The following is a 57,671-nucleotide window of genomic DNA, read 5'->3' on the forward strand; positions in this document are numbered from 1 at the left end:
CGGGCAACTCGTCCGCGAGCACGCTGTCTTCCGAGAGGCCTTCGGACTTATCTGATTCAGATGAGGGGATGCTTCAGGGCCCGTACGGCACGGCGGGAGAGCGCCCGCCCGCCTCGTGGCCCTCCACAACACTGACATACCGGCAGTCCATTCCTGTTCACTTGAAGAGAATGGCTTGCACCCCGTCCTGGACCTTCGTCCAACGTCTGCGTTGGACGGTTCCAGGAAGCAACGCAAACAATGTATTCAGGATGCAGGAAATCGTAGACTGATGCGCGTTCGCCGTACGCCATGTCCACGCTCCCTTCGACGTCCACACCGCTCCGGATCGCCGCCATCGCCACCGCCTGTGCGGCGCTCATGGGCCTGGTCGCGGCCTGGAGCGAAAGCCAGTCAGCGGGTGTCCGCATCGCCCTGCTGGTGGCGAGCGCCTTCGGACTGGCGGTGGCGGGCGCGGTGGCCGCTCTTCGCGCGGTGGCCCGGAGTGAGCGTGACTGCGCCCGGCTGCTCGACAAGGCGGATGACGCGCGGGCGCTGCGCGACGCGGTGATGGACATCACACCGGTGGGCTTCGCGTTCTACGACCGCGACCTGCGCTACGTGCACGTCAACGCCGCGCTCGCCGCGATGAACGGCCTGCTGGTGGAGGCGCACCTGGGCCGCCATGTCTCGGAGGTGCTGCCGGAGCTGGGCACGATGCTCGGGCCCGGCTTCAAGAGCGAGGACCTGCCCCACGTCTTCGAGCCCTTCTTCAGCAAGCGTCGAGGAGGGACCGGGTTGGGTCTGTCCATCGTCCAGCGCATCCTGGAGGAGCACCAGGGGCGCATTCGCCTGTCCAATCACCCCCAGGGAGGCGCGGAGGTGACCATCCTGCTGCCCGCCCTTTTCCCCGCCGTTCACACCGGCCCAACTCCGCAGTCACAGGTGTCATGACCCGCACCCGCATCCTGCTCGTGGACGACGAGCCCGGCGTCCGTCTGGGTATGAAGGGATACCTCACCCAGCATGGCTTCGACGTGGATGAAGCCACCAGCGTCGCCGAGGCCCAGGAGGGCTTCCGCTCACACCGGCCCGACGTGGCCGTCATCGATTACCGCCTGCCGGACGGCACGGCACTGGAGTTGTTGCCCCGGCTCAAGGAGATGGACGCGGCGGTGCCCCTGGTGGTGCTGACCGGGCACGGCTCCATTGAATTGGCGGTGCAGGCCGTGAAGGAAGGCGCCGAACAATTCCTCACCAAGCCGCTGGAGCTGGCGGTGCTCAAGGTGGTGCTGGAGCGGCTCGTGGCCCAGCGCCGCGAGCGGCAGCGGCTCCTGGCGGACCGCTCGCGCGCGGTGCGCACGCAGGTGGACCCCTTCCTGGGCAACAGCCTCGCCATCCGCGCGCTGCGCGACCAGGCGGAGCGCGTGCGCGAGAGCGACAGCCCGGTGCTCGTCACGGGCGAGACGGGCAGCGGCAAGAGCGTGCTCGCGCGCTGGCTGCATGAAGGCGGGCCGCGCCAGGAGTCCCCCTTCGTGGACCTGAACTGCGCGGCGCTGTCCAAGGACCTGCTGGACTCGGAGTTGTTCGGCCACGAAAAGGGCGCCTTCACCAGCGCGGTGGCCGCGAAGCCGGGCCTGCTGGAGGTGGCGGACCGGGGCACGCTGTTCCTGGATGAAGTGGGCGACATGGACGTGGCCGTCCAGCCCAAGCTGCTCAAGGTGCTGGAGGAGAAGCGCTTCCGGCGCCTGGGCGAAGTGAAGGACCGGCGCGTGGACGTGAGGCTCGTGGCCGCCACGCACCAGGACCTTCAGCTGGCCGCGCGTGAGAAGCGCTTCCGAAGCGACCTGTACTTCCGCATCAGCACGCTCATCCTCCACGTGCCGCCACTGCGTGAGCGCGCGGAGGACGTGCCGGTGCTCGCGAGCCACTTCCTGGCGGAGATGGGCGCGCACCGCGGCCGCGGCCAGGTGGAGCTGGAGCCCGACGCGGAGCGAGCCCTCATGGCCTACAGCTGGCCGGGCAACATCCGCGAGCTGCGCAACGTGCTGGAGCGCGCGGTGCTCCTGTCCGGCACGTCGCGACTGTCGCGCAGCGCCCTGCGCTTCGAGTCCCTGCTCCCTACGGAGGAGCCGCTGGGCGAGGACCTCACGCTGGAGGAGCTGGAGCACCGCCACATCGAGCGCGTGCTGGCGCGCGAGGGCGGCCACGTGGAGCGCGCGGCGACGAAGCTGGGCATCTCCCGCAGCTCGCTCTACGCGAAGCTCAAGGGGTGGCAGCACAAGGGGACCTGACGTCCGCGCTTCCGTTTTCGAGACGCTTTTCATCTCAACTTGAGACAGCCGAGACACGCTCGCGCCCCGGCTTCGTGCTCGTGGCGGCGGCGCGGTTCGTGCTCTCGCCTCCGGTGAAATCCAGCCCGGGGCGTACCGAATGAATCACTTCCAGGACGGCACGAAGGACCCGACGAAGGTGCGGGTCCTCTTCGTTGCCTGGTTTCTCCGCGAGGACCGGCGGTGGCTGGGCGCGTTCCTCCCGCCAGAGCGCTTCGAGTGCTCCTACGTGGGCCTGGAGGAGGCTGTCGACTCGACCCGGAAGCGCACGCCCTGGAAGAAGTGGTGGCAGTTCTTCCGCCTGGCGCTGAAGGCCCGGCGGGAGCTGGCCCGGCATCCCCAGGATCTCATCGTCACGGCCTTCCCACAGGTGGGTTTCACCGTGGGGCTCGTGAACCTGCTGACCTTCGTGCGCACCCCGCACGTCATCTGGTACTTCAACTGCGGCCATGAGTACCGGGGGCTCCGCAAGTGGCTGTCGCGGCTCGCGTACCGGGGCGTGGACCGATGCCTCGTCTACACGCGGCACGAGCGCTCGGTCTATGCGCGCGTCTTCGCCCTGCCGAAGTCCCGCTTCCAGTTCACGCACCTGACCGGCGCGGAGCTGAAGGCGGAGGACTTCCGCGGAGCGCGTGAGGACTTCGCGCTGGCGCCGCGCTACATCGCCGCGCTGGGCTCGTCGGGCCGCGACTACGGCACCCTCCTGCGGGCCGTCGAAGGCCTGTCCCTGCAGCTCGTCATCGTCGCGCACCCCCATGCGCTCCCGCCCGGGCCCGTGCCTCCGAACGTCAAGGTCCTCACCAGCATCCCCCAGCAGGACTATCTGCGGATCATCGCGGAGGCGGAGCTGGTGGCCATCCCCGTCAACAACCGGGAGACGGCGAGCGGACAGATGACCTTGATCCAGGCCATGGCGCTGGGCGTTCCCGTGGTGGCCACGCGGTGCATCGGGACCGAGGACTACATCCGCCACGGAGCGAATGGCTGGTTCGTCGAGATGGGGGACGTGGAGGAGTGGCGGCGCACCCTGCGCTCCATCCTGGACGACCCCGAGGAGCGACAACGGCTGGCCACCGAGGCCCTGCGCTTTGCCCGGGAGCGCTTCACGGACCGGACCGGCGCCCGCGTGCTGGCGGCGCTCGCCGAGGAACTGTCCACGCCCCCTGCAATTTTTTACAACCAGACACACTCCTCGACAGCGACACCAGAATCAGACGCCGAGCATTCCAAAGACAGACGCATCTGAGTATGATTGCGCGGCAACCCTCACGGAGGACGCATGCGCACGTTCCTGATTGGCGGTCTGCTGGCGATGGCTGTGGGCTGTGGCGGTCCCATGGAGCGGGAGGAGGAGCCGAACCTGACCTCGCAGGAGGCGCCGCTCCCGGACTGCGCCACCAGCCCGACCAGCGTCAGGACCTACTACGACGCCAACAACTGGGTCATTGGCGAGCGCGGGTGCGACTGCGGGGACTGGATCCACTGGGGGCAGATTTCGAGCATCTACGACATCCGCACCTCCTGTTAGGCCCTCCGCGGAGCCGCTGCGGATGTGGACGACGAGCGTGCCGCAACCGCCAACCCCGCAACGCCCGTTGTTGCCTGACAGGCAACTGTGGCCTCCCAGGCAACAACAGACGTCAATCCATGCCCTGAAGAAACTTCGCCTGGATCCATGGCGATAAAGACTTGTTGTAGTCCGCACCCCGCGGCTCGACACTTCGAGGCCTGGAAATGCCTGTGTTTCATGGAGCCCGCCGGCTCGCGTTGTGCCTGCTCACGTTCGTCCTCGCCTGCGGTTCCACCGAACCCGATCCGAAGCCTGGGGAGGACGACGACAGCGACAAGGTCGCGGCGCTCACCCTCTCGCCGAACGGGGCGACGCTCCTGGTGGGCGAATCGCTGACCCTGGCCGCCCAGGCGCTCGACGACAGCGGCCACGCGCTCCAGAACTTCCAGGTGACCTGGTCCTCCCAGCTGCCCGCGTACGCCACGGTGGCCGGCGGCCGGGTGACAGGCGTGGCGCCGGGCGGCACGGTCATCACGGCCAAGGTGGGCTCGGTGAGCACGACCCTGACGGTGATCGTGATGCCGGACGACGCGTCCCGTCCGTCCAGCGACGAGGTCCTGGCGTCCGCGCATGAGGCAGGCCTCATCAACGACGAAGAGCTGCTGGCCTACCGGGTGTACGCCGCGTTCAGCGATCCCCGGCTGCCCCTCCAGTACAAGGCCCGCGTCGAGCCGGCCTTCGACGTCACCCCGCTCGAGGAGCTTCACGCGCGCTTCGACGACCTCTCCGCGCCGATGCAAGACGCGCTCGGGATGTACCTGCTGCGCCCGGCTGACCCGGGGAGCTGGCTCAACACGCCCCTGCCCGACGCCCGGCTGAGCAGCATGAAGCGACCCTCCTGCAAGCCCCACTCCGACGGCTGGTACTCCCTTTCGAAGTCCCACGCGAAGGTGAAGGTCTGGTTCGAGTTCGCCATCGCGGGTCAACGCGAGCAGGCCGACCTCCTCGACAAGGCGATAGAGAATGAGATCTGGCCGAAGCTGATGGCGCTGGGGCTCAAGGAGCCACTCACCGACGGGTCCATCGCTGTCTGCAACGGAGGAAGCCCCCAGCTCGACCTCTACTTGTCCCGCAACATGAACGGCCGGGGATTGACCCTCCCGGAAGGCTTGGACAACACGCAGGCCGCCACCTACATCCTGCTGTGGGATGGGCTTGGCGATGACGAGCTCAAGGGTGCGGCGACCCACGAGCTGATGCACGCCATCCAGTGGTCCTACAAGACGAAGGGCCCGCAGGGCAGCTACGGGTGGATCCGCGATGCGACCGCGAACTGGGCCATCGACCAGGTGTATGGCCAACAGCAGCCACAGCTCGAGCACGACTACGCCGACTGCTTCATGAGCTCCCCGGACCTGTCCCTGGAGGACCGCTCCCCGGGCCACTGCAAGTCGCCGGCGGCGGGCCCGCTGGCGGCACGGGACTACGGCGCCTACCTGTTCTTCCAATTCCTGGCGAAGAAGCACGGCCCGAACGTCGTGGTGGCGGCGCTGGAGAAGCTGACCACGGAGACCTCCAGCCTCACCGCGGTGGACTCCTCCGTCCCTGGCAAGCTGGAGAAGACCTGGCCGGATTTCGCGAAGGTGCTCTGGAACCAGGCGCCCATCGACGCCAAGGCGGAGTCCTTCGCGAAGTGGGACCAGCTCACGGAGAAGGTGAAGCCCCACGCGATCAAGGGCGACCTGGCCGGCGCGCCCGAGCACAAGGAAGAGCTCCACGACGAGCTGAAGAACCTGTCCAACCACTACGAGCACTTCACGTTCAGTGACCCGAACACGCGCTCCCTGATCTTCCACAACGGGTGGTTCAAGAACATCACCGACTCGAAGGATCCGGTGAAGGTGCTCGCGCTCTGGAACGACGCGAGCGGGACGTGGCACGAGGAGGACTGGAGCGATTACGAGTACGTGGGCCTCTGCCGTGACATGAAGTCGCAGCGGGCCCAGGACCTGATCATCATCACCAGCAACGCGAAGTTCGCACCCAATGGCGGCGGGAGCCTGAAGGCAGCGAAGACGCCCTACCTCAAGCGCAGCAACCTGGGCTGCTGGAAGTACAAGGGCACCTCGAAGGCGGTCCTGACGGGGGCGGGCTGGTCCGGCCGGGGAAAAATCCTCGACTCGAACCTGGAGTACCAGGTGCTGGGAGCCTTCGCGACCGCGGACTACGAACATCTGAACCTCCCGCACACGAAGCGGCTGGGAGCCTTCATGATCATGCCGGTCAGCGGCGATTTCACGCTCGACGTCGACTACAACTTCGGAGGCTGCCGGTACACGCACGGGCCCACGAAGTACGCGCTGGTCGCGAATGGAGGGGTGATGTTGATGAACCCCTTCAACGAGTTGAAGTCGCCGGATCCCGACACCCAGGACTGGCTGTCGCATGCGTCGCGCTCGTACACGTCAGCGATTGGTGATGGACGCATCGTGGATATCGCCGTCGGCGGCGGCCCGGACTGCCGGGGTCCGGAGAAGGATGCCCCCGGGAACATCCTCTTGACGGACACGGGTTCACCGCCGCTCGCGAAGCCCAATGGCGAGCTGTCCGGGACGTTCCCCTACGCGGACGCCGTCTTCACCTGGACGCTGCAGCCTCAGAGCGAACCCTGAGTTCAGAACGCGACCTGGAACCGGGACATCACGACGTTCTCGGCTTCCCGGTCGCCTTCCACCGCCCCGCCCACGTAGGTCGTGTGGTGATAGTTCAACGCGACGCGCACGCGCCGGTTGAAGGCGAAGAGGGTGGCGACGCCGAAGCCCCGGGCCTGGCTCACGGAGCGCGTGGGGTCCGCGAAGATGGGGAACGCTTCGTCGTCCATGTCCAGGCCCTGATAGCGCGCGGAGATCTCCAGCGCGCCGCCCTTGCCTGTCTTGGGGTTGAAGGGCTGGTGGGGCTTGGGGCCCGTGAAGGACGCGTCCCCGCCCAGCACATACGACGCATACGCCTGCCACGCGTGGTGGCGCAGGCGCGCGCGCTGGTCACCGATGCTCACCTCTTGTGACGACAGGACGTACTCCGCCAGGAGCCCCACCGGGCCCCAGTAGAAGTAGCCCTGGGGCGACAGACGCACGTGCTCTCCGTCCGCGACGACGGTCGGTCCGGTGGTCCCGTTGTTCAGGAAGCTGAAGATGATCTCCTGGCCGGTGCTGCGCTGCGGCACCAGGGCGGTCGTGGAGGTGTTGGTGGAGGGCGTGCCGAACTGGAGGCCCCGGGAGACGGCGACGCCCAGGCCCAGGCCCTGGAGCGCGGAGTCCGTATCGCCCTTGAAGGGCTGGGCGAAGACGCGGGCCACCATGTCGAAGCTGTCGTCGGTGTTGACGTCGATGCTGGCACCGTCGGGATCGCCGTTGACCACCGCGAACGCATACGCGAGGCGCCCTCCGGCGATGTCGCCGTGCAGCTGCAGGCCCGCGTCGCGGATGGGGACCAGGTCGAAGGTGAGCGAGCGTTCGATGAAGGGGACGTCCGTGTTGGCCTGGAGCAACTCCAGCCCGAAGGGCGTCTTGAAGCGGCCGGCGCGCAGGCGGAGCCACTCGACGGGGCGCAGGTCGATATACGCATCCTGGATGAGTGGCTGATTGACGCCGAAGTCCGGCATGAGCCGGAAGTCCACGAAGCCGAACAGCGTCCCGTCCAGGAAGGGACGCAGGCGCCGGATGAGGAACGTATTGGTGCCGCTCCGGTCCGAGTCCGCCACGTAGAAGCGGCCGTCCCCCTGGACCTGTCCGCGGATCTTCAGCACGAAGGCCTTGTCGGCGGTGGAGAAGGTGTAGCCCTCCTCGGAGAGCTGGACGATGGGGGGCTCCGGGGCCTTTTCGGGCTCGGTCGCCTGGGCGCGGGCCGGGGGCGCGGCGAGCAACAGCAACCCCAGGGTGGCGAGGTGGGCGGCGGAGAAGGCGGACACGCGGGACCTTTCAGGCGAGGGGCGCCAGGGACGGGAGGGGGCGCCGGGCACGCACCCTCCCCGCGTGAAAGTGATGCTGTCAAGCGGCCTTTTCGCCGGTGTCGCGCTGGCGCCCAACAGCCCCCTAAGCTTGCGCTCCAACTGAGGTGTGTCCCAGGACGGCCCGCTCGCGTGCTACCCCGAGCCGGGCCATTCCCACACCGCGCGCTCAGACGACGGGTTGCACACGGTCCTTCGAGGATGCCTTGAACGGTGCCGTTGTCGGAACAAAGCCAACAGCCCAGGCATAGCTGGAAAGGCACATCTCGACCGTGTACTTGCTTCCATTGCTGGTCAACAGCCCATCCGCCACCACCAGCACCTCGTTACCCTCGCGCAGCAACACCCCGACATGCCCCGCGTGTCCGGTGCCTCCCTGCTTGTACGACTTGTCTGCTTGCTTCAACACGCTGCGAGACAGCGCTGGACCGAAGACGACGATGGCTCCTTCGGGGAGTGAGCGGAGCGTCTCGACGCTCTGCTGGGGAGGTGCCCCCAGACTGCCGTGGCCCCGGAGGAGCGCCGTGCACTCAATGAACTTCAGCAACTCCAAGGTGTGCTTCATGAACTTGGCGCTGTCCGAGGCAGCCGCACACTTCACATGGGAGTCGTCCGTGACCAACTCCGTCTTCTTGTCCAGGTGACTGTGCTTCGACACGTAATAGCCTTTGGTCGAGGCGGCGATCCACTGGCCGGTGCCGTAATCATAGACCTTGCCGACGATGCCACTCGAGACATAGGGGCGGTCCAAACCGTAGCTATAACCCACCGCACTCAGCATCTCGCAGACGCCCTTGGCACAGAGCCCCAGGTTCTTCTTGTTCATCCGCTCCCGGGCCTGCTGTCCCAGCTTCCGGAGCGTTTCCTGATGGGCCGTCGCGGGGAGCTTCAACGCGGGAGAAGATGAGCCCCTGACGGCGGCCTGGATGGAGGAGGTCTGCTTCGTTCCCTGGGATGCGGGCGTGGTCGCCGCGACGGACGGCGCGCTGACGTCCGCGGACTGGATCCCCAGCCCGGCGAGTCTCGGATCCCTCCGGGAGTAGACAACCCCGGCCTTCCAACCCTCCACCTGCTGGATGGCCGCCGCGAACTTCTGTAACTCCGCGCTGCTCAGGCTCGAGAGGAGCCTGTTCACATCGACTCCGGTCTTCTTCGACAACGTGCGGGCGTAGGCCACCGGATCGTTGTCATCGGAGGCGGGCGCGTAGCGCTTCATCGCCGCCGTCACGGAGAGCGTCTGATATTGCTGGGTCTTGAGCAGCTCGATGAGCGCGGCGAAGCCCGTGGCGTGGTTCGGAAAGATGGCGAAATGGCGGTTGTGCTTTCCCTTGAATGCACCATGCGCATTCGCGAAGGAGCCATTGCGGATGTTTCCCGGATTGTTGTTGCGCCAGGCGATGGTGCCTTCGCCGCGCACTTCGTTCGGGTAGAGGACGTAGCCGTTGATGACGTTGCCCGAGGTTCCGTCACCTGTCGCGGCGGATGCCACCTTGTTGGATGCCGGCGCCGTCTTTGGCGTGGAGACGGCTTGCGCCGAGGAGACCCGCTGGGGCGTCCTGCTCGACACGCCTCCCTTGTAGAAATCGGGGACGAGCCCCGCCTCCACCCAACCTCGGTCCGTGGCCTTCTGGCTGCAGACACCTTTCTCCTTGTTGGCGGCCTCGATCGTCATCCCGTTCCCGAGGCTGATGGCCACATGTCCTTTCGTGAAGAGCAACGCTCCACGTGTCCGGATGGCCTCCTCCACGGGGATGATGGTTTTCTTCTCGCGGCAGTGTGCCCGCTGGTTCTGCGAACCGTCTGGCATTTTGGCGCCCGCCTGCGCCGCGGCCCACTCCACGAGCTCGGAGCAGTCAAAGGCCTTGGCATCGCGGTTCGTGGCCGCCACCTCCGCGCCATACACGTACTTCTTCCCCTTCTGCGCCAGCGCGGCCTGCACCATGATTTCGATGCCTGGGTGGGGTTGGGATCCCCCCGATGGGACAGGGGTGGGCCCGGCGAGCCCTCGCAGAAATTGGATTTGCGCGTCCTCGTCCGGGAAGACGACACCGGCTGCGAGACAGTCGATCAGCAGGTTCCGGAGCGCGCGCTCCTTCTTCAGCATCTCGAGGGCCGGGCCCTGGCGGGACCTGACAAGCGCGACGTACTGCAACGCCACGTCGTCGGAGTCCGAGGTGTATTCCGCGTCGAGCAGCCGGAACGCGGCGATGACGAAGTGCGCGTCAGCCCCCCGGTTGTAAAGCGCCTGGGCGAGCCCCTTCTCGTCCGTGGACCACCTCGATGAGAACTTCTCGACCAACGCCTCCGCGTCGTTCGCGGAGGCCTTGTTGGCCACCGGCGCCGATGGGGTGCGGGGAGAAGAGAGGTGGAGCCCGAGCGCTCCCGCCGTCTTGGGCCCCACCACCCCATCGGGAACCAGTCCCCTGCTCCGTTGAAACGCTGTCACCGCCGCGAAGGTCTTCGGTCCGAAGTGACCGTCCACCTCGCCAACCTCTGGGTGAAGCGTCTTCAGCCGCGATTGCAGGGCACTCACCTGCAAGCCCTGACTACCCAATCGGAGGAAATCCCGAGGGTCCTCCTCGGCTGGCACGAACGGCGCGAAGGGCGAATTCAAGGCTTGCTTCTGTGGCATGAGTCCCTCTGGGAAAGGAGTGTCACGGCACGTCTGGACAAGCCTATTCTGAACTCACGCCCTGTGAATATCAAACACACACAGGCAAATAAACTCCTGAAGTCCTGCTCAACCCGCCAATTGGCAGACGAGTGATTCAGGCAGGATGGATTGCGTGGCATCCTGGACCCGGTACTCCAGCCGCATGGCCGGCCCATCCGGATTCTCTTCATCCCCTGGCGTCATGAATCGCGCCTGACAGGACCAGGTCTGGGGCCCGTCGTGCGTGTCGCACTGGACGAACCATTCCCTGTAGTCAACGCGAGCCTTCTTCACGAGCGCACCGAGCGTCCCGGCCTCCTTCAACTGGGAACAGGACTCACCGGTTGCCGCCAGCGCCATGCCAGACTTCTCAATGAAGTCGAGAGCCACCCGCGAGTCATCAAGCTTCAGGCGTTGCGTGCCGGGCTTCTCCGCGCGGGGCCAGAAGGATGTCAGGGACACTCCATCTAGTGAGCCGAGGAGTTTTCTCTGATTCACGTCATAGAGACGCACGGTCTTGCCGGCAGTGACCAGCAGCACGCCACCGCGGGACATCAGCGAGAGGTCGGTGCCGCCGGGCAGCGTGAGCTTCTCGGGTTCAACGAACTTGCCGCCTGCATTCCAGCGCAGCGGCGAGGACGCATTCGCGACTTCGACCGGCTCCGCCCGGTAGTAGATGGCCCCTCCCGAGAGGTTGCTACGAACCCAGTTGCTCTCCCCCAGGAGGTCCTCGCCACGGGGCCCGATGAGGTCCATTTCCGCGGAGGCATCCAGGGCCGTTTGCTCCTCGTCGGAGACGGCTTCCGGACGCAGGTCATCATTCGATGCGCGCTTCGTGCTGGGGCCGAGCTTTCGGGCGAGCTCGAGCACGTGCGTCCCCTCGGAGAGGTCCGAGCCATACTCCGCCACCCGCGTCTCCACGCGCGTCCACTTGTCCCCGGAGAGGCGATAGGCGTGTGCCAGACCGGACTCCCCCTCTGAGTCGACGGGGTATTGCGCGCCTTCGAAAACCAGGACGCGCTGGCCCTCTTTTTCAGCGCGCTCGGGAGGCTTCATGGGAGGGCTGTCATAGTGAGCGACGAGCGCGACAGGCCGACCCTCCGGGTCGAACCCGAGTTCGTCGGTACGCCCCACGCCGGGCAGCGGCAGCGGAGTGCCCTGTCCGGCGACGAGATCCACCAGCCAGGCACGTGGGACGCGCTGATCCTTGAAGGACTGGAGGACGGTCCCCTTGCGGCCATCGAGGCTCCAGGAGAACTGTGCGAGATCACAGCCCCCCGGGAAGGTGAAGAGGGTCCGGCGGGTGTTGCGCCGGCCTTCGAAACGCACCCACTTGCACGTGTCGCCCTCGGACTGGGCAAAGGAAAGCGTGTCATCGCTGACCGGAGGCGGAGCAGTGGCGGGGCTTGCTTGCGCCGGAGGGGACGCGGGCGGCGTGGGAGCCGACGCGGGGTCCTGGGTCTTCGACTTGCACGCGCTCGTGGCGAGCGCGGCGGCAAGGAAGCAGGTGGTGCCAAGTTGGCGGAACATATGCGTGCTCCTGCGATAAGACTGGCGGACTCTGGCATGGAGGAGTGTCCATGGATAGAGGGCGCGCACGGTGTTGGGAGTGACCCCGCCACGGCGCCAATCCCCCTGCGCCACGGCCCTGCCCTCCCCACAACCCATTCAGTTTCAGGCTGTCGAAGCCGTTCCTGACCAATCAGGTCGTTCCACGACTCCAGGCGCTTCATGCCAATGACAAAGCGGGACTTCGCGTCTCCTCGTTTGCCGTCGTCCTATCGGGGCTCATCCAGGTCAGTCCTGCATGGGACCCGCGTGGGGAGGTTGCTTCTATCCTCCGCTATCCCGCGCGGGCCCGGGAGCGTGAGGGCAGCTCGAGTTGGGCCGCCACGAGCCGCGAGTAGGCCCCGCCTCGAGCGAGCAACTCCGCGTGCGTGCCCTGCTCCACGATGCGGCCCTTCTCCATGACGAAGAGGATGTCCGCGCCCACCACGGTGCTCAGCCGGTGGGCGATGGTGACGCGGGTGCATGAGAGGGATTGCAGCGCCTGCTGCACGCGCCGCTCGGTGACGGCGTCCAGCGCGCTCGTCGCTTCGTCCAACAACAGCACCGAGGGTCGACGCACCAGCGCGCGCGCCAGGGCCAACCGCTGACGCTGCCCTCCGGACAAGCTGGCCCCCTGATCTCCCAGGGGCGTGTCGTAGCCCAGCGGCAGCGCGAGGATGTCCTCGTGGATGCCCGCGCGCGTCGCCGCGTCCACCACGGCCGCCAGCGGGATGGACGGATCCGCGAAGGCGATGTTGCTGCGCACCGACGCGTTGAACAGCCGCGTGTCCTGCACCACGATGCCCAGTTGCTGGCGCACCGAGTCGCTCTCCAGCTCCGTCAGGTCCATCCCGTCGAAGAGCACCCGCCCCGCCTCCGGCCGGTATAAACCCAGGAGCACGCGCGCCAACGTGGACTTGCCTCCGCCGGAGGGGCCGACAATGGCCGCCCATTGCCCCGGTGCAATCCTCAGCGACACGTCCTGCAGGGACGGTGACTCCAGCGCGCCGTAGCGGAAACGGACGCCCTCCACGGTGATGCCACCCGCCAGCTTCGGCGCGGGCCGCACCTTTCGTGCGTCCTGCTCCGGGGCCGTCTCCAGCAGGTCGTCGATGCGCTCCAGGTAGCCGCTAGCGAGCTGCACCTGCCCGCCCACCGCGACCAGGGAGGCCAGGGGGGCCAGCGCGCCCAGCGCCAACGCCTGGGCCGTCAGCATCGCCCCCAGCGTCAGCTCGCCGCGCAGCACCTGCCACAGCCCCGTGCCCAACAACACCGAGGGCGCGCCCACCTGGAGTCCCGCCGCCAGCGCTTCCACCACGCCCTGGTAGTAGCGCTTGCGCGAGGAGGCATTGAGCTGCCGCGTGTAGAGCTCCTCCCAGTGCCCCACCGCCTGTCCCTGCGCGCCGGAGGACTTCAGGACCTCCAGGCCGGACAGCATCTCCACCGTGAAGTCCTGGGACTTCGCCTGCGCGTGCATCTCGCTGGCCAGCAACTCCTCGCGCCGCCGCCGCGTCAAGAGCAGCACCAGCACCTGCGCCGCCGCCACGGCCCCCACCGCCAGGAGCAGCGGCCGGCTCAGGCCCGCCAGCATCCCCACCGAGGAGAGGATGAGCAGCCCGTCCAGCATCACCGCCAGCGTGGCCGCGCCCAACGCCTCGCGGATGATGGCCAGGCTGTTGATGCGCATCATCAGGTCGCCCGACGAGCGCTGCTGGAGGAAGGCATACGGCAGTGACAGCAGGTGCCGCACCAGCTGGCCCGCCATGCCCACGTCCAGCTCCACGCGCAGCCGCACCAGCAGGGCCGAGCGCAGCGACGTGGCCAGGACGTGGCACACCAGCACCAGCCCCACGCCCACTCCCAGCGCCGCCAGCAGGCTCGTGTCCTGCCGTGGCACCACCCGGTCCACCCCCATGCCCATGAGGAAGGGCAGCACCAGGGACAGCACCTGCAGCACCAGCGACACCGCGAAGATGCGCGTCCAGTTGCCTGCGTGCCCGCGCAGCAGGGCTGGCAGGCGGCGCAGCAGGGCCGGCCGCGTGTGGCCTCCCCGGAGCGCGGACGTGGGCTCGAACAGCAGGGCCACGCCGGTGAAGGCGTCGCGGAACTCGTCCCAGGACAGCCGCCGCCGTCCCAGGGCCGGATCCACCACGTCCACCCCACCCCGCCACAGCCCGTCGAAGACGACGTAGTGGTTGAACTCCCAGTGGAGGATGGAGCCGCGGTCCAGCACGGGAACCTCGTCCATGCCCAGGCTCACGCCCCGCGCATCCAGGCCGAAGCGCTTCGCTGCCTCCACCAGCGCCAGCGCGTGCGCGCCTCCGCGCCCCGCCCCCACCGCCTCGCGCACCTCCGCCGGCCGCGCCGGGGCGCCGTGGTACGCCAGCACCATGGCCAGGCACGTGGGGCCGCAGTCCGCCGCGGTGAACTGCTGGAGCAACGGCACCCGGCGCCACCGCCGCTTCAGCTCACGCCACGTGCCCATGCCTCACCTCCGCCCGCCGCGAGCCTGCGCCCACAGCGCGGCCGCCAGCGACTCCGTGCCCACCTGCACTTCGACCGTGTTCGGGGTGCCTGGCGCGTCGCCGCCCGCCGACGAAACGTCGTGCGCACGGACGAGCACGCCCGACGCCAGCCTCCCGCTCAACGCCTCTGGCACTCGCGTCCCCGTATCCACCCACTCCACCTCGTAGTCGCGCATGCCTTGCGCCGTCCGTGCGCGCACTCGCAGCCCCGGACGCAGCGTGCCCTGGTGCTGTTCGGGCACGGTGAAGAACAGCCGCGTCCGCATGTCGCTCCCGGGCGATGGAGCCGTGGGCGAGCCCAGGGACACCACCTCCACCACCCCTGGGACGCTCACCACGCGGGCCACCGGCACGCGCGTCGCGAAGAGGCCCAGGAGCGCGATCGCGACCTCCAACGGCAGCGGCAGCCAGCGCACCCAGCTCGGGTGCTCCAGCCGCACCGGCTCCGCGGCGGGCCCGCGCGCATGGCGCTCCAGGGCCTCGCGCCTGAAGGGCGTGTTCCCTTCCTCAGCGGCCATGTCGCGACTCCAGCGGCGTGCGGAAGGACGCGAGCAGCATCCGATCCCACGCCGGCTCCTCGTCGCTGATGGCCGCCAGCAGCGCGAGCGCGATGCCCACCGAGCCCGTCAGGAAGCTGGCGTTGTCCTCCACCCGGTCCGTGTAGATTTCGCGAGGGAACCACGCCGCGTAGCCACCGACGCCTTCGCCGGGCACGCGCCGCGCCACGAGCCGCGCGAAGCACTCGCGCGCTTCGCGGCCGAAGGCCTCCTCCCCCGTCAGCCGGTACATGCGGTGGAACAGGTGCGCCAGCCCCGCCTCGCCGTGGCACAGCCCGCCGTCCATCACTTCGCGCGTCTCCTCGGGCCGGCGCACCGCGCGCAGGCCCGTCTCCACCGCCACCCGTTCCCACTCCGCGTTGCCCACCGCGCGCGCGGCCATCAGCAGCGTCGCGGCCACACCTGGATCCCCGTAGCACCACGCCCCCCGCGACACCTGGGAGCGCCGCACCTCGTTGTCCGCGTAGTAGGCGAAGGCGGACAGCGAGCTCGAGGGCTGCCGCTGCGCGAGCAGCCACCGCACAGCCTCCTCCAGCGCGGGCCCCACCCGCGCCCGGTCGACGCCGTGCGCCCACGCGGCCGCCAGCAGGCCCACCACGCCCGGGTTGCCGTGGGCCACGCCCAGGTTGTAGCCGCCATCCTGCTGCTTCTTGCGGGTGGTCGTGGGGATGAGCTCCGGAGGGGTCCGCCACGCCCGCCCCTGCGGCCCCAACTCCGACACGGCCAGCAGGTGGTGGACGACGCGCTCCAGGCACCGGCGCGCCCGGGCCCCCGGAAGCCGCTCCAGCGCGAAGACGCCCAGCCCCACCAGCCCGGCGATGAGATCGTAGTGCTGCACCCAATGCTCGACGCCCAGGGCGTCCTCCAGCGCCGCTTCCACTTCCTCCAGCGGATCCTCCTCCGCGCCCAGCTGATCCGGCAGAAGGTGCGCGCCCAGGTGCTGCATCACCCACGACACCTGGACGAAGCCGCCGTGCAGCGCCGGACGCATCCACTGGCGCCCCACCTCCTCCAGCGCCCCGTCCAGGAAGCGCGCCGCGTGCTCCGGGTCATCCCCTCCGGGCCACACGCGCGCCAGGTAGCCGTGCAGCAGCGCCTGACTCGACAAGCGCTCCGCGATGCGCATGCCCTTGTGAGTGAAGGGCTTGTGCAGCTCGGTGGTGATGGCACGCACCGTCTCCGCGGCCTGGTCCGCCAGAGTTCCAGTGAGCAGCGGCCGCCACCGGGGAGCCTCCTGATTGGGACGGATGGAATGGGCCATCATGGGCGTGGCTCCTGCGCGCGGGCGCGCGCGAGCTGGGATTGGTAGGTCCTGGCGAGGAAGTCGTAGAGCACCAGCTCCTGCGCGCGCGCCGCGGAGCGCAGCATCCGGTTGGCGTGCATGTGCAGGTGGATGCCGGCAACCGTGGGCAGGGACACGCCGAGCCGGCCCTCGCGCGAGGCCACCTCCAGGCGCCGCCGCACGGGGACAAGCCGCTCCGAGCGCTCGCGCAGCACGGCGAGCCCCTCACTGAGCAGCGGGCTTCTTTCCGCGTCCGGCGCCCAGGCCGCCTCCAATGCGGCGCGGGCCTGCCGGTAGCGGGCACCGAGCTGGTGCGTGAAGGCCGTGTCCATGCGGAACTCCCGCCCGAAGAAGTCGCGGGAACGCTCGGCCACCGTCAGCTTCGCGCGCGCATCCAGGCCCAGGTCCTCCAGCAGCAGATCCATGCCCCGCAGGGTGAGCTGCCACCGGGCCTCCGCGCCCGCGTCCCCATCCAACAGTGCCATCAGCTTCAGCACCGCCTCGCTGTCCGCGTGGAACAACTCCTCGGCCAGGGCCATGCCCTCCGGACCGCCGTAGCGCTCCAGCTCCCGCTCGTACGTGTCGAGTTGCACCTTCCACACCACACCGGCCCGCGCCAGCGGTGCCACCGCGGCGGAGAGCGCCGGCAGTGCGTCGCGGTGAAGGCGGGCCGGATCCCCGTGCAGCCGCAGGCGCACGTGCCAGTCTGGATCCTCGAAGCGGATGAAGAACCAGCGGTCCACCACGCCCTCGCGGACGAGCTGCTCCACCAACGGCGTCACCGCGTCGCACAGCACGTCATCCGCGCCAGCGGTGCCCGCGTACAGCTTCGCGTAGAGCCACTCCGAGCCCGGCGCGAAGTGCCGGGGGACACCGGCGGATGGACCACTGCGCGGGGCAGGCACGGAAGCCGTGGGCTCCTGGCGCCGCACCATGGGGAGGAACAGCTCATGGACGAATCTCCCCTCCGGACCGTGAGTGCACAGCGAGTCCGGCCCGACGAGCTGCTCGCGCAGCACGGCGCGGGCGCTGTCCTTCACCAGCGACGCGAGCGTCTCCACGCACAGGACGTTGTCCAGGTCCAACGGCAGCACGTTGTCGCCATTCACCAAGGCCACGTGGCGCGGCAGGCCCAGCCGCTCGCGAAGCGCTTGCACGGCCCGGAAGCACTCCTCGCCGCGCGCCGCGCCCAGCGGCTTCAGCACGTCCGGCCCCAGCCGCCACCTCGCCAGCGACAGCACCACCCGGCCGGACACCACCCGCGGCAGGAAGTCCAGGCCCTCCAGCACGCCCCAGTTCCACGACAGGCCCACCGCGCGCCCCTCATGCTGGAGCATGCCCAGGAAGCGGTAGACGCCCAGGCCTCGGGCGAAGTTGTGCGCGGTCGTGAGTCGCGGCAGCACCTCGCGGCCCAGCCGCTTCGAGCGCAACACCACGCGCCCATCCACCACCGACACCCGCAGGTCCTCCACCAGGAGCTGCTGCGCGTCGGGCGCGCCAGAGGCCCCCAGGAAGGGAATCTCGTGCCCGCGCAACTGGGGCCGCAGCAGCACGTTGCCAATGCGTCCCTCCGGCAGGTGCACCACCTCCGCGAAGACGGCGTCCGGGCGGAGCGCCTCCTCGGCTCGCAGGTGCCGCTCCACCGCGTCGCGCAGCGCCGGGTCCCCATGACAGAAGCGGCCCAGGGTGTTGGCGCCAGAGGGTCCTGCCGCGCCGCGCAGCACCAGCGAGAAGTCCCCGCTCGCGAAGGACTCGTCCGATGCGGCCAACACGCTGAAGCCCACGGAGATCGCGTCTGGCGGCGGCACGGGCTTCTCCGAGGACAGCGCTTTCAGGTCCTCTTCGCCCAGCGTCAGCACGCGGGCGCCCGGGCTGGCGGTCAGCCGACGCATCAGGTGCAGCTCGCGCGCACCAAACGTCCCTCCTGCATCCGTCGAGGAGGGGAAGGCCAGCCCGCGCAACAGCGGCGCCCCATCCGCGGCGGGAGCGTTGGACACCTGGAAGCCCACGCCAGACTCCTCGTCGAGCGCCTCCAGCAGCGGCACCTCGCGGCCCTCGTAGCGGCGCGTGAATGCCTCGCAGAACACGCTCAGCGGCGAGCGGCCCGCCTGGGGCCCCATGCGCCGGACGAGTTCCACCGCGCGCGTCACCTCCGCCAGCACCTCCGGTCCCAACGTGGCGCCGGGCGCCGGACGGTAGAGGTCCACCTGGAAGAGGCGCGGGAGCTCCACCTTCACGGGAAGCGACTCGAGCCGAGTGGCGATGGAGCGGTAGGCCTCTTTCGACCGGCCGGGACCCTCCGCATCCAGTCTCGCCAGCTGATCTCCGACGTCCTCCAGACATGTGGCCGCCTCCAGCGCCACCTGCGCGGCCTCGCCGGGACCCGCCTCTTGCGCCAGCACGCGCAGCCGCGCCACCAGGTACGGGAGCGGCTCCGGCCCGGTGACGGGCACGGCCAGCTCCGGCACCAGCAGGTCGTTGTCCACGAGCGTGCGCACGTACCCGGCGGCCTCCTGTGCATCCACCTCCGCGTCCAGCGCGACCAACGTCCGCACCAACTGCTCCGGCCGGGCCCCTGCGCGCGCGTGCTCCAGCACCGCTTCCAGGTACGCATCCGGCCGCACCGAGGACAGGTGGTGCCGGCGCGCCGCGCCCACGTGCCGCGTCTCCACGTAGCGAAGCCGCCCGGCCGCGCGGTACAGGCTGCCATTGGGGCGGTAGCGGAGCACCTCGCGCAGGGCCGGGTGGCGCACCAGCGCCTCCACCAGTCGCGTGAGGTAGTCCATGTCCAGACGGGTGTCGCGCTGGCACTCGCGCACGTCCGCCACCGCCAGGTGCGTGCGCGCTCCCAGGTGCCCCACGGAGCACGACGCGAAGAGGCCGAAGGGCGTGCAGCGCCCCGCCATGCGCAGGAAGTAGCGCACCAGGGCCTGCTCCACCTTGAGGCCGTACTCGCTGTCCGGCGCCTGGAACCAGAGCGGCAGCTCCTCCTCCAGCGAAGGCGACGCGACGAAGAGGGCCTCACGCACCTCCGGCCGCTCCACGTACGCGCGCAGCCTCGTGCGCAACAGCGCGCGATCCGCGTCCAGCGCCTTCGCGAGCGATTCGGTGGCGTGCGGCGCGGTGAGCCGCGAGTTCCAGTGCTCCATTGCGTCGAAGGGCAGGAGCGGAGTGCGCAGGACGAAGAAGTCCGCCGGTTCCATCAGGAATTCGGCGGGAGGCGGGCGCTGCCCCTCGGGAGCGCGGCGGCGGAGCTGGGACATCGCGGCGGACCTCGGAACCAGGTGCGGGAAACGCCCCGGGCCGGCGAGCACCGGCCCGGGGCAATCGCTCACCATGGCTCGGAAGCGGACCTCACCTCCGAGCGCATGGCGCACGCATCAGAAACAGCAGCCGAAGAACTCACCCGTCTGGCAGAGCGCGTTCGTGTAGCAGACGGTGGCCTCGGTCGGATCCGTGCCAGTGCAGGCGACGACGGAGGTCGGGGCGCCACCGGCAACCTGCTTCATCTCGGTCTCGTTCAGCGCGCGCAGGGTATCCTTCGACAGCGTCAGCTTCTTGGTGGGCTTCTTCATGATTCGTCTCTCGCTGTAAGGCCGCACGGAATTGCGCGGTCGAAACGAATTACGAAGCCACCTGGAATTCCTGGTCGTTGCCCCAATCACTTATCAGCGTTCCGCGTCCTGTGGAGGCAGCCACGTGAGCACGTTGCGCGACCACAGATTGCGGAAGGTGGCGACAAGCTTCGCGCGCTCCGCCGGGTCCGTCATCTCGTTGGCGTCGGCAATCTCAGCAATGCTGGTGGTGCCATCCGCGAGCCCAAGCAGTTCCCGCTCCATGTCGCTGGCGCCGAGCCCGGGGGGCAGCAGGAAGCGGGTCGGATCCAGGCCGGTGGTGCGTTCCACGCTCTGCGCCGTGGGGCGCTCCAGGAGATGTGGGTGCACCCATGCGCGGCTCCAGGAGCCCACCGCCAACGGGCGCAGCGATTCCACACGCTCGGGCGGCACGTCCTCGCGCAGCACCTGGAGGAGGGCCTCCAGGTTGAGTAGGGCCCGCGCAAGCGGCGGCGCCATGCCCGGGGGCACCCGCGCGCCCGCCATCGCGCGCACCGCGAACACGGCGGTGGCGATGGACACCATCACCCCCGCGTTGGAGGCACCCACGTGCAGGGGCCCTCCGGCGAGCCGCACGCGGCGGCGACCCTCGAAGACGAGCGGCCACAGGTCCGGCCGGGACTCCACCGCCAGGCGCTCCTGCTCCGCCGCGGTCCAATCCGGGTGCGCCTGCTTCGCCTCCTCCAGGCTGACGGACTCCCGCAGCCCTCGCACCTCGTCCCCTGTCAGCACTCCCGCGCGCGAGAGCAGTTCCAGCACGTGTGGGGACAGGCGCGCGCCGCATGCGGCCACCAGCACGTCGCACGGCAGATGAAGCGCCTCGCCGCCCTCGTGGTACGTGACGCCGTCGCGGGTGACGCGCACCGCGCTGGCGTTCGGCACCAGCCGCGAGCCCGTGGCCTCCACCAACCGCGCGAAGTGCGGCAACCGGTGCATGCCCCGTGGCGCGCCGCGCATCAGGAGCGTCACCGGCTGGCCCGCCATCATCAGCGCCCCGGCCTGCTCGAAGCCGGAGATGCCACCGCCCAGCACCGCCACGCGCCGGCCGGCCACCTCCGCCGCGGAGCGCAGCCCCTCCCGCACCTCCACGCGGGAGCCGGGCTGCACTGAGTCTGGAGGCAGGGGTCGCCGCTCATACCAGGCGGTGACGAGCACCTCTTCGGCGCGCACCTCGATGCGGCCCTCTGGCGTCTCCACCTCCACCGTCACGCCGTCCGCGTCGGGGCGCAGGCCCACGCAGCGATGGCGGCAGCGGATGTCCAGGCGCCCCGTCTGGATGACGCGCGCGTAGTAGTGCAGCACGTCCTCGCGCTCGCACTCCAGCGCGTCGCGGCAGTCCAGCGGCAGTCCACCCACCTCCCAGTGCGAGGCGGGCGACAGGTAGACGAGGCCCTCGATGTGGTCATGCAGCGATGCCAGCGGGGTGGCGCCGGACTCCAGGGCCAGGGCGGGGATGCCACGTGCCCGGGCCTCGAAGAGGGCAGCCACCGCGGTGGGGCCGCCGCCAATGACACACAGCTTCGTCGTGAGGGTCGTCATGCGCGCGCCAGCCTATACACGGTTCGGCTGCCCAAGCGCGATGAGGGCTTTTTTGAAAGGAATCGAGCCAGGATTACCGCCTCATTTCGTATGGGATGCGGACACGCTGGTGAGAGCAGGGGAAGCGCATGCGCATCTTCCAGGACATGGGGAGGCTCCTCCAGGAGCGGTGGCTGAAGGTCCAGCACAGCGAGGAGGCCTTTCCCGACATCGCGGCCGAGGTCCTGCGGGAGCTGGCCCCGCATCAGGCGTTCAAGACGCTGGAGCCCCTGGAGTGGCTCTACGGGACGCGTGACTTCCCAAAGCAGCTCACCACGCGTCCGGGCTTCGGCCAGCCCGCGCTGACGGTGTTCTCCGACGCCCGCCTGCTCATCGACCTGTACTACTGGGTGGACGGCACCACCGACATCCACCAGCACGGCTTCTGTGGCGCCTTCCAGGTGCTCCAGGGCAGCAGCATCCACGGGCACTACCATTCCCGCGGCCACGCGGAGGTGATGACCCGCCTGAAGGAGACCTTCGACGCCGAGGAGGTGGACGGCCAGTCGGACGACATCGCCGCGCTGGCCGACTCCCTGCGCGAGTCCACGCTGTTCCGGCCCACCTTCAGGGGCTGAATGGGCGCGGTCTCCCTTCTCATTTACTTCAAGGTCGCGCCGCTACGCTTCGGACTCCGGAGACGCCTGCGCGTCGGGTTGCTTGCTGGCGCGGACGACCGCGACCCACGCGAGCAGGACCAGCAGCAGTGCCGGAAACTCCACGATGAGCCGCGTCGCATCGGCACTGCCACGCTCGGGGTGGGGGTCCAAGGAGAAGCTCAGCTGGCGCTTCCAGGGCAGCTGGTAGGTCCAGCTGGTGGAGTGGCGGCGACTGAGGAACTTCACCTCCCAATCCGAGGTCGGCCCGGGTTGCGTGGGGCCGATCCCGGTGGCGCTGGCGATATGAAGCCGGATCAATCGCGCGTCGGTCCAGCCCACCCACCATGAACGGCCGTGGATGAAGGGAGACCGCAGCGGCCGGGCGGAGGTCCTGCCCACCGAGAAAGAGTACCAGGGGCTGAGGTACCAGACGGCCGTCAAGGCCAAGGCCAGCACCAGGAGTGCCTTCGGGAGTAGACTCCGTGCTCGGGAGCGCCGTGACGTGGGTTCGGACATCTGCCCGCCCACTGTAGCGCTATTTCCCTCACTTCTCGTTAGCGAACGAGGACGAAGGCGGGGCTCCGTTCGATGCCGCAGGCCGCCTCACGCGTCTGACAGGCGAAGCCCGCAGCCCAGAATTCAAATCAAACCCAAGATGCCGGTCAGGTCGTCCGTCCAGGCGGGATCCCGAGGCTGTTTCAGCCCTTACCCTTCGGACGGCTCACCGTGTACATGACGATGTTGTGGTCCGAGCCGCCGGTCGGGCCGGCCCTCACGTTCGAGACCTTGCACCCGTAGGACATCGCATAGTCAATCTTGCCGTGGCCGTGGCTCTCCACGCCGCCATGGGTGGTCATGCCCGCCTGCTGCGCAATCCAGCCGGGCGACCACTTCCCCTTCGTCGACGCCGGCTCGTTCCAGTCGCCACCGATGAGCAAACCCTCGTCAGGGTTCTTCGCGATCTTCCGCTGCGCGAAGCCGAGCAGCTTCTCGGAGAGTGACTTGTAGGTGCTCACGCGGTTCTTCGGCCCGACGGGCTCCCCGCCCTTCCAGTCGACCGAGGGCGGCTGGTGGGCCGAGACCACCTGCAGCCAACCCGCGAGCTTGACCGCGGTGGCCGCCCGCGGCGGAGCATGGCCGCCGCGCACGGTGGTCCAGCCGCCGCCCTCGCCTTGGATGGACGTCTTCTGCCCCTGGAGCAGGCTGTCCTTCACGAGGATGCCCGTCTCGCCATGGTCCTTGGCCCCGGGGAAGGTCACCAGGTGGTAGCCAGGGATGTTCTCCAGGGCCTTGTGGTAGCCGTTGATCTCCTGGAGCTGGACGAAGTCGAGCTTGTTCTTCTTGGCGAAGTCGCCCAGCCACTTCTTCACGTCCTGGGGATTGCGGTCGCGCTCGACGTTGTAGGTCGCGCCCTTGAGCTGCGACGGGGTCTTGCTCTTGCTGTCGCTGCCACCGGCCGCACTGGTCTGGGCGGTGGTGCTGCCTTCAGTGCCGGGGGTGGTGGTGGCGCTGATGCGCTTCAGCGATTGGTCCATCCGCTCGCCGACGACCCCCTGCGGCTTCCCTTCCCAGCCGTTGTCGCGCTTGTAGGCGACCACCGCCTTGGCGGTCTTGGCGTCGAAGCGGTCGTCGGCGGCCCCCTTCAGGTAACCGGCCGACTTCAGGCGCTCTTCGACCTTCTGAACGCGGTTGCCAGTGGATCCGACGTGGAGGGGGCGGTGGTGGGCGGTGGTTCGCATGGTTTTCTTGATTCTCGACCATCGAGAGGAAATGTTTCCTCTGTTCGCGCCGACGCGGCAGAACTTGCCGCACTGCGACACGGTGGCCCGGCTTCGTCAGGAAGAATGCAAAGGAACGAAGGTCTTGCTCGACGTGGGCGCGCGGACCCTCCACATCGGTCCGGAGCAAGGTTCCATCCGTTCGCGAAGGGAATGACACGATGAGCACTGGAAGCTTCATTTGGTACGAGCTGATGACCCACGACCCCGACGCCGCCGCGAAGTTCTATGGCGCCGTCGTTGGCTGGAAGATCTCGGCCCCGTCCGAGTCCATGCCGAGCGGACAGGACTACCGCATGATCATGCGCGGCGATGGCGGCTCCGCTGGCGGCGTGCTGCGCCTTTCACAGGACATGGTGCAGCATGGCGCACAGCCCTGCTGGCTCGGCTATCTGCACGTGGCCGACGTCGATGCGTCCATCCAGGCCATGGTCGCCGATGGTGCCAGGGTGCTGATGCCGCGCATGGATCTGCCCGTCGGAAAGATCGCGATGGTCGCCGACCCGATGGGCACGCCCTTCTACGTGATGGCGCCGATTCCACCGCCCGGTAAGCCCGATGCGAAGAGCGACGTCTTCGACGTGAAGGCGTCGCAGCGCATCCGCTGGAACGAGTTGGCCAGCCCCGACCTCACGCGCGCCAAGACGTTCTACGCGAAGCACTTCCACTTCCAGTTCAACGAAGTGATGCCCATGGGCCCGATGGGCGACTACTGCTTCGTCGACCACGACGGCGTTCGGCTTGGCGCCATCATGCAGAAGCCCGCCGAGGGCCCCGGCCCCACCGGCACCTGGCTGTTCTACTTCGGCGTGCCCTCGGTCGCCGAGGCGCAGCGCGCCATCACCGCCAACGGCGGCAAGGTGCTGCAAGGTCCGCACGAGGTGCCCGGCGGCGACTGGATTGTCGTCGCAACGGACCCCTCGGGTGCAGCATTTGGTGTTGTAGGAAGCAAGGGCGAGTGAGCCCAAGGAGCGCAACCATGACGAACCCCGTGAACAAGGCCCTCATCTGCCTCTGGTACGAACGCAATGCCGAAGAAGCGGCTGCGTTCTACGCCCGCACCTTCCCCGGCAGCTCCGTTGGCGCCACGCACCGCGCCCCGGGCGATTACCCGGACGGCAAGGAGGGTGATGCCCTCACGGTGGAGTTCACCGTGCTGGGCATTCCGTGCATCGGCCTCAATGGCGGTCCCGCCTTCAAGCACAGTGAAGCCTTCTCGTTCCAGATCAGCACGAAGGACCAGGAGGAGACGGACCGCTACTGGAAGGCCATCGTTGGCAATGGCGGTCAGGAAAGTCAGTGCGGGTGGTGCAAGGACAAGTGGGGAATCTCGTGGCAGATCACCCCTGCCGCCCTGACGGACGGCATGAGCGATCCGGATCCGGCCGCGCGCAAGCGGGTGTTCGCCGCGATGATGGAGATGAAGAAGATCGACATCGCGGCGATCAACGCGGCGCGCAAGGGCTGATACCCGCGAAGAAGAATGCAAAAGAATTCCGGGGGCTCCTTCCCTGGGGGAACGGCGGTTCGCGCACCCGCGAGCCGCTTCCACCAGGAGCCTTCATGTTCCGGATTCCGTCCCTCTGCCTCTGCCTCTTCGCTTCGCTCGCCATCGCCGACGAGTCCTCCAAGCCCGCGCGGCTCACCGTGGCCCAGAAGAACGGCTGGGCCACCTACGACACGGAGCTGAAGAAGAAGGAGGACGCAGTCAACAAGGCCTGCGGGTCGTCCTTGAAGAGCAGCTACGACAGGTCGACCTACCCCGCCTTCGACCCGATGAAGGACCGGACCCAGAGCGCCTGCCAGTCCGCCGTGGGCACCCTCGTCGAGGTCTGCGGCACCCCGGATGGCAAGGCGGCGGTGAAGGAGGCCGTCACCCAGACGGTCTGCAAGCTGTCGACGGAAGGGACCAAGGTCTCGCTCGACGGGAGCGTGCTGACCATCCACATCGACCCGGCGAAGAGCTCCATCGCGGGCAAGCAGCCCGGGAACTACAGCTGGAAGGGCGCCCTCGAGGAGATTCTGTAGCCGCGGCGTGAGCGGCTCGTGCCAGGACCGCGCCTCTACCGGCGCGCCTGGGCGCGGGCAATGATGGCCCCCCTCGTCACACCTGCCTGCTCGAAGCAGAGCGCGGCGCGCGCGAGCGCCTCGGTCAACGACGCGACCTCCTCGTGTTGATCCGCGCCAGGACGGACGAAGCTGGTGACGGCCCTCGCGAGTCTCGCGGTGGTCGAGTTGATCACCACGAAGAACCCCTTGCAGTACTCGCGAGCCAGGTCGGCGATCTCGGCCTGATGATCCGCCAGCAGCATCCGCTGGGAATGGGTCAGCGGGCGGGACCGCGAGAAGTCGATGATCAGCACATAGGGCTCGCGCCGGTGGATGAGCTTGGAAAGGCTCCGGAGGATGCTTTCCATCTCGCTGTCCGTCGTGGTGTCGCTACGCTGGACAATGGCCAGGGGCCAGAGCGATTCGTCGAGGGTGTACATGGAGGGAGATGTCTCAATCGGCGGTTTCGGTGAAACATACACCACCCGCGAATCAGCGCGACAGAGCCCTGAAACATGTAACACGAGAAATCTGCAACAAATAGGATGTCCATGTGACGTTGACACGCATCCGGGCGCGACGAATTTTCCAGACAGGAAGCTGCGCTTCTCCCCTGCTTCCAGGAAGCCGAGCCCCTTCACGCATGGATACGACAGGCGAGCCCCCCTTCATCTCCACCGGCCAGCTCCCCGCGGCGGAGCAGGTCCGGGCGTTGGTGGACGAGGCCTACCAGCGCCACCAGGGGAACACCGAGGGACAGTGCTCCCAGGTCTACCCGGCGCTCGCCAGGGTGGATCCCCGGCTCTTCGGCGCGTGCGTGGTGGGCATCAACGGCAGCAGCCATGGGGCCGGGGACGTGGACCATCCCTTCTCCATCATGAGCGTCTCCAAGCCGTTCGTCTTCGCGCTCGTCTGTCAGTCCCTGGGGCCCGAAGAGGTGCGGCGCAAGCTGGGGGTCAATGGCACGGGCCTGCCGTTCAATTCGGCCATGGCCCTTGACCTGAGCCCGGACGGGCGGACCAACCCCATGGTGAACTCGGGAGCGCTGGCGACCACGGGGCTCGTTCCAGGCAGCAGCCCCGAGGCCCGGTGGCGGTTCATCCATGAGGGGCTGTCGCGCTTCGCCGGACATCCGCTCGTACTCGACGAAGAGGTGTATGCCTCCGCGATGGAGACCCATCACCGCAACCAGGGGCTCGCCTTCCTGCTCCACGGTCTGGGCCGCCTGGAGGCGGATCCGGTCCTGACGACCGGGCTCTACACGCGCCAGTGTTCATTGGCGGTGACCGCCAGGGAGCTCGCCGTGATGGGAGCGACCCTGGCGGACGGAGGCGTCAACCCGCTCACCGGGATGCGCGTCGTCGACGAGGAGGTCTGTCATCACACGCTCGCGGTGATGGCCACGGCGGGGATGTATGAGACCTCCGGGGACTGGCTCTACGACGTGGGGGTCCCGGGCAAGAGTGGCATTGGTGGCGGCATCGTCGCCGTCGCGCCGGGCAAGGGCGGGCTGGGCACCTTCGCCCCGCTGCTCGATACAGCGGGCAACAGCGTCAAGGGACAGCTCGTCGCGCGGTTCCTGGCCCCACGGCTTGGCTTGAGCCTGTTCATGTCACGCCCTCAGCCTGGCACGGCCTGGCGCCCCCCGTCGTAGAGGTCCATCGCGGTGGGACTTGGGGTTCTTCTGTCGGATTCGCTAGAAACCCCTCCGTGCCGACCCCATCCCTCTCATCGCGCGGTGGCTTCGCGTCCTCCACGCTCGCGCTCTGGCTGATGTGTCTGGCCCTGTTCGGCATCTACACCACGAGCGAGGCGCGGCTGCAGACGGACTCGCTGTGGTCCATCCCTTCCGCGGCCAGCATCCTCCACGAGGGCAACACCGACCTGGACGAGTTCCGGCACTGGTTCTTCCCGGGGACTGCCTATGCGCGCAACGAGGCCGGCGGCCACACGTACTACGTGTACCCGCCGGGCGTGATGGTCTCCGCGCTGCCGTTCCTCGCCGCCGCCGAAGGACTCATCTCCCTGATGGAGCCAGTGCTGCCCCGCCTGGGGACGTTCGGTGCCGATGCGCTGGCATGGCGGACGCTGTTCCGGCACACAGGGCGGGAGTACCTGGGCTCGTTCGCCCTCACCGAGCAGCTCATCGCCTCTTTCTACGTCTGCGCCGCCGCGGCGGTGCTCCTCGTCACCCTGCGCAGGCGGGTGTCCCCGGGGGCGGCGCTCGTCACCGTGCTGCTTTTCGGGCTGGGCACCACGGCGTACTCCACCGCGAGCCGGGTGCTCTGGCAGCACGGCCCCGGGCTCCTCGCCATCGCCTGCGTCATGCTGTTGCTGGCCCGGCCCGCGCAGACCGCGCGCACCGCGTTCCTGTTGGGCCTCTGGGTCGCGGCCGCCTATGCCTGCCGGCCCACGCACTCCCTCAGCATCCTGGTGGTCACCGGGTTCATGGCCCTGCGCTTCCGCCGCCAACTGCCGGCCTACTTCGCGGGCGCGGCGCTCGTGGCGATACCCTTCTGCGCGTACCACCTGTCTGTCTATGGCTCGGTGTTCTCGCCCTACTACCGTCACACGGTGGATCCGCTCGCCGGACCGTTCTTCATGGCCCTGGCCGCCAACCTCGTCAGTCCCTCGCGAGGCCTCTTCACCTTCTCACCGTTCCTCGTGCTGGGCGTCGTGGGCTTCGTCCAGCGGTGGCGCAGCCGAAGCCTGGAGCCCTACGAGGTCGTCTTCGCCCTCATCCTGGTCCTGCACTGGGCGGCCATCTCCTCCTTCTACATCTGGTGGGCCGGGCACTCCATTGGCCCGCGCTTCTTCACCGACGTGCTGCCCTACCTCGTCTACTTCCTCGCGTTCCCCGTGCAGACGGTGCTGGAGGCTCCCTCACGGAACCGCGTCCTCGCGGGCGCGCTCGTCGTGACGGCCGTGTTCAGCGTGTTCCTCCACTGGCGAGCCTCGCACTCCTACGACGTCCACAACTGGAACTCCTCGCCGGTGGACGTGGACAAGAATCCTTCGCGCGTCTGGGATTGGAAGGATGCGCAGTTCCTGCGCGCCCTTCCCCGTGACGCCTGATTTCCGGCGGAGGCCCTGCCTCAGAGTGACGCGGCGACTCCCGGGGTGAGCCAGCGCACGCGCGGGTCGCTTCCAAGGACCTCACGTGCCTGGGGCTCGGTCGCCAGCGGCTCGAAGGTGCCGAAGTGCATGGGCACGATGATGGAGGGGCGGAAGTACTTGCGCACCGCGAGCGCGGCGGTCCGGGGGTCCATGCCGTAGCGCCCGCCACCCACGTTGAGGAGCACGATGTCCGGGTGCAGCAGCTCCTGCACCAGCGCCATGTCGCCGAACAGCCAGGTGTCGCCCGTGACGCGAACCTCTTCCACTCCCGCGAGCCTCGCGGGCAGCACCACCCGGCCAGGCTCGTCGGGTCGCATCGTGGCTCCAGTATGGAGCAAGTCCGGGTCACTGCTTCGGCGCGGGCTTCGGGTCCTGGGTGTTGCGCAGGTCCGCGCGCACCACGGCGTTGCCGAAGCGCTCCACGTTGGTCAGCCAGGCCGCCGCGTTCTTCACGTAGCGCGCGGTGCCCGCCGTGTCCCACTTGTTGTAGAGGCGCGTGAAGCCACCGTCGAAGATGGCCCGCTTGCCGCCCTTGTCATAGAAGGCCGCCACCAGGTTGCCCGCGGAACCATGAAGCAGCGGCGTGAGCTGCTCGCTCGGCTGGATGGTGGCGATGGTGATGCCCTCGTAGAGGTACTCCAGGCCGGTGGTGAGCAGGTGCCGGCGCAGCAGCCCCGGGCCCTCCCCGTCCTTGCGCAGGCCGACCGTCTGGTCGCCGATGATGTTGCCCACCATGACCGTGCCCAGCAGCGCCTGGCCCACCACGTTGGCGTCCGCGTAGTAGGGCGAGTTGTCGCCCCAGATGTACACGCCGTGCCCCGCGTCGAAGAACTCCTTGATGACCTTCACGTGCTCGGGCGTCAGGTACTGCGTCTCGTCCGAGATGATCCACAACTGACACGCCTTCTGGAGCGCCTTGCGCAGCTCCTTGGGGTCCGGCGCGCTGTTGACCCAGCGGTACACGGAGAAGCCCTTCTCCTTCAGCGCGGCCTTCGGCAGCGAGAAGTCGAAGTCCTGCGTGTAGAACTGGAGCACCGCCACCGTCTGACCTTCGAAGGCGCCGTCCACCGCGAGGTCGTTCTGGTTGCCCTTCGCGTTGCCAAAGCCGTCACGGGCCGCGGGGCGCACCGTTTCGCGCAGCTCCTGGGAACCGTCATTGCGCGTCACCACCCGGCGAACGCTCTCCATGGGAGCGTTCTCACCCGCCACCTGGTTGTACTGCGCGAGGGCGGGAGCGGCGGACAGGACGAAGGCAATGCAGCAGAACAGCGGACGGAGGGCACTCACGAGAACCTCGAAGAGAAGGACGTGGCACCTTCCACGCACGGCTCCGCGAAAAGTTCTTCAGCTGGCGTCCGCCACCAAACCGGGCGCGGGCGGCACACCGAAGAAGCGCGAGAGCTCGGCCTGGGCCTCGCGGGCTTGCGCCGCGCTGATGCGCCCCTCGCGCTCCAGCCTCCCGATGATGACGCCAGCACGGGTGCGCAGGGTCTCGGGCCGCTGCGCCGGCAGCCAGCGACGCGGGGCGGGCAGCATGGCCGCGAGCATCGCGCCCTGCGCCACGCTGAGCGACCGCGCCGAGACGCCGAAGTGCTCGCGCGCCGCCGCCTCGATGCCGTAGACGCCCTCCCCCCACTCCACGACGTTCAGGTACAGCGCGAGGATGCGCTGCTTGGACAGGTGTGACTCCAACTGGCGCGCGAGCAGCAGCTCCTTCCCCTTGCGCAAGAGGCTGCGGTCCGTGGAGAGGTAGAGGTTCTTCGCCAGCTGCTGCGTGAGGGTGGATGCGCCGCGCCCCAGGCGTGCCTCGCGCACCGACTGCTCGAAGGCGTTCTCCACCTCGGTCCAGTCCACGCCTTCGTGCCGGTAGAAGCGCGCGTCCTCGGAGCACAACACGGCGTCCACGGCGTGCGGGGCCACCGCGCCGAGCGGCACCCAGGACTGGCGCACGCGAGGCTTCGTGCCCGCCTCCAGCGCCTCGTCGGCTCGCTGCGCCATGAGCGCCGTGGTGCGCGGGTTCTGCGTCCGCAGGGCGCCCACGTCGGGCAGCCGCGCGGCCTCCACGCCAAACCAGAGGGCCAGCATCAGCCACCCGCCGAGCGCCCAGCGACGCCAGGCCGGGCCTCCGGAGGGCTTCCCAGCGGGACGCCGGGCTCCAGAGGAGGGCTGCTTCGTCTTCTGCATCCGGACGGTGGAGGGGCGCGCAGGGGGCGGACGGGATGTCATCTGTACGCCTACATCTGCCCCGACCCGCCCCTGCTGTCCAGAACGCGGCCGGACGCGGATTTAACCCAGCTTAATTCGTCCGCTGCGGCGGTTCGCGCGACAACCCCTCTGACTGTCGCAGAGGGGGACGTCCACATGCAGTGGCCGATTCGGAGCTTTCAGCCGTTCATCAACACCGTGAAGCCGTCCAGCAGCGGAGCCGTGAGCGCACCGCAGCAGGCGCCAGCAGGTCCGCCTCGGCCGTCGAGCGGCACGTCGTCCTGGGGAAGCGCGTCCACCGACACCTTCAGCGGGAGCACGCCGGGGACTTCGAAGCGCAACCCGCTGAACGTGCCGGACACCGCGCCCTCCCCCACCGACACGCCGATTCTCGCGAAGCCGACCGCCGCCAAGGACTTTGCCGCCAGTGGCTCGGTGATGCTGGGCCCCAATGGCATCTCCGGGAGCGCGAGCCTCGAGGCCGGGGTGAAGGTGGATGCGGGCATCTTCTCCATGAAGGTGGCCGGGTACACCGAGATGGGTGCGAGCTTCAGCCGGGACGCGGAGATGACGACCTTCAGCGTGGAGGCCGAGGTCGGCGTGAAGGGAGAGCTCCAGGCGGACACGACTCACGTCACCGTCACCGGCACCGCCCAGGCGGGCGTGCGTGGCAGCTACCAGGTGACGCTGCCGACCGCGGCCGCCGCGGGCATCACCTCGCCCGAACAGGCCGCCCAGCAGCTCAACCCGTCCCTGCCCCAGAACCTGCCGGTGGGCGCCACCGTGACGCTCAACGGCGAGGCCTTCGTGGGCACGGGCATGGAGGTGGTGTTCAAGAACATCTCCGGCATCTTCGGCGCCATCGGGGGGATGAGCACGGAGAAGGCCAGCGGCATGTCCCTCGCCGTCACCCGGCTGGACGACAAGACCGTCCGGGTCACCGCCGGTCCCACGGAGGCGGTGTCGCGCACCCTCGAGGGAAAGCTGGGGATATTGGGCTTCGCGTTCGGAGCGACGGACACGCGGCGCGTGGAGGGGCAGTTGAGCTCGCGGCAGGTGGACTTCGACATCTCCACGCCCGCGGGACAGGCGGCCTACAACCAATTCCTCTCCACGGGTGAATTGCCGACGAACGACCCCGCGAGCGGCACGTCGAACGCGGCGACGGTGCAGATTGCCTCCGACACGCTCACGCGGGAGGTCACCTTCGCCATCGACCTGGGCGCGGCCGTCATCGACAGCAACGTGTACGTCGCCACGACCTACGACGCAGGCGGCCCGACGGAGTTCCAGTACACGGGCACCAAGGGGACCGTCAGCTTCTCGGTCAGCGGCGAATGGAAGGACCCCGAGGATCCGTCCACGTACACCTATGCGGCCACCCTGCCGGACATGGCCTCCGGGTCCGCGAACGGGCTCCAGGATGCCTTCGCGAACACGACGGGGAGTGGCACCACGGCCTCCGTGTCCTTCACCTACGCGGAGGCACAGCAGGTCCAGCAGATCGCCAAGGACTGGCTGACGGCCATCGAGCAGGGCCAGCCCGGATACGCGGGCAACACGCCGGAGGGCTGGGTGGTGGATGTCGCCAATGCGGCGACCCCTGAAGAGGCCATGGCCCTGCTGATGACGCCGGAGACGAACAACGTCCCCGACGCGGTGGCGGAACGCATGTCCAAGCTTGGCATCTTCCAGCTCAACAACGGCGGCGGGCAGATGCCGGGGGCGCTCACCCTCTCGGAGGGCTGACCTCGCGGACGCGAAGGCACAGGGAACGCGCGGCGGGCCAGGAGCACTGGCTGCCGCCGCGCGTCCAGTCCGTCAGGGAGCTGGCGCCGCGGACTCGTTCACGAACACGTCGTGGAAGTACGCGTTCGCATACCCCAGGGGCGCCGGGGTGCCGCTGGCGCAGGTGGGCAGGTCATGGGTCACCACCAGGGCCTTGCTCGAGCTGCCGGGCGCGTGCGTGTCCGTCACGGTGTAGGCCCCGTACACCTCGGGTTGAGTGTCGCGCTGGAACACGAAGCGGTGATTCGCCACGTCCCACTGGAGCCGCAGCGCCGCCTGCTCGCCCTGGTGGACCAGGCCCAGGTCCGCCGTGAAGAGCTGCGCGCGGGTCGAGCACGAGGCGTCCGTGCACCGCTCGACAAGCGCCTCCACCCGCAGCGCCTGGGAGCCGACGGGGTCCGTGGACCGGGAGACCATGCGGATGGAAGCGGTGACGTCGTCCTGCAGGCTCCTTCCCACCGCGCCCCGGGTGTTGAAGAAGTGGCCCGTGAGCTCGGCGGCGCTCTGGGCCGCCGGAGCTCCCGCCGGGGCCGTGCACCCGGTGCTCCTGGCATTGTTCAGGCGCACCTTCGCCGCGATGGCCGTCACCGCCGAGGACTGGGAGAAGCGCAGGCCGTAGCGGCCCATCCCCGTGTCCGCACGGCTCATCAACCGCAGGCGGGTGAAGGCCAGCTCCCGGAGGGAGTCCAGCCGCGTTCCGGTCTGCTCATCCACCCACCGGGCCGGGTCGATGCCGCGGATCTTCGTCGCGCGTGGAGGGTTGGACTTCATCGGGTTGAAGTTGTCGTAGGGCACCATCGGTTCGACCGCCTGGGCCGTGCCCCCCAGCACCAGTGCAAGCACCGCGCACTTCAGGTTCATCGTGCTCATGGCGATTCCATTTCCTTCACGTTGAAGTAGTGCCGCACGCGGGCGTTGTCGCCCGTGGCCGTGTCGTGTCCTTCGGTCTCCACGGTGATGCCGTTCTCGTAGCCGTCCATGAAGCTCCCCAGGAGTTCCACCCCGGCGAGCCAGTCAATGGCCGTCAACTCGCCCTTCACCCGGCGGAGCACGCCGCTGTTCGCGAAGAAGGTGAGGTGCGCGTCCTTGTCGTCCGCCTCCAGGATGGCGCTGCTCTCAGGCGTGGAGTCGTAGTGGTCGTTCGGGCCGGAGTCCGACTCCCAGATGGCCGACGTCATGTTCACCGCCCCCGAGAAACCGACCGGCAGGTCCGGGAGGAGGCTGTCGGCGCCCGTGTGCACTCGCCAGTTCGGGTAGATGGTCTGGCCCTCGTTGATGTTCAGGAAGGTATTCAGCTTCGTGAAGCCATTGGCGATCATGAGCACGCGCGGAGAGAACCAGTCCGCGCAGCAGCCGCTCGCGGTCTCCAGGTCGGTGACCTGCTTCACGGCGTACTCGACCCGGTGTTTCTTCATCGGGTTGTACTTCACGACGTCCTTCACCCGCGCCAGCTGCACGGTGACATCCACCATGGCGTGATCCGACAGGCATTGCTGGACGAGGTTTCCCTCGGAGTCCTCGCTGCCGGAGGTGGGATCGAAGTGGGGGTTGACGCTCGCCGTGGTGCCGTTGAGCAACGCGAACGCGGGGAAGTCCAAGGTGTCCTGGGCCGGGAACACCAGGACGTAGTCGAGGCGCTTCTTGGCATCCAGCTCGTTCACCACGTTGTCGGTGCAGACGCTGGACAGCCACGTCCCGCCCGCCATCGAGTTCGGACCGGAGACCACCCGGGCCAGGTCCCGCATCTCGGAGAACTGGGTGTTGGCCATGTCGAACGCGCTCAGCGTGCTGATGTCCAGGAGGCCAGGGCCCACCATGTCGGCGTACTGGTTGAAGGCGACGTTGGTCTGCACGCCCTTGGGCCCGACGGTGTTCAGGTCCCCCAGCAGGAAGGCGGGGCGGTCCAGGCCGCTCGGCCAGGTGCCCTGGGGAAAGGTGTCATGGACGTCAAAGGGAAAGACCGTGTCGGTCAGGGGTCCGCCCTGGCGCACCTGCTGGACGTAGGCCTTGATGTTGGAGAACTGGTTCTCGCGCGCGGTGGTGTCGGGCCCCGCCGTGTTTTCACCCGCGTTGACGTGGGTGCAGAACACGTCGACGAACTCGGCGTAGTCGGTCCCCTTGGCGAGCGTGGGGGTGTCGTGTTCATCGACGAAGACAGGGGCGGTCGCGGCGGGCGTGGCGATGCGCGCCCAGAGCACGCCCTTGGCCTGTGCACAATCGCTGCCAGTGCACATGCCGACGGGGAAGTGGTGCACCCCGCCATCGAGGATCTGCCGCGAGGACAGCAACACCAGTCCCGTGCTGAACAGGGACGGCTGGAGGATGTTGTCATTCAGCTCGGTGACGGCCTGCATGGGCGGCAGCAGCGCGGCCGCGCGCAGCGCGTTGACCTTCTCGATGAGCTCGCCGCGCTCATGCGCCATCCAGATTTCTGAGATGCAGGCGACCTCCTTGCGGAAGATGCGCTGGGCGACGGTATCGATTTCCCCCGAGCCGCCATCCTCGACCCAGGCGGTCACGTCCGGCATCTGCCCCACGTTCCACATGGTGAAGCTGAGCGGAATCGGTGTCGGGCTCGCGAACTCGAGCGTTTCCCAGTTGCCCGTCAGGGTGCCGCCGGACGACAGGCCCGCGCGGTTGGGGAACCGGCCGCCACCCACCGTCTGCGCGGAGGTCGTCGGGACGGGAATGTGTTCGATGCCGAGTCCCAGCTTGCGCACCGTGGCCAGGAGCGGCTCGCTCGCGCCTCCGACAGGGAAGCCCGGCGCCAGCTTGATCTCGAACTCGATGTGGACGTGGGCCGGGTCCGAGGACGGGCTCGACACCACCACGGAGGTGGCCCAGGCCTCGGTGGGGGTCGCGAGCGCGCTCCAGCCATCCGTGCCGCTGAGGTTGCCCTTGCTCTGGACGGTGGTCGCGAAGCCCTTGACGGTGGAGTAGCTCAACGTGATGCGCCGGTCCTCGTCACGAGGCACGTGCGCGCCGGAGGCCAGCTGGAGGGTTTCGCCGCGCTTCGCATCGAGCCAGACGCTGACGGTGCCCTCCAGGCCCACGAAGTTCCCGCTGGCATTCCTGGGCTTGGGCAGGCGCATGCCAATGAACAGGGATTGCACGTGGCAGGGATTCTGGGGCTTCCCCACGTTGCACTCGTCCGCGGTGTAGCTGGCGTTGTCGGAGACGGAGAGGAACAGGTCTCCGTTGGGCCCTCCGTTCACGTAGTCCTGCAGCGGGAACTTCTTGCCGTCGGCGTACTCCAGGGCGGAAACCATGCCATCCGCCGTGGGCTGGATGCACGGAGTCGAGGGGCTGCAGTGGACCCCCGCGTCCTGCGGGAGAAGCTTCGTGACGTGAGGCGCCGCCAGCGCCCCCGTGGGGATGAGGCTGGCGAGGGCCAACAAGAGTGGAACGCGTTGCATGATGCCTCCGGGTCGAGCACCCGGATTGCACCGCGCATGCCGTGGGGCTCCCCCCTGGGAGGCAGCGAGGACAACGGCAAGGATTGCCGTGGTCGTGCAGGACTTGCATGCGGGCCTTGCCGCCCCCCGCCTGCCCCGGGCCCCGAACGAGGACGCTTCCGGGGGGAGCGTGCCTTGGTACGCGTGTTGCTCTGGGGAGGGCCTGCTCCAAACCAAGGACCCCCGCACCCATGATGAAGCTCCGCACCCTGCTGCTGTTGTTGCCCAGTCTCCTGTGGGGACAGCTCGCGCTCGCCCAGGCACCGGCTGTCACGACCTATTACGAACCCATGGAGGGAGGCGCCATCCGCTATCTCACCATGGCGTCCCCTTCCCTCGGCGGGTCGGGCCCCAGCCACCAGGTGTCGCTCGCGCTGGCGTTGCGCAACAACGAGGCGACGTCTGTCACGTTGACCCAGATCCTGATCGACTTTCCCGGCACGACGCTGCTGACGGGCATGTCCACCAGCCTCGTCGTGCCCGCGAACGCGGTCCGCAACTGGTCGTTCAGCGCCGCCCAGAACATCATCCTGCCGAACCCGGCGCCGAACAGCATCCGCATGCGGCTCTTCTTCACGGGCTATGCGACCCCGGTGACGGAGACGTTCACGCTCGCCGCCTACCAGGCGCCCACGCCGTCCGGCAGCAACCGCTTCTGGGGCCGTGTGGGCGACCTGCGCCCCCACGAATACTGGCAGGGCATGGGCGCGGTGCACGGCGCGAGCGTCCAGGGCTGCCAGCTCTTCGCCTATGACGTGGGTGTCTATGGTTGGACGGGCTCCGGCTGGTCCGACGTGCTTCCGGGCACCGACGGTTCGCAGAACGAGCACTACCGGCAGTGGGGCAAGCCCATCTACGCGGTCACCGGGGGCACGGTGACGGACTTCGTCAACACCGACGCGACCAACTTCCCGGTGGGCTCCGTCAACCCGGCGTCGCACGGCGGCGGCAACAGCTTCACCATCGACAACGGCACGTATCTGGTCGGGTACGCCCACATGCAGGCCGGCACGCTCAACCCCAGCCTGCTGACCGTGGGCGCGGAGGTCCATGAGGGCGACTTCCTGGGCCTGCTGGGCAACTCGGGCAGCTCCTCGAAGCCGCACCTCCACATCGGGGCGATCAAGTCGGACGCGTCGTCGACGCTGTGGTCCCCCCAGTGCGGAGGCCCACTGCGCCCCGTCCCGCTCAACAGCGCGTACGCCATCGACCAGGCGGTGCTGACCCCCTGGTTCGGGTTGGAGCAGCTCGCGCCCTGGTCCCCGATGAACGGCGTGGGCATTCCCAGCGGAGCGGCGCCCAATCACATCAACTCGCTCCTCTGGCCCGCGGCGAGCGCGCCGGTGGTGCTGAGCAACTCCGTGGTCAACGACTTCGCGCTGGGCTCCAATGGCCAGCTGTGGACCGTGGGCAGCAGCACGGGCGCGGTCCTCACCACCCACGACCGCCTGAGTGTCCCCTACAACACCGGTGTCTACCTGGACGTGAACCCGGGCGGCAGCGCGAAGGCCATCGCCGTCACCGCCACGATTCCGTATCTGATTGGGATGAACGACTTCGTCTACCGTGGCACCAGTTCGGGGTGGATCCAGACGTCGCAGACGGCCAAGCGCCTCACGGTGGATGAGTCCACCGGCAAGGTCTGGGTCATTGGCCTGGACGACAAGGTCTACTCCTTCAACCCCACCACCCTCGTGTGGAGCGCGCAGACGCCGACTGCTTCGACGGGCAAGGACATCGCGGTCGCGCAGGGCATCCCCTACCTCATCGGCATGGATGACCGCGTCTGGAAGCACAACGGCTCCTCGTTCGTGCAGCTGCCCGCCACCACGACGCTGAAGCGGCTGGCGGTGGACGGCGCCACCGGCAAGCTGTGGGGCATCGGGGCCAATGACGGCCTCTGGTTCTCCACGAACGGCAGCACCTGGGCCGAGCACCCGGGCGGCATCCGCGCTTATGACCTCACCCTGTTCCAGGGCACCCCGTACGTGCGCGGCCTGGACAACGGCGTCTGGAAGAAGGAGGCCTTCGGCTCCTCCCGCGTCAACGTCGTCCAGCCCTGAGCGTCCTGGCACGGCCTTGAGTGGACGGACCGCACCTGCGAGCCTTCGAGGTGCGGTTCGGCGGAGCGGCCGAGGCGGGCATCACCTCCGCCACTGCGGGCTCATGTCCGGGCCCGCACGAAGTCCACGAAGGCCTTGAGCACGGGGGGCAGGTGCCTGCGGCTCGGGTAGTAGAGGAAGAAGCCAGGGTAGGACGGGCACCAGTCCTCCAGCACGCGAACCAGCCGCCGCTGCCGGAGCAGTGACTCCACCTGCGACTCGAAGACGTAGGCCAGCCCCAGTCCCGCGAGCGCGGCTTCGAGGATCTCCACCTGGTCGCTGAGCGCCAGGGAGCCTCGCGTCTCCACCTCCAGGGCCTTGCCGTCTCGCTCCAGCTCCCACGCGTAGCGTGAGCCATTGGAGAACCGGAACTGGATGCAGTCATGCGCGGCCAGGTCCCCGGGCGTCTTCGGCGGAGGATGCTTCGCGAAGTACGCGGGCGTGGCGACGAGGGCCGAACGCAGCCGGGGGCCCAGCGGAATCGCCACCATGTCCGCGGCCACGCGCTCGTGGAAGCGCACGCCCGCGTCGAACCCCTCCTTCACGATGTCCACGAACGCGGCGCCGTCGACGAGCTCCACCTCGATGCCGGGATGTTCCTCCAGGAACGGGCGCAGCACCGGCAGCAGGGCCAACCGGATCGCCACCCGGGCCGCACTGATGCGCAGCTTTCCCACGGGGGCCTCACGGAACGTGTTCAGGTCATCGAGCGCGTCGTCGATGTCCCGGAACGCCGGTCGCAGTCTCTCGGCGAGCCGCTCGCCCGCCGCGGTGAGCGCCACGCTCCGGGTGGTGCGGTGCACCAGCCGCAGGCCCAGCTTCTCCTCCAGCCCCCTCAAGCTGTGGCTCAGCGCGGAGGGCGTCACCCCCAGGGCCCCCGCCGCTCGGCGGAAGTTCAGATGCCGGGCGATCTCCAGGAACACCGTCAGCTCACGGACGTCGGCCTGCATGGGGGCTGCCTTTCTACTGTTGAGCCGGATTCAACGGTCTTGTGTTCTGCGTGCGCATTCTCTCATGGATGGTCCAGGTCTATCTCTTCGCTCGTAACCCCTGACGAGGAGCACGCACATGAAGACCTGGCTCATCACTGGCGCATCCCGTGGTTTCGGAGTCCTCATCGCCCAGGCGGCGCTCGACGCGGGAGACCGTGTCATCGCCACCGCGCGCAATCCCCAGAGCATTCCCCTGGCGGCCCACCCGAGGCTGGTGGTCGCGAAGCTGGACGTCACCGACGAGGCCGAGGCCCAGCGCGTCGTGGCCGAGGCGGGCCGCATCGACGTGCTCGTGAACAACGCGGGCTTCGGCCTGCTCGGCGGCGTGGAGGAGTCGAGCGCCGCCGAAATCGAGAAGCTCTACCGCACCAACGTCTTCGGCCTGCTCGCTGTCACCCGCGCGGTGCTTCCCGTCATGCGGCAGCAGCGCTCCGGACACGTCATCAACCTGTCCTCCATTGGCGGATACCGCTCGTCCGCGGGCTGGGGCGTGTACTGCTCCACGAAGTTCGCCGTGGAGGGCCTGAGCGAGGCGCTCCACGATGAACTGGCCCCGCTGGGCATCCATGTCACGGTGGTGGAGCCCGGCTACTTCCGCACCGACTTCCTGGACGCGGCGTCACTCACCCGGGCGGAGCGGATCATCCCCGACTACGTGCAGACGTCCGGCGCGATGCGGTCTCGCGCGGTCGAGCTCAACCACCAGCAGCCGGGCGACCCGGCAAAGCTCGCGACCGCGATGATGGAACTGGTGAAGCTGGAGCAGCCTCCGCTGCGGCTGGCCCTGGGCAGCGACACGGTGAAGGCCCTGGAGGAGAAGAACGCCTTCGTGGCCCGCGAGCTGGCGGCCCACCGCGCCCTCTCGCTCTCCACGGATTTCACCTGAGCGTTGTGCCTCTTGCCCTCAGCGACCTGAGGCCCGGCGTCTGTTTCCCGGGAGCTGAGGGAACGGGCGGGGTGGAAACGTTGGGTGGGTGCCCTTCCCTTGCGAGGTCTCCCATGACAACCCCTCTCCGAACGCTGTTGACCCTCCTGGTGCTCCAGCTCCTTGCCGGCTGCGAGGACACGCCCCCGCGCCCATCCTTCGACGCGGGGCCTCCGGACGCCGGCCCTTTTGCCTGGGACGGCACGTACACCGAACTGGAGGAGCACGGAGACTGGGTGGACCGGGGCCCCTTCGCGCCGTGCGGCTTCGATTCGCGGGACGCGTCCAGCAGCGCCTGCGAGGAGCTGTCCCGCTTCGATGTCTCGAATTGCGCCCCGGCGGCGCTCGCCAGGCTTCCCCAGGAGGGCATCTATCTGGCCAACACCCGGGATGAGCGACGCCTGGAGGACGGGGGCACCCTCATCAGCACCGGCCCTGTCGGCTTCCAGCTCCGGAGTGACGGAGGCCCGAGCACGTTGTTCGACGAGCCGCTCCGCTTCCGGGACACGCAGGACGGGCGCGTCTCCCTCATCGGGACCAACACGCGCCTGAGCCTCACCATGACCCTGGTGGGCTGTCAGACGCCCGCGCCGGACGTCCTCACCGGCTGCTTCGCCTCCTGTCGCCGGGGGAAGGTGTCGCAGCATGGCACCTTCGAGGCCCACCGCGTCGCCACCTGGGCGGGCGAGCCCGAGTCCTCCGGAGGGCTGACGCTGCTCTCGGAACGTCATGTCGCGCAGGGGCAGCCCGTGGATGTCTATGTCACCCTGGACCACGCCTACGTCGTCTCACTGCCCTACCAGGGCCGCGAGGGCGGGCTCACCGTCTTCGACGTGCGCGACCCGAAGAATCCCATCCTCACGGCCTCCATCAGCCTGCCCGGGGACAACTTCTGGAATGGCGTCTGGGCCTGGGGAAATGCCCTCTACGTGGCCAGCAGCAGCAGGGGCGTCCTTGTCTACGACCTCTCCAGTCCCGCGCTGCCTGTCTTTGTGCGAAGCCTGCCGACGGGAGCCTTTGGCGCCCACACGGTGCTCGTCGACGGCGGGCGGCTCTACGCCATGGTCCCCAACACCGGCACCTACGTCTACGACGTGTCCCAGCCGCTGGCTCCCGTGCTGCGAGCGCTCATCACCATCCCCGGGGACTTCGACTCCGGGGGGCCGCATGACGCGTTCGTGTATGAGCACCGCCTGTACATCAGCAACGCCTTTGGCGGCTACGGCGTGATGGAGGTCACCGACCTGGATGACGTGCGCTACCTGGGCCTGTATCCGCGCCCGGATTTCGGCTTCGCGCACCACAGCGCGGTGGGGACCTTCGCCAACCGCACCCTCGCCTTCGAAGGGGGAGAGTTCCACAGCTCCCACCTGCGCGTGCTCGACGTCACCGACCCGGCCCGCATCGTGAAGCTGGGCGAGTTCCGGATGCGGCCCGTCACGTCCATCCACAACCTCATCCTGCGCGGGACCCGGCTCTACGTGGCCTGGTACCACGAGGGCCTGCGGGTGCTGGACGTGTCCAATCCCACGCAGCCCAAGCAGGTGGCGCATTACAACACCTTCCGCGAGAGCGACCCCTCCCGGGGCGACAGCCTCTTCGAGGGCGTCTACGGCGTCCGCGTCCCTGGCGACGGCCACGTGTACGTCGTGGACTCGTCGCGGGGACTGCTCATCTTCAACGAACTGTGAGGGCAGGCAGCCGCGGCCGCACCCTGTCCTCCCCCGGGGCTTGCGTGCATAGGTGATGACTATCGATCCATTGGCGCCGGGCTCTCACGGTGGAGGGAAGCGACGTCTATATGTGTCCATGTCGCCGTCGCGTTGACGCACCTGTGCGCCACCCGACTCCCCCTGGACCCTGGAGCCTTCCATGTATGCCTTTCTGAATCCGTACCGAATAGCCTTCCTCGCGCTGGCCACCTCCCTGGTGGGATGGGGCTGCGCGTCTTCCTCCAAGAGCACGACGGGTGAGTCCATGACGACGACGCAATCGCAGAAGGCAGAGGATGTGCACGTGGGCCTGCTGGTGCGCCTGGAGGCGAAGCCGGGCAAGGAAGGCGACGTGCAGAAGTTCCTGGAGGGGGGCCTGCCCTTGGTCCACGAGGAACCGGCGACGGCGCAGTGGTTCGCGCTGCGCTTCGGTCCGACCTCGTTCGGCATCTTCGACACCTTCGCCGACGATGTGGGCCGCAAGGCGCACCTGGGCGGCAAGGTGGCGGCGGCGCTGATGGCGCAGGCGCCGGAGCTCCTGTCCACGGCCCCGTCCATCCAATCCGTGGAGCTGCTCGCCGTCAAGGCGCCGGGCACTCCGGAGGTGACCGACTCGAAGGCGCTGGTCGTCATACTGGAGGCGAAGCCGGGCAAGGAAGGCGACGTGCGGAAGTTCCTGGAAGGCGGGCTGCCCATCGTGCGCGACGAGCCGGCCACTCTGCACTGGTACGCGATTCGCCTGTCGCCGACCACGTTCGGCATCGTGGACACGTTCCCTGACGAGGCGGGCCGTCAGGCGCACCTGGGCGGCAAGGTGGCCGCGGCGCTGATGGCGCAGGCGCCGGAGCTGCTCGCGAAGCCGCCAGTCATCGAGCAGGTGGACGTGCTCGCCGTGAAGCGCTGAACGTCACCGCTTCATCCAGGTTCCGGGCGCGGGGCGCACCTCACGGGGTGGGCCTCGCGCCGTCTGCTTTCAGGCGCCGGGACGTGGCCGGCCCGCGCTCTCCAGGAGGGTGCGCCAGAAGAGCTTCGCGGCCGGTGGCGCGGTGCGGTCCCCCGAGCGCAGCAGGGACACGGTGCGCTGGAGCGACGGTTCGACGAGGGGCCGCGCGGTGGTGGCGCCCGGCATCAGCGAGTGCTCGGGCATGAAGGCGAAGCCTACGCCCGCGGCGACCAGGCTCTGGACCCATTCCTCACGTTCGGTGCGGTAGCTGGCGTACAGCTCCACCTTTCGAGACGTGCACAGCGCCCCGACCTGTTCGCGCATCTCGCAGGAGAGCCGGTCGATGTAGGGCTCGTCGGACAATTCCGCCAGCCGCACGGTGTCCTGCGCCGCCAGGCGATGTCCGGGGGGAAGCACGACCAGGTAGCGCTCATCATAGACTGGGGTGACGACGCACCAGTCGGGCGTGGGCGCCGCGGCGTGGGTGATGACGAGGTCCACCTCCGCTTCCTCCAGTTGCCGCAGCACCTTGTCGCGCGTGCCGACCTGAAGTTCTACCTCCACTCCGGGCGCCACGGCGCGGAACGCCGCCAGGTAGCCTGACAGACGTGCGGGACCGATGGTGCACAGCACCCCGATGCGCAGGGGCACCTGCTTCAGGCGGCGGTGGTTCTCCGCGATGAGCGCCACGCTCCGGCTCTCATCGTCGATGCGCTGGAGCCGGGGCAACACCAACCGGCCCAGGGGCGTGAGCTTCGCGCCACTCCGGTCTCGCAGGAGCAGCAGTCCGCCCAGCTCCGCCTCCAGCTTCTTGATGGCGGCGGTCAGCGTGGGCTGCGACACGTGGCAGCGCTCCGCGGCACGCGTGAAGCTGTGCGTCTCCGACACCGCCAGGAAGTACCGGACCTGATGCATCTCCATGCGACGCAGGCTCGCCCGTTGTCGGTGGACAGGCAACCCACGCGGGCTTCCCGTGGCTGGGCGGCGAGGATGCGCAGGCGATGGCGCACCAGCCGCGGTGGCTGCACGACCTGCAGCGCACCGCGCCCAAGCTTCACCCGGTGGTGGCCCACGACGGCGCGCAGATGCAGGACTGCCAGCGCTGTGGGCTCATCGTGTGGACGGACTGCTCTGACCCATTGGCTTGGGCTACGCAGTGGAGCTGTTGCGCCCACTCGCGGGGCCGCACCCGGCAACCCACCCACGCAAAGGGCCCCCTCCCCGCCCCCTCCGTCTCGCCCCGTGGGCCCTTCCTGGAATCAACGAAGGGCCTGACCGCTCCCCGCGCCAGCGGTCCCTGGTGACACGCGGACGTTCTCCGACGGCTCAGCCCCCGTGCACCCCGCGCGCTGTCGTCCCTCGCGAGGACGCCACTGACGCCAGCAACTCCGGCCCGGGCCAGGCATTGCTCGGCCGTCCTTCCGCCAGGAAGTCCACCGCGGGCGACAGCACCTCCGGCGCATAGAGGATGCGGAAGTGCCCCAGGCCTTCCGTGCGCGTGAGCTTCGCGCCCGGCCACGCGCGCGCCACCGCTTCGCCTGCCTTCAGCGGCACCTCGCGGTCCCCCACGTCGTGGAAGATGCGCAGCGGCACGTCCAGCCCTGGCGCGAAGGCTGGCAGCGCCAGGTCCGCCAGCCGCATGTCGAAGCGCTCCTCGATTCGCGCCGCCATCCGCCGCCACATGGACTCCGACAGGCCCACCGTGTCCGCGAAGGCCCGGATGCCCGCCAGCGGATCCGCCGGCGGCGAGATGAAAACCGCGCGCTCCACCTTCATCCCGTCCCGGAGCGCAACCGCCGTGGCCGCCGCGCCGAACGAGTGCGCCACCACCGCGTAGGGCCCGCCCGTCGCCTGCCCCACCGCCGCCACCATTCCCGCCAGCTCCGGCAACGAGCTGGTGCGCCCGGAGGACGCCCCGTGCCCCGGCGCGTCGTACGTCACCACCGAGAAACCCGCGTCCACCAGGGGCTGCACGAAGGCCGTGAGCTGCCCGCCGTAGCCGCTCCAACCGTGCACCAGCAGCACCCGGGGACCCTCGCCCCAGCTCCACACCGCCACCTTCTCGCCCTCCACCCTCAACACCCGGGGCTGACCCCGCGCGAGCACCGCCTCCGCCGTGCGCGAGCGCCGCGGCCGCTGGGGCGTCAGGAACAGCCGCTCCGACCACGCCGCCGCCACCCCGGGCGCCACCGCCCCCAGACTCCGCGCCGCCGCCCTCACACCCCACAGCGCCACTTTCGTCCGAACGTTCGTGCTATTTTCCGCCATGATGAGGTCCTCCTCGAAGGACACTGCGACGACAGGGTCAGGAAGTCGGGGTGCGCGCGGCGGTGACGAGCGCTTCGAAGGCCCGGCGGGCTCGCGCCTCGGCCTGTGGGTCCCGCATCAAGCGCTGCGCGTGGTGGAAGCCCAGCATCGCCGCGTACTGATCATGGGCGAACTGCTCCACGTCCAGCGCCTTGTGGAAGTGCCCTTCCGCCACGGCGATGCGCGCGGCCTGGGCCAGGCAGTCCAGCCAGTCCCGCTGCCCCTGCACCAGCGTGTCCCGCGCGGGCCCGGGCGCGTCGTCCAGCTCCGCCGCCGCCGCCACGAAGATGCAGCCGCCCTCGAGCACCTTGTCCCGGTCCCACGTGAGCCAGCCGTCGAAGAGCGCCCGCACCCGGGGCTCACCGCGGGCCCTGCCCAGCGCCGGGCGGATGACGCGCTCGGTGAAGACGACGGTGGCCGCCTCCAGGACCTGGACCTGCAGCTCCGTCTTGGACTTGAAGTGCGCGAACAGGCCGCTCTTGGACAGGCCCAGCTCCTCCGCCAGCCCCCCGATGCTCAGCCCCTGCAGCCCCACCCGGCTCGCCAGCCGGACGGCCGTCTCCAGGATGGTCTGATGGGTGAGTTCGCCCTTGCGCATGACCTCTTCATAGAACGGTCGTGCTTTTCGTGCAACCGCATCTTCGGTGAGGCCTTGGACGTGTTCAGCGCGGGCCCATGGCTTCGCCCGTCCCGACGCCCAGCTCCGGGCAGGCCCCGGGAAGGACCTCACCCTTGACGGAACGGAATGTGCCCTTGTCGAGGACGAAGTCCCGCAGGACGCAGGTCTCTGTCCCGCTTTCGGAGCCGCCCATCCAGGTGGCTCGCATCCATTGGCTGTCCGGGCGGAATGCCAATTGGAGCTGCCGGTAGTCCTCGCCACTGGCCGGCAGGGGCATGACGTGGCCGGTCTTCGCGTCGATGACGAAGCCGAAGATGCACTCGGTGCCACAGCCGCTGATCATCACCGGCGGCTCGGAGTCCCCGGCATCTTCGGCAACCGGCGGCGAAACCACCGCCGTCGCGGTGGGTCCAGGCGGCGGGGTCACGGACTTCTCACTGCACGCGGCCAATGCCAGCAGGACCGCGAGCCTCAGAACCTTCGCTTTCGCCACGTTCGTGCTCGCTCGCCACGGTTTCCCGGCGTCATGGGCCTTCGGGCAATCCTCTACCCCGCTGTTTCGCGGTGCAAAGGTTCATTGCCCTCAGGGACCGCGTCAGACCAAGGTTGGATAAAGGAAACCCATGACCCCTTCATCCTGGCGCTGGGCCTGTGTTCTTGGATTGCTGACGTTGGTCGCCTGTTCCGATGGGACACCGGATGGAGGCGACCCCGTGGATGGGGGACTCGTTTCCGACGGCGGCAGCGGTGATGCGGGAAGCCATGGGGATGGGGGCAGCAGCGGCGATGGGGGCAGCAACGGCGATGGAGGAAGCCTCGGGGACAACGCCACGGTGGCCGGCGCGACAAGTCTGCCCTTTCCGACGCTGCACCACCTGACCGTGGAGTGGGCGTTCAGCGGAGATGCCAATGCCAATGGCGTGGTGACGGTCCGCTACCGGGCCTCGGGCACCAGCGCCTGGCGCGAAGCGCTGCCGCTGCGCCGCGTGGCCGCGGGCAGCAACGAGGGCTTCAGCTGGACGAGCCGCCATTCCGGCAGCGTGTTCGACCTCCAGCCGGGGACGACCTACGAGTTGGAGCTCACCCTCACGGACCCCGATGGCGGGTCGACCACGCGCACCACGACCGCCACCACCCGCCCGGTGCCGGTCCCCATGGCGGGCGCCCCCGTCAAGGCAGTGACACCCGGCACGTTCGCCAGCGTCGCCGCGAGCGCGCAGCCGGGGGACGTCCTCCAGTTGGGCGCGGGAACCTACGCTGGCTTTGATTGGTCCCGGAGCGGCACGGAAGGAAAGCCCATCGTGCTCCGGGGGACGGCCGGGGTGGTGATCAACGGCGCCATCAACCTCTTCGCCCAGTCCCACGTCCACATGGAAGGACTCACCGTCAACGGCCGCATCCGCTTCAACGGCTCGAAGCACATCGCCATCCAGCGTTGCGCCATCAACGCCAGCAGCGCCCATGGAGGCGACGGCATCGTGACCTTCACCCGCGCGGAGAACGCATACATCGCGGACAACGTGGTGACGGGCCTGACGCAATGGGCGGAGGCGTCGCTCGGCGCCAGCGGAGACAACCTGGGCGAAGGCATCGCCGTCAACGGCCCGGGGCACGTCATCCTGCACAACCGCGTGACGGGGTTCCGGGACGGCATCTCCCTCATGGAGGACGAAGAGGCCGTGGATCAGTTCAGCATCGACATCCTGAACAACGACCTGACCGGCAACGCGGATGACGGCATCGAGGCGGACTTCTGCGTCCACAACTGCCGAATCGTTCGCAACCGGCTGACGAACAACTTCATCGCGGTGTCGTCGCAGCCAGGGTTGGGCGGGCCCACGTACTTCGTCCGCAATGCCATCTACAACGCGGTGCACGTGGCCTTCAAACTCTACCGGGGCAGCACGGGTGACGTGCTCCTGCACAACACGGTGGTCAAGCACGGAGATGCGTTCGGCATCTACGCGGGCCGCCCGGTGGCGCACCTCTACGCGCGCAACAACCTCTTCCTGGGAGGGACCGGCGGCACGTTCAATGGCTACAGCAGTGGCACCGGCCGGGTGTTGCACGTCCCCGACCTGGAGGTCGCCAGTTCGAGCCTCGACTACGACGGTGTGGGTTCCACCACGGACACCGTCACGGGCCGCCTGGGCGCCAGTTCGTTCACCAGCCTCCAGACCCTGCGGACCGGAACGAGCGAACAGCATGCCGTGCAGGTGGACCTCACGGCGTTCGCGACCTCCGTGGCGTATCCCGCCGCCCCGCTGACGCTCTACGCGAAGCCGGACCTGCGCATCCGGGCGGATTCGGCCGCGGCGAACGCGGGCCAGGTCCTGCCGAACATCAACGAGGGTTTCACCGGCCCGGCGCCGGACCTGGGCGCCTTCGAGGCGGGAGCGGACCTGCCCGTCTACGGCCCGCGCTAGCACGTCAGCAGCGCCAACGCGGCGGTGGTCAACACGGTGACGCCGGTGCGCAGCGTGCGCTCGCGGTCCGGTGCGGGGCTCTTGGGCAGGCAGGACTCCCAAAGCTTGCTCGCCATTCCCCCCCCATGGCGGGCAGCAGCGGGTTGACCGTGCCTCTGCCTGGGTGCGCCAGCAGGAGTGCCCAACTCATGGGGCTGGCGACGCGAAACGGGCTTCTTAGTTTTGAGCCAGGAGCGCGCTGGCCGTTGATGACCACGTGTAGATGACATGGCACTTGAACGCTACGCCGCCGCTGTCCTGGCGGATGGACCGATTGGCTACTGGCGCCTGGGAGAGGCACCTGGAGCGATGACGGCAGTCGATGCCTCGGGGCACGGCAACCATGGAGAATACTCCGCCGGTGGAATCACCCTTGGATTGAGTGGCTTCAAGGGCGGGGACACGGCTGCGCTGTTCGATGGCCTGATGGGACGAATCGTTGTTCCCAACAGCAAGGCCCTCAATCCCCACCAGCTCACCATGGAGGCCAAGATCAACTGGTCCGGCCCCAATCCCGGGCCCGTCCAGTACACCCAGCGCATCCTCGAGAAATCGAGCTACGAACAGCGCGCGGAATACGCCCTGACCATCAACGGAGGAGATGGACATGTGGTCGTCGAGTTCCGGGTGAGGACGGCACTCAATGGCCTCGACATCAACGTGTCCGCCAGGAGCCGCAGCGAGGTCCCGCAGGGCGTGGAAACCCACGTCGTGGCGACCTTCGATGGGCAGGAGATCCGGATCTATTTCAACGGGATGCTGGATGGCCAGACGGGCCTGGGAGCCAATGCAGGCGACCTTCTGCTCAAGTTCCCCTCCCCACCGCCTCCCTCGCTGGATGGCTACCTCGGGATTGGCAACCAGACCTATCCCTCCCGCCCCCGGCCGTTCCATGGACTCATCGACGAGGTTGCGCTCTATGCCACCGCGCTTTCCGCCGAGCGGGTTCTGGCCCACTACCAGGCGCAGTTCGCGGAGCGGGTGACGTTCCAGTACGCGGTGAAGTTCGTTTGCGGAGAATCCCCCGGACGGGTCGTAGCGCCTGGCACCTACTTCACCGCGATCAACGTGCACAATCCGACCTACAAGGAGATTGGCTTTCGCGTGAAGGTTGCCATTGGGATGCCTGGCTTGAAACCCGGTCCTGTCTCCGAGTTCGTCAGTGCCGGCCTCGGCCCGGATGAAGCGCTGGAGATCGACTGCTCGGACATCTTCAAAATCTCCGGGGTCGATGCCCGCTTCCTCAAGGGGTTTGTTGTGATTGAAACCGAGGGCACCGAACTTGACGTGGTCGCCGTGTATTCGGCGGCGGGCCGGGACGGACCGATCTCGACGATGCACACCGAGCGTGTCCCACCCCGACGTCGGGAAGAGAGGGTCGACAAGGCCTGAGTGGATTTCGAGATCGACGATTGGGGCCTTGCCTCGGAACGCGGGCGCTCCAGGTTTGAACTTGGACCATTGGAGGGACCCCATGAGCTACAAGATTCCAAGACTGGGCTGGTTGCCGGATCCGCTCGATCCCCGCGACCTGACGGTGCGGGCGCCGGAGGTGAAGCGCTCCCTGTCCGCGGTCATGCCCCGGCTGTCACCGAAGGGTGCGGTGGGGGCGGCGGCGGGCGCTACGTCGGTGGGCCCGCTGCGGGTGGACCTGCGCAAGTGGTGCTCCGCGGTCGAGGACCAGGGACAGATTGGCTCCTGCACGGCGAACGCGGTGGTGGGCCTGTATGAGTACTTCCAGCGCCGGATGACGGGCGAGAACGTGGAGGCCTCGCGCTTCTTCCTCTACCGGGCGACCCGGCGGCTTCTGGGGTGGGACGGCCGGGGCGACACGGGGGCCTTCATCCGCAGCACGATTCGCGCGCTGCGCCTCTTCGGCGTGCCGCCAGAGGAATACTGGCCCTACAAGGAGAGCGACTTCGACCGTGAGCCGCAGGCATTCCAGTACGCCTTCGCGCAGAACTTCCGGGCCATCCAGTACTTCCGCCTGGAAGAGAAGATCGGGCATTTGAAGAGCGCGCTGAACGCGGGGTTGCCGTTCGCCTTCGGCTTCACCTGCTTCAGCTCGATGTTCTCGCCGGAGGTGAAGGCGAGCGGGATCATCCCGTACCCAGCACCGCAGGAGGCCGTGGAGGGAGGTCACGCCGTCCTCGCGGTGGGCTACAGCGACTCCCACGTGCTCTTCAAGAACAGCTGGAGCCCCAAATGGGGACTGGACGGCTACGGCTTCCTTCCGTGGACCTTCTTCGACCGGGAGCGCCCCCTGGCGACGGACTGCTGGGCCCTGCTGGATGCCGCCCTCATTCCTCCGGAGGAAGCGACCCGGGAGGACTTCGAGGAGGAGAAGCCGGGCAAGCGAAGGGCGCGTCCGAGCCGGGCGGAGCGGACGCCGGCGCTCATCCAGGTGGTCCGCGGGAATGATCCATTCACCGAGGTCCCCCTGCGCATCACGTCATCGGGCGTGGAGGCGGCGCATGACGCATTGCGGATGGGGCTTCGTTCGACTCGCGAGGAGGTCTCGGTGCGGCTGCGCCGAGTGAGCATCACCCCGTCCTTCGACTTCACGTTGCTGAGACAGGCGTCCGACGACCTCTACCTTGTCGGGCTCGCCTGGGACCTCTCGGGCCGGACTCCATCGCTCCTCGCCTCGGCCGCGGAGCCGACGAAGGGCGTCTTCCGTCAGGACGGAGCCGGCAGGGAGATCCGCTTCGGGGATGGCGGCCTCCAGGTATGGAAGGGAGCGCCTGTGATTGGCGCGCTCTACCTGAACCTCCTGCTCGTGGAGAGCAGCAAGGGGGCGGAGGATCTCTCCAAGACACTGCACGACGTGGAGAGCATCGTGACGAAGAGCCGCCTGGGGACTGCCCTGGCCGAACAGGGCTCCGAGGTGGAGGCCGAGTCCCTCGTGCGGACGGAGGAAGCGGCGCGCCTGCTGATGGGTGAGGTGACGGCTGCGCTCGGAAGACAGGGACATGTCATCCCCTGCTTCAAGGGCGTATTCGGGGCGGACTCCTTCCTTCACGGACAGACAGATGTCTATGACCAGCTCGGCACGGTCGTCGAGTTGGAGCGGGCCCTCAAGGAAGAGCCCCGAAGCACCACGAAGCCACGGCTCACGGCGCTTCAGCAAATGCAGATGGAACTCGTCGAGGAGCGCCAGCGCGGAAGCGGCAAGGTGACCGAGCCTCCGCGGGAGGACGTCCTCCCCCCGAAGACGGAGGAGGCGGCCCCCAAGCGTCCTCATGGGCCCAGAGCCTGACCCTTGTCACCCATGCCGGCGGCGTTGTTCGCGCTTCGCCGCCGCGCGATGAGCCCGTGGACGGTGGCCTGGAGCACCCAGCCCAGCGCGGCCAGTCCGGAGAGCAATCCCACCGAGTCTCCGATTCGCGCGTAGAGCGTGGGCACCCGGCCCACCGGTAGCTCCGCGCGCAGCACCCGCTCCTCCGCCGTGAAGTGGTCCAGTTCGCCGTACACGCGCCCGTAGCCGTCCACCGCCACGGACAGCCCCTGGTTCACCTGCCGCACCATGCTGAAGCCCTGCTCCACCGCGCGGAACACCGCCTGCCGCGTGTGCAGCGGGCTGATGCCCTTCCAGTCGCTCGACGGCAGCAGGAGCAGTTCGAGCCCTCGCTCCGAGGCGCTGGCGAACACCGCCGGGAAGTCTCCGTCGAAGCAGATGGCGCCTCCCAGGACTCCCACGCCGGGGGCCTGGATCACCGCCGGCTCCGCGCTGCCCGGGATGGAGTGCTCAGCCTCCCATCCCGGCACCGGCCGGGACTTCACGTAACGCCATGCCACCGCGCCATCCGGTCCCACCAGGATGAGCTCGTTGCGCAGCATCCGCTCCGCCTCGGGCGTCATGCTCGCCACCGACATGCCGAGCCACACGCCTCGCTCGCGAGCCAGCGCGCTCCCCCGTGCGATGAGCGCTTCCAGCTCCGAAGCCAGCACCACCGCGTTGCCCTCGGACCAGAGGAGGAGCTTCGCTCCCTTCACGGCCTCCCGCTCCGACAGTCGCAGCAGCTCCTCGTTCACCGCGCGCGAGGCATCGGCGAAGGCTCGCCAGTCCTCATCGGCGAAGGCCTCGCCCTTCATGAGCCGGGACAACCCCGCCTCGCGGCCCGTGGCCACATCTCCCGCCACCGTGATGCCCGCCACCCGGACGGGCTCGCCCACCCTCCCCGCCCCCGCGAGCCGCAGCGCTCCGAAGCCGAGGATGGCCACCAGTACCGCCGCGTACACCGCCACTCCGTGCAGGACGCGGCGCCCCGTATCCCGGTGCTCGAACGCCCAGTTGGCCACCGTGGCGAACCACACCAGGACGAACGTCAGGCCCCACAACCCCGTCACCGATACCAGCTGCACCAGCACCGGCACCTTTGCCTGGGTGTAGGCCAGCACGCCCCAGGTGCCGAATGGATTGCCCAGGCTGCTGAAGAGCTCCAGCCCCGTCGTCGCCGCTGGCAGGAAGAGCGTCCCCACGAAGGTGCCCCGTGGCCCCACGACGAGCCGGTCCGCCAGGTACAGCAGCGCGACCACCACCGCGCCTCCCAAGGCCATGCCGAAGGCGCTCGCGGCGGAGCCCGGGAACACTCCCAGGTTCGCCACGCCAACGGCGATGGTGTTGGCCACCAGCAGCCCCACGAAACCCACCGCGGGCCGCTGCCTCCGGGAGAAGAAGAGGAACAGCGCGCCCATCAGCCAGCCGGGCAGCACCGCCCACTCCGTGTTCAGCAACAGCACCAGTCCAGCCCCGACGCCCAGGGCGAGCCACGGCATGAACATGGACAGACGCCGCGCTCCTTCGTCCGGATGACCGCTCATCGCGCTCCCCTCTTCTTCGTCGAACCTGTCGTCGGCTTCATGCGCCCAAGTGCTTCGCGCGCCTCGTCACACCAGCGCAGGTGCGCCTCCAGCCCGAGCAGCCCCGCGCGAATCGACAAGTGCTGGTAGGCAAACTCCGGATCGTCTTGCCGGGCGTGGCGGACGTCCTCGTCGATGAGGCGCAGCACCGCCAGCAGACCCTCGGCCTCGGCGCGGCTGCGCTCCACCTGCGCCAGGGAGTCCGCGGGCCCCACCTGGGCCCCGAAGAAGAGCTTGAGCAACAGCTCGTTGCGCTCGACGTGGGGGAGCACCGGCCGCCTCAGCCATTCCGCGAGCGCCTTCCGCCCCGCCGCCGTCACCCGATACACCTTCCGGACCCGTCCGCCCCGCGAGCGCTCCTCCGGCTCGAGCTCTACCAGACGCTCCTCCGCCATCCGCTCCAACGTCGGATACAGGTTGCCGTAGCTCTCCTGCCAGAAGTGCCCCACCGACCGCTCGATGGTGCTTCGCAGGTCGTACCCACTCATCGGCTCCCGGCACAGCATCCCCAGGATGGCGAACCGACAGGTGCTCTCCCTCGCCATGACTGCCTCCTCCACCCGGATATATCAGGCTGATATATCCAGCCACCAGCCCTCGTTTGGCGTCCCCTGGAGGAGCCAGGGCTACCCTCTCGCAGTCTCGACTGTTGGGATGCTCATTCGCTGGGACGCCGCCGCGCAGTGTCGCGATTGAAGGAAGACCAGACGCCGTCGCGGACCTCGTCGCTCAACCCCAACGCCTCGGCGCGCTCCAGCAGCGACTTCAGCTCCTCGGCGCTCAACAGCGGCCGCAGGTCCGCATGGCCCACCTGCTGGAAGAACTGGTGCACCAGCACCCGGGCCGCAGCCTCACGCAACTCCTGCTCGTCGCCGACGACCAGGGTCTTCGCGAGCCGCGTCAGGACGGTGTTCCGCGCCAGAAAGGTTCCCCGATACAGGCTCAGCTCGCTCAGCGCCCAGAGCGCGTTCACCCGCTGCCGGGCGGAGAGCTGGCCCTGTTCGAGAATCTCCACCAGCGCGTCGAACACCTCGGGTCCACGCTTGCGGAGCTCCAACAGGTCGACGGGGACCCGCCACTTGTCCAACTCATTGACGAGCCAGCGATGCGCCTTCGCGTCCATCATGACGACCACACTCCCAGTTCAAGCGGTGAGAACAAGCCTGCTCGCCCCCAGAGGACGAACCGTAGAGTGGCTGCATGACCTCTCCCCGCTCGGCCTTCCCGTGGTCCCCTTCCCTGCGTGCCACCGTCGCGCTGGGCTTCCTGTCCCTGGGTGGTGGCTGTGGCCCTGAAGCGGTCGGTGATCCACCCGCCGTGGCGCAGACCGCTCGGCCTCTCTTGGGCGCCACGCCCGCCGCCGCCGGGGAGTTCCCCTGGATGGTGTCCCTCCAGGACGCGGCCGGGAACCACCTGTGTGGCGGCACCATCATCAACACCCACTGGGTCCTCACTTCACGCCAGTGCGTGCTGGGGACCGGCACCGTGATGCCCCCGCATCCCAGCACCCTGCGCGTCGCGGCGGGCAGCAACAGCCTGGCGGCGATGAGCAGCACGGGTCAGGTGAGTACGCTGCTGGACATCATTCCCCTCATTGGCTCGTGGGATCCGACGCAGGGCAAGGACGCGGCGCTCCTGCGGTTGATGACCCCGCTGACGCTCAATGGCACCACAGTGGCGGCCCTGCCGGTGGCGACGGCGGCGGATGTCTCCGCCGGCTACACCGATCCGGGCGTCATCGCCACGCTCTCGGGCTGGGGGCAGACAACCCCGGGCGGTGCAATCCCAGACGCGCTGATGAAGATGAGCGTGCCGCTGATGTCCAACGCGGATGCTTCCCTGGCGCTGGGGCAACCCCTCACCACCGACCAGCTGGGGGCGGATGGTTCGGCGCAGGGCAACGCCTTCTGCACGGGGGACGTGGGAGGCCCGCTGGTGGTGGACGGCCCCTCCGGGAAGAAGCTGGTGGGCGTCGCCAGCTACAACCTGGGCTGCTCGGCGCCGAACATCTTCGAGCGGGCTGCGTACCTAAAGGGGTTCATCGACTACATGACCCCGCGGCTGAGCACCGCGCCGCGGGCGACGCTGCAGCACGTGAACGCACCCCAGGGCGGCTGGAAGCACTACTCGCTGACCCTGCCGTCGGGCATCCCCGCGTTCACCGTGTCGCTCCAGAAGGGCACCGGCAATGGCACCCTCTACGTGCGCTACAACGCAGCGCCCACACTGACGAACTACGACTGCCGCTCCGGTGCCACGGACAGCAACCTGGAGTATTGCTCCCTCTACTACCCGAGCCAGGGGACCTGGTACATCTCGGTGTATGGCGAGACGGCCGTCGTCGAGGCCTCCATGCTCGGACGTACTTTCTATTGATACGGCCGCTTGCTCCAGGTGCCATGAGGACGGAGTAGGCTTCCGCTCGCATGAGCACGAGCGGAACGACGGCGCCCGGATTCTGGCTGGAGGTCGACCTCGCGCTGACTGGCGATGAGGTCAGCGCAACAGCGCGGGGCAGCGGAGGCCAACAGCCCGCGCCGCACAGGTTGGGGCCCGCGCACTCGCGCGAGTCCCTCCGCCGCTTCGGTGAGTGGGTGCGGGACGCAGCCGTGCGCGGAGTGCCCCTGGAGTCCGCCGAGCAGGCGCGGGCGCTGCACTCCGCCCTCTTCCGCGAGGGGCTCCAGGAGGTGCTGCTCGAGCTGCGCGGCGTGTCGCGCAACATCGGGAGCAAGAAGCCGCTGCTGCTGCGGCTCCTGCCCCGGGACCGCGAGCTCCAGGCGCTTCCCTGGGAGGCGCTCTGTGGACCGTCCGGGCCGCTCGACTTCCTCGGCATCTCGCCGGAGCTGTGCATCGTGCGCGGGGTGCAGTCCACGAAGCCCTGGCTTCCTCGCGAGGTCACCGGGGCCGTGCGGCTGCTCGTCGTCTCGCCGCTGGACGAAGAGGCACCGGCCCGCCTGCGCGCCATGCTCCAGCCGGCCATCGACTCCGGAGCGCTGGAGTGGATGGAGCCGCTCGTGGGGGCCCGCTCGCGGCGCGACTACGTCATCGACCGGCTCCGCTCGGAGCCCGCGCCGCACATCCTGCACTTCATCGGTCATGGCGGCGTGGACGCGAAGGGGGCTCCGGTCCTGCAACTCACGGATGCGGACGGCGCGTCCGCGGGGCTCTCCGTGGAGCTGCTGGCGAAGGAGCTGGCGGGAGCCTTCCGGGGCGACCTGCGACTGGTGGTGCTCGAAGCCTGTCAGGGCGCTCAACCAGGGGCGCTGACGAGCGCGGCGGAGCTGCTCGCGCAGGGCGGCGCGGACGCGGTGGTGGCGCACCTGTGGCCGGTGAAGACAGACGTGGCGCGCGCGTGCTCGCGGGCCTTCTATCGCGCGTTGGTGGGAGACACTCGGCACCGGGGCGACGTGGCCCGCTGCCTCCATGACGCGCGCAGCACGGTGCTCACGGAGTTCGGCGAGAGCGCCGAGGCCTTCTCCCCCGTGCTGTACCTGCGAGGCAGTGACACCACCCTCTTCTCCTTCCGGCCCGCCCGGGTGAACGCCGCGCCCCGTGCTCCCGTGCGGTCCGAACCGGTGCGCACGGAGGACCCGTCCCTGCGCGGGCTCCTGGACCTGGTCTCACGTCCCTTCTCCCTGGTGCTGGGCGACCACGGGGGCACCACGGACGAGGACCTGCGGGAGCTCTTGCACGGCCGGATGCGGGGCACGCCCTGGGCCGTGCCGGAGGCGCTGCCGATGAGCGCGCTGGCGCAGCGGTTCACGCTGCGCTTCGGGCCCAAGACGCTGGACTCGCACTTCCAGGAGGTGTTCCGGGATGCGATGCCCACGCTTCCGCTGGTGGAGGCGCTGGCCCGGCGGCTGAGGCCCGGCGTCCACATCACGCTCTTGCGCATGCCCGTGTTGGAGCAGGCACTCGCGCTGCACCGGCCCGAGCTGCCGCTGTATGTCATCCAGCCCTCGACGCCAGACGAAGGCTCCGCGCTGATCCGACGGCGCCTGCCGGGGCAGGGCTGGGAACCGCTCGACACGCTGCCCCTGGACTTCGACCCGTCGCGCGACGTGGCGCTGGTGCGGCTGTACCGGGGCTACCTGCCCGACCGCGTCTTTGAAACGCCCCTGCTCACGGAGGACGATTATCTGCACGGCGTACGAGACCTGGAGTCCG

General features: G+C 68.6%; 47 protein-coding genes (1 of these 47 running past the window's edge). 21 read left to right on the forward strand and 26 right to left on the reverse strand.

The window, feature by feature from the left end:
* Window positions 1–291 precede the first annotated feature (291 nt).
* From GTZ93_RS40905 to GTZ93_RS40925, 5 genes are all read left to right on the forward strand, one after another.
* Window positions 292–933, forward strand: coding sequence for an ATP-binding protein (locus tag GTZ93_RS40905; RefSeq protein WP_139922922.1), 642 nt, complete (start codon window positions 292–294; stop codon window positions 931–933).
* On the forward strand, window positions 930–2,273 hold the full coding sequence (locus tag GTZ93_RS40910; RefSeq protein ID WP_139922924.1) for a sigma-54-dependent transcriptional regulator: 1,344 nt from the start codon (window positions 930–932) through the stop codon (window positions 2,271–2,273). Before GTZ93_RS40905 ends, GTZ93_RS40910 begins: the two co-directional genes overlap by 4 nt.
* A 139-nt stretch (window positions 2,274–2,412) precedes the next feature.
* A complete protein-coding gene (locus GTZ93_RS40915; protein WP_139922926.1) occupies window positions 2,413–3,558 on the forward strand; it encodes a glycosyltransferase family 4 protein in 1,146 nt (381 codons plus the stop codon).
* 33 nt (window positions 3,559–3,591) lie between these two features.
* On the forward strand, window positions 3,592–3,840 hold the full coding sequence (locus GTZ93_RS40920) for a hypothetical protein (protein ID WP_139922928.1): 249 nt from the start codon (window positions 3,592–3,594) through the stop codon (window positions 3,838–3,840).
* 206 nt (window positions 3,841–4,046) lie between these two features.
* Complete coding sequence (locus GTZ93_RS40925; protein WP_139922929.1) at window positions 4,047–6,494, forward strand: Ig-like domain-containing protein; 2,448 nt, start codon at window positions 4,047–4,049, stop codon at window positions 6,492–6,494.
* Between the two features lie 2 nt (window positions 6,495–6,496).
* Here GTZ93_RS40925 and GTZ93_RS40930 read toward each other — a convergent pair whose 3' ends face one another.
* From GTZ93_RS40930 to GTZ93_RS40970, 9 genes are all read right to left on the reverse strand, one after another.
* Entirely contained in the window at window positions 6,497–7,789 is a 1,293-nt protein-coding gene (locus GTZ93_RS40930; RefSeq protein WP_161663346.1) for an OprO/OprP family phosphate-selective porin, read from the reverse strand.
* 208 nt (window positions 7,790–7,997) lie between these two features.
* Window positions 7,998–10,460 (reverse strand): peptidoglycan-binding protein, encoded by a 2,463-nt coding sequence (locus GTZ93_RS40935; RefSeq protein ID WP_161663347.1) that lies wholly within the window; start codon window positions 10,458–10,460, stop codon window positions 7,998–8,000.
* A gap of 108 nt (window positions 10,461–10,568) precedes the next feature.
* The gene (locus GTZ93_RS40940; protein WP_139923689.1) at window positions 10,569–12,011 is read right to left on the reverse strand and encodes a hypothetical protein; all 1,443 of its coding nucleotides are present in this window, start codon (window positions 12,009–12,011) and stop codon (window positions 10,569–10,571) included.
* Between the two features lie 313 nt (window positions 12,012–12,324).
* Entirely contained in the window at window positions 12,325–14,514 is a 2,190-nt protein-coding gene (locus GTZ93_RS40945; protein ID WP_161663348.1) for a peptidase domain-containing ABC transporter, read from the reverse strand.
* Between the two features lie 3 nt (window positions 14,515–14,517).
* Complete coding sequence (locus tag GTZ93_RS40950; RefSeq protein WP_139917888.1) at window positions 14,518–15,072, reverse strand: hypothetical protein; 555 nt, start codon at window positions 15,070–15,072, stop codon at window positions 14,518–14,520.
* Entirely contained in the window at window positions 15,062–16,375 is a 1,314-nt protein-coding gene (locus GTZ93_RS40955; RefSeq protein ID WP_139917886.1) for a lanthionine synthetase C family protein, read from the reverse strand. Before GTZ93_RS40955 ends, GTZ93_RS40950 begins: the two co-directional genes overlap by 11 nt.
* Entirely contained in the window at window positions 16,372–19,656 is a 3,285-nt protein-coding gene (locus GTZ93_RS40960) for a lantibiotic dehydratase (protein WP_257979142.1), read from the reverse strand. The genes GTZ93_RS40955 and GTZ93_RS40960 overlap by 4 nt, the downstream gene beginning before the upstream one ends.
* Before the next feature lie 117 nt (window positions 19,657–19,773).
* Window positions 19,774–19,968, reverse strand: a complete 195-nt coding sequence (locus tag GTZ93_RS40965) for a class I lanthipeptide (protein WP_120577331.1) — start codon at window positions 19,966–19,968, stop codon at window positions 19,774–19,776.
* Window positions 19,969–20,061: 93 nt separating this feature from the next.
* Window positions 20,062–21,546, reverse strand: a complete 1,485-nt coding sequence (locus GTZ93_RS40970; protein WP_139917884.1) for an NAD(P)-binding domain-containing protein — start codon at window positions 21,544–21,546, stop codon at window positions 20,062–20,064.
* Window positions 21,547–21,674: 128 nt separating this feature from the next.
* Between GTZ93_RS40970 and GTZ93_RS40975 the strand changes: the two genes are divergently transcribed.
* Window positions 21,675–22,163, forward strand: a complete 489-nt coding sequence (locus GTZ93_RS40975) for a hypothetical protein (RefSeq protein WP_139917882.1) — start codon at window positions 21,675–21,677, stop codon at window positions 22,161–22,163.
* A 42-nt stretch (window positions 22,164–22,205) separates the two neighbouring features.
* Here GTZ93_RS40975 and GTZ93_RS40980 read toward each other — a convergent pair whose 3' ends face one another.
* Entirely contained in the window at window positions 22,206–22,430 is a 225-nt protein-coding gene (locus tag GTZ93_RS40980; RefSeq protein ID WP_139917880.1) for a hypothetical protein, read from the reverse strand.
* Window positions 22,431–22,882: 452 nt separating this feature from the next.
* Complete coding sequence (locus tag GTZ93_RS40985) at window positions 22,883–23,923, reverse strand: peptidoglycan-binding domain-containing protein (RefSeq protein WP_139917878.1); 1,041 nt, start codon at window positions 23,921–23,923, stop codon at window positions 22,883–22,885.
* A 200-nt stretch (window positions 23,924–24,123) separates the two neighbouring features.
* Between GTZ93_RS40985 and GTZ93_RS40990 the strand changes: the two genes are divergently transcribed.
* From GTZ93_RS40990 to GTZ93_RS41000, 3 genes are all read left to right on the forward strand, one after another.
* Complete coding sequence (locus tag GTZ93_RS40990; protein WP_139917877.1) at window positions 24,124–24,924, forward strand: VOC family protein; 801 nt, start codon at window positions 24,124–24,126, stop codon at window positions 24,922–24,924.
* Window positions 24,925–24,941: 17 nt separating this feature from the next.
* Window positions 24,942–25,430, forward strand: a complete 489-nt coding sequence (locus tag GTZ93_RS40995) for a VOC family protein (protein WP_139917874.1) — start codon at window positions 24,942–24,944, stop codon at window positions 25,428–25,430.
* A 95-nt stretch (window positions 25,431–25,525) separates the two neighbouring features.
* On the forward strand, window positions 25,526–25,990 hold the full coding sequence (locus GTZ93_RS41000; RefSeq protein ID WP_139917872.1) for a hypothetical protein: 465 nt from the start codon (window positions 25,526–25,528) through the stop codon (window positions 25,988–25,990).
* A 35-nt stretch (window positions 25,991–26,025) separates the two neighbouring features.
* Here GTZ93_RS41000 and GTZ93_RS41005 read toward each other — a convergent pair whose 3' ends face one another.
* Window positions 26,026–26,451: a hypothetical protein gene (locus tag GTZ93_RS41005; protein ID WP_139917870.1), complete on the reverse strand. Its 426-nt coding sequence runs from the start codon at window positions 26,449–26,451 to the stop codon at window positions 26,026–26,028.
* Window positions 26,452–26,654: 203 nt separating this feature from the next.
* Here GTZ93_RS41005 and glsA point away from each other — a divergent pair, with 203 nt between their 5' ends.
* Window positions 26,655–27,665 carry a glutaminase A gene (gene glsA / locus GTZ93_RS41010; RefSeq protein WP_139917868.1) on the forward strand — a complete coding sequence of 337 codons (1,011 nt, stop codon included), beginning with the start codon at window positions 26,655–26,657 and terminating at the stop codon, window positions 27,663–27,665.
* 56 nt (window positions 27,666–27,721) lie between these two features.
* A complete protein-coding gene (locus GTZ93_RS41015; RefSeq protein WP_139917866.1) occupies window positions 27,722–29,086 on the forward strand; it encodes a hypothetical protein in 1,365 nt (454 codons plus the stop codon).
* Between the two features lie 20 nt (window positions 29,087–29,106).
* Here GTZ93_RS41015 and GTZ93_RS41020 read toward each other — a convergent pair whose 3' ends face one another.
* From GTZ93_RS41020 to GTZ93_RS41035, 4 genes are all read right to left on the reverse strand, one after another.
* Window positions 29,107–29,445 (reverse strand): MBL fold metallo-hydrolase, encoded by a 339-nt coding sequence (locus GTZ93_RS41020; protein ID WP_139917864.1) that lies wholly within the window; start codon window positions 29,443–29,445, stop codon window positions 29,107–29,109.
* 28 nt (window positions 29,446–29,473) lie between these two features.
* Entirely contained in the window at window positions 29,474–30,415 is a 942-nt protein-coding gene (locus tag GTZ93_RS41025) for a hypothetical protein (RefSeq protein ID WP_139917862.1), read from the reverse strand.
* 57 nt (window positions 30,416–30,472) lie between these two features.
* On the reverse strand, window positions 30,473–31,354 hold the full coding sequence (gene mtgA, locus GTZ93_RS41030; RefSeq protein WP_139917860.1) for a monofunctional biosynthetic peptidoglycan transglycosylase: 882 nt from the start codon (window positions 31,352–31,354) through the stop codon (window positions 30,473–30,475).
* A 158-nt stretch (window positions 31,355–31,512) separates the two neighbouring features.
* Complete coding sequence (locus tag GTZ93_RS41035; RefSeq protein ID WP_139917857.1) at window positions 31,513–31,695, reverse strand: hypothetical protein; 183 nt, start codon at window positions 31,693–31,695, stop codon at window positions 31,513–31,515.
* Between GTZ93_RS41035 and GTZ93_RS41040 the strand changes: the two genes are divergently transcribed.
* A complete protein-coding gene (locus GTZ93_RS41040) occupies window positions 31,685–33,082 on the forward strand; it encodes a hypothetical protein (protein ID WP_139917855.1) in 1,398 nt (465 codons plus the stop codon). The two genes, GTZ93_RS41035 and GTZ93_RS41040, sit on opposite strands and share 11 nt — an antisense overlap.
* 72 nt (window positions 33,083–33,154) lie before the next feature.
* Here GTZ93_RS41040 and GTZ93_RS41045 read toward each other — a convergent pair whose 3' ends face one another.
* Window positions 33,155–33,991, reverse strand: coding sequence for a hypothetical protein (locus GTZ93_RS41045; RefSeq protein WP_139917852.1), 837 nt, complete (start codon window positions 33,989–33,991; stop codon window positions 33,155–33,157).
* Window positions 33,988–36,537, reverse strand: a complete 2,550-nt coding sequence (locus GTZ93_RS41050; RefSeq protein WP_139917851.1) for an exonuclease/endonuclease/phosphatase family protein — start codon at window positions 36,535–36,537, stop codon at window positions 33,988–33,990. The genes GTZ93_RS41045 and GTZ93_RS41050 overlap by 4 nt, the downstream gene beginning before the upstream one ends.
* 230 nt (window positions 36,538–36,767) lie before the next feature.
* Here GTZ93_RS41050 and GTZ93_RS41055 point away from each other — a divergent pair, with 230 nt between their 5' ends.
* Window positions 36,768–38,639 carry a M23 family metallopeptidase gene (locus tag GTZ93_RS41055; protein WP_161663349.1) on the forward strand — a complete coding sequence of 624 codons (1,872 nt, stop codon included), beginning with the start codon at window positions 36,768–36,770 and terminating at the stop codon, window positions 38,637–38,639.
* A gap of 101 nt (window positions 38,640–38,740) precedes the next feature.
* Here the strand turns inward: GTZ93_RS41055 and GTZ93_RS41060 are convergent, their stop codons facing one another.
* Window positions 38,741–39,628, reverse strand: a complete 888-nt coding sequence (locus GTZ93_RS41060; RefSeq protein ID WP_139917846.1) for a LysR family transcriptional regulator — start codon at window positions 39,626–39,628, stop codon at window positions 38,741–38,743.
* A 118-nt stretch (window positions 39,629–39,746) separates the two neighbouring features.
* Here GTZ93_RS41060 and GTZ93_RS41065 point away from each other — a divergent pair, with 118 nt between their 5' ends.
* From GTZ93_RS41065 to GTZ93_RS43490, 3 genes are all read left to right on the forward strand, one after another.
* On the forward strand, window positions 39,747–40,556 hold the full coding sequence (locus GTZ93_RS41065; protein WP_139917844.1) for an oxidoreductase: 810 nt from the start codon (window positions 39,747–39,749) through the stop codon (window positions 40,554–40,556).
* A 113-nt stretch (window positions 40,557–40,669) separates the two neighbouring features.
* Window positions 40,670–42,286: an LVIVD repeat-containing protein gene (locus GTZ93_RS41070; protein ID WP_139917841.1), complete on the forward strand. Its 1,617-nt coding sequence runs from the start codon at window positions 40,670–40,672 to the stop codon at window positions 42,284–42,286.
* 181 nt (window positions 42,287–42,467) lie between these two features.
* Entirely contained in the window at window positions 42,468–43,211 is a 744-nt protein-coding gene (locus GTZ93_RS43490) for a putative quinol monooxygenase (RefSeq protein ID WP_257979141.1), read from the forward strand.
* Between the two features lie 69 nt (window positions 43,212–43,280).
* Here the strand turns inward: GTZ93_RS43490 and GTZ93_RS41085 are convergent, their stop codons facing one another.
* From GTZ93_RS41085 to GTZ93_RS41100, 4 genes are all read right to left on the reverse strand, one after another.
* Window positions 43,281–44,171, reverse strand: a complete 891-nt coding sequence (locus tag GTZ93_RS41085; RefSeq protein WP_120600226.1) for a LysR family transcriptional regulator — start codon at window positions 44,169–44,171, stop codon at window positions 43,281–43,283.
* A 405-nt stretch (window positions 44,172–44,576) separates the two neighbouring features.
* The gene (locus GTZ93_RS41090) at window positions 44,577–45,518 is read right to left on the reverse strand and encodes an alpha/beta hydrolase (protein ID WP_161663350.1); all 942 of its coding nucleotides are present in this window, start codon (window positions 45,516–45,518) and stop codon (window positions 44,577–44,579) included.
* A gap of 37 nt (window positions 45,519–45,555) precedes the next feature.
* Complete coding sequence (locus tag GTZ93_RS41095) at window positions 45,556–46,155, reverse strand: TetR/AcrR family transcriptional regulator (RefSeq protein ID WP_120576792.1); 600 nt, start codon at window positions 46,153–46,155, stop codon at window positions 45,556–45,558.
* A gap of 64 nt (window positions 46,156–46,219) precedes the next feature.
* A complete protein-coding gene (locus GTZ93_RS41100) occupies window positions 46,220–46,669 on the reverse strand; it encodes a hypothetical protein (protein WP_139923095.1) in 450 nt (149 codons plus the stop codon).
* A gap of 130 nt (window positions 46,670–46,799) precedes the next feature.
* On the opposite strand from GTZ93_RS41100, the gene GTZ93_RS41105 reads away from it, so the two are divergent.
* The 3 genes from GTZ93_RS41105 to GTZ93_RS41115 all read left to right on the forward strand — a co-directional run bounded on the left by GTZ93_RS41105 (window position 46,800) and on the right by GTZ93_RS41115 (window position 51,900).
* On the forward strand, window positions 46,800–48,602 hold the full coding sequence (locus GTZ93_RS41105) for a right-handed parallel beta-helix repeat-containing protein (protein ID WP_257979505.1): 1,803 nt from the start codon (window positions 46,800–46,802) through the stop codon (window positions 48,600–48,602).
* A gap of 267 nt (window positions 48,603–48,869) precedes the next feature.
* Window positions 48,870–50,033: a LamG domain-containing protein gene (locus GTZ93_RS41110; protein ID WP_139923094.1), complete on the forward strand. Its 1,164-nt coding sequence runs from the start codon at window positions 48,870–48,872 to the stop codon at window positions 50,031–50,033.
* 82 nt (window positions 50,034–50,115) lie between these two features.
* Window positions 50,116–51,900: a C1 family peptidase gene (locus GTZ93_RS41115; RefSeq protein WP_139923092.1), complete on the forward strand. Its 1,785-nt coding sequence runs from the start codon at window positions 50,116–50,118 to the stop codon at window positions 51,898–51,900.
* On the opposite strand, the gene GTZ93_RS41120 is transcribed toward GTZ93_RS41115, so the two are convergent.
* The 3 genes from GTZ93_RS41120 to GTZ93_RS41130 form a co-directional block, all read right to left on the reverse strand.
* Window positions 51,882–53,465, reverse strand: a complete 1,584-nt coding sequence (locus GTZ93_RS41120) for a nitrilase-related carbon-nitrogen hydrolase (RefSeq protein WP_161663351.1) — start codon at window positions 53,463–53,465, stop codon at window positions 51,882–51,884. The genes GTZ93_RS41115 and GTZ93_RS41120 overlap by 19 nt on opposite strands.
* On the reverse strand, window positions 53,462–54,049 hold the full coding sequence (locus GTZ93_RS41125) for a PadR family transcriptional regulator (RefSeq protein ID WP_139916337.1): 588 nt from the start codon (window positions 54,047–54,049) through the stop codon (window positions 53,462–53,464). Before GTZ93_RS41125 ends, GTZ93_RS41120 begins: the two co-directional genes overlap by 4 nt.
* Window positions 54,050–54,162: 113 nt before the next feature.
* Window positions 54,163–54,630 (reverse strand): hypothetical protein, encoded by a 468-nt coding sequence (locus tag GTZ93_RS41130; RefSeq protein ID WP_139916339.1) that lies wholly within the window; start codon window positions 54,628–54,630, stop codon window positions 54,163–54,165.
* Window positions 54,631–54,704: 74 nt separating this feature from the next.
* Here GTZ93_RS41130 and GTZ93_RS41135 point away from each other — a divergent pair, with 74 nt between their 5' ends.
* Both GTZ93_RS41135 and GTZ93_RS41140 read left to right on the forward strand, forming a co-directional pair.
* A complete protein-coding gene (locus GTZ93_RS41135; protein ID WP_139916340.1) occupies window positions 54,705–55,880 on the forward strand; it encodes a trypsin-like serine protease in 1,176 nt (391 codons plus the stop codon).
* Window positions 55,881–55,930: 50 nt separating this feature from the next.
* A protein-coding gene (locus tag GTZ93_RS41140) for a CHAT domain-containing protein (protein WP_139916342.1) crosses the window boundary here: on the forward strand, window positions 55,931–57,671 show its 5' portion. The gene runs 293 nt beyond the window's last position; the window shows 1,741 of its 2,034 coding nt (coding positions 1–1,741); it begins with the start codon at window positions 55,931–55,933; the stop codon falls past the right edge of the window.

It is taken from the genome of Corallococcus exiguus, assembly GCF_009909105.1.
Lineage (GTDB): Bacteria > Myxococcota > Myxococcia > Myxococcales > Myxococcaceae > Corallococcus > Corallococcus exiguus.

Coding starts and splice junctions, on each gene's coding strand:
- GTZ93_RS41050 (WP_139917851.1), bottom strand. CDS start 36,537: ATGCAACGCGTTCCACTCTTGTTGGCCCTCGCCAGCCTCATCCCCACG.
- GTZ93_RS40985 (WP_139917878.1), bottom strand. CDS start 23,923: ATGCGAACCACCGCCCACCACCGCCCCCTCCACGTCGGATCCACTGGC.
- GTZ93_RS41125 (WP_139916337.1), bottom strand. CDS start 54,049: ATGGCGAGGGAGAGCACCTGTCGGTTCGCCATCCTGGGGATGCTGTGC.
- GTZ93_RS40910 (WP_139922924.1), top strand. CDS start 930: ATGACCCGCACCCGCATCCTGCTCGTGGACGACGAGCCCGGCGTCCGT.
- GTZ93_RS41085 (WP_120600226.1), bottom strand. CDS start 44,171: ATGGAGATGCATCAGGTCCGGTACTTCCTGGCGGTGTCGGAGACGCAC.
- GTZ93_RS41070 (WP_139917841.1), top strand. CDS start 40,670: ATGACAACCCCTCTCCGAACGCTGTTGACCCTCCTGGTGCTCCAGCTC.
- GTZ93_RS41135 (WP_139916340.1), top strand. CDS start 54,705: ATGACCTCTCCCCGCTCGGCCTTCCCGTGGTCCCCTTCCCTGCGTGCC.
- GTZ93_RS41090 (WP_161663350.1), bottom strand. CDS start 45,518: ATGGCGGAAAATAGCACGAACGTTCGGACGAAAGTGGCGCTGTGGGGT.
- GTZ93_RS41110 (WP_139923094.1), top strand. CDS start 48,870: ATGGCACTTGAACGCTACGCCGCCGCTGTCCTGGCGGATGGACCGATT.
- GTZ93_RS41020 (WP_139917864.1), bottom strand. CDS start 29,445: ATGCGACCCGACGAGCCTGGCCGGGTGGTGCTGCCCGCGAGGCTCGCG.
- GTZ93_RS40970 (WP_139917884.1), bottom strand. CDS start 21,546: ATGACGACCCTCACGACGAAGCTGTGTGTCATTGGCGGCGGCCCCACC.
- GTZ93_RS41055 (WP_161663349.1), top strand. CDS start 36,768: ATGATGAAGCTCCGCACCCTGCTGCTGTTGTTGCCCAGTCTCCTGTGG.
- GTZ93_RS41130 (WP_139916339.1), bottom strand. CDS start 54,630: ATGATGGACGCGAAGGCGCATCGCTGGCTCGTCAATGAGTTGGACAAG.
- GTZ93_RS41115 (WP_139923092.1), top strand. CDS start 50,116: ATGAGCTACAAGATTCCAAGACTGGGCTGGTTGCCGGATCCGCTCGAT.
- GTZ93_RS41105 (WP_257979505.1), top strand. CDS start 46,800: ATGACCCCTTCATCCTGGCGCTGGGCCTGTGTTCTTGGATTGCTGACG.
- GTZ93_RS40915 (WP_139922926.1), top strand. CDS start 2,413: ATGAATCACTTCCAGGACGGCACGAAGGACCCGACGAAGGTGCGGGTC.
- GTZ93_RS40940 (WP_139923689.1), bottom strand. CDS start 12,011: ATGTTCCGCCAACTTGGCACCACCTGCTTCCTTGCCGCCGCGCTCGCC.
- GTZ93_RS41065 (WP_139917844.1), top strand. CDS start 39,747: ATGAAGACCTGGCTCATCACTGGCGCATCCCGTGGTTTCGGAGTCCTC.
- GTZ93_RS40960 (WP_257979142.1), bottom strand. CDS start 19,656: ATGTCCCAGCTCCGCCGCCGCGCTCCCGAGGGGCAGCGCCCGCCTCCC.
- mtgA (WP_139917860.1), bottom strand. CDS start 31,354: ATGACATCCCGTCCGCCCCCTGCGCGCCCCTCCACCGTCCGGATGCAG.
- GTZ93_RS41005 (WP_139917870.1), bottom strand. CDS start 26,451: ATGTACACCCTCGACGAATCGCTCTGGCCCCTGGCCATTGTCCAGCGT.
- GTZ93_RS40945 (WP_161663348.1), bottom strand. CDS start 14,514: ATGGGCACGTGGCGTGAGCTGAAGCGGCGGTGGCGCCGGGTGCCGTTG.
- GTZ93_RS40995 (WP_139917874.1), top strand. CDS start 24,942: ATGACGAACCCCGTGAACAAGGCCCTCATCTGCCTCTGGTACGAACGC.
- GTZ93_RS40905 (WP_139922922.1), top strand. CDS start 292: ATGTCCACGCTCCCTTCGACGTCCACACCGCTCCGGATCGCCGCCATC.
- GTZ93_RS41120 (WP_161663351.1), bottom strand. CDS start 53,465: ATGAGCGGTCATCCGGACGAAGGAGCGCGGCGTCTGTCCATGTTCATG.
- GTZ93_RS41095 (WP_120576792.1), bottom strand. CDS start 46,155: ATGCGCAAGGGCGAACTCACCCATCAGACCATCCTGGAGACGGCCGTC.
- GTZ93_RS41045 (WP_139917852.1), bottom strand. CDS start 33,991: ATGAGCACGATGAACCTGAAGTGCGCGGTGCTTGCACTGGTGCTGGGG.
- GTZ93_RS40925 (WP_139922929.1), top strand. CDS start 4,047: ATGCCTGTGTTTCATGGAGCCCGCCGGCTCGCGTTGTGCCTGCTCACG.
- GTZ93_RS40955 (WP_139917886.1), bottom strand. CDS start 16,375: ATGATGGCCCATTCCATCCGTCCCAATCAGGAGGCTCCCCGGTGGCGG.
- GTZ93_RS40965 (WP_120577331.1), bottom strand. CDS start 19,968: ATGAAGAAGCCCACCAAGAAGCTGACGCTGTCGAAGGATACCCTGCGC.
- GTZ93_RS40920 (WP_139922928.1), top strand. CDS start 3,592: ATGCGCACGTTCCTGATTGGCGGTCTGCTGGCGATGGCTGTGGGCTGT.
- GTZ93_RS41060 (WP_139917846.1), bottom strand. CDS start 39,628: ATGCAGGCCGACGTCCGTGAGCTGACGGTGTTCCTGGAGATCGCCCGG.
- GTZ93_RS40935 (WP_161663347.1), bottom strand. CDS start 10,460: ATGCCACAGAAGCAAGCCTTGAATTCGCCCTTCGCGCCGTTCGTGCCA.
- glsA (WP_139917868.1), top strand. CDS start 26,655: ATGGATACGACAGGCGAGCCCCCCTTCATCTCCACCGGCCAGCTCCCC.
- GTZ93_RS40990 (WP_139917877.1), top strand. CDS start 24,124: ATGAGCACTGGAAGCTTCATTTGGTACGAGCTGATGACCCACGACCCC.
- GTZ93_RS43490 (WP_257979141.1), top strand. CDS start 42,468: ATGTATGCCTTTCTGAATCCGTACCGAATAGCCTTCCTCGCGCTGGCC.
- GTZ93_RS41000 (WP_139917872.1), top strand. CDS start 25,526: ATGTTCCGGATTCCGTCCCTCTGCCTCTGCCTCTTCGCTTCGCTCGCC.
- GTZ93_RS40975 (WP_139917882.1), top strand. CDS start 21,675: ATGCGCATCTTCCAGGACATGGGGAGGCTCCTCCAGGAGCGGTGGCTG.
- GTZ93_RS40950 (WP_139917888.1), bottom strand. CDS start 15,072: ATGGCCGCTGAGGAAGGGAACACGCCCTTCAGGCGCGAGGCCCTGGAG.